53 protein-coding genes, 2 tRNA genes and 1 pseudogene (1 of these 56 running past the window's edge) are annotated in these 55511 nt (G+C 61.9%); 28 read left to right on the forward strand and 28 right to left on the reverse strand.

The window, feature by feature from the left end; all coding sequences use genetic code 11:
* From FJ443_RS29430 to FJ443_RS31505, 8 genes and pseudogenes are all read left to right on the forward strand, one after another.
* Positions 1–602, forward strand: a pseudogene (locus tag FJ443_RS29430) (substrate-binding domain-containing protein); the annotation flags it as partial.
* 105 nt (positions 603–707) lie between these two features.
* Positions 708–1703: an ABC transporter permease gene (locus FJ443_RS29435; protein WP_140556947.1), complete on the forward strand. Its 996-nt coding sequence runs from the start codon at positions 708–710 to the stop codon at positions 1701–1703.
* Positions 1700–2485, forward strand: coding sequence for an SDR family oxidoreductase (locus FJ443_RS29440; protein WP_140666773.1), 786 nt, complete (start codon positions 1700–1702; stop codon positions 2483–2485). The genes FJ443_RS29435 and FJ443_RS29440 overlap by 4 nt, the downstream gene beginning before the upstream one ends.
* Before the next feature lie 155 nt (positions 2486–2640).
* Positions 2641–2844, forward strand: a complete 204-nt coding sequence (locus tag FJ443_RS29445) for a CsbD family protein (RefSeq protein WP_140493912.1) — start codon at positions 2641–2643, stop codon at positions 2842–2844.
* Between the two features lie 850 nt (positions 2845–3694).
* On the forward strand, positions 3695–3904 hold the full coding sequence (locus FJ443_RS29450) for a hypothetical protein (RefSeq protein WP_140495002.1): 210 nt from the start codon (positions 3695–3697) through the stop codon (positions 3902–3904).
* Positions 3901–5307 carry a class I SAM-dependent methyltransferase gene (locus FJ443_RS29455; RefSeq protein WP_140522018.1) on the forward strand — a complete coding sequence of 469 codons (1407 nt, stop codon included), beginning with the start codon at positions 3901–3903 and terminating at the stop codon, positions 5305–5307. The genes FJ443_RS29450 and FJ443_RS29455 overlap by 4 nt, the downstream gene beginning before the upstream one ends.
* 36 nt (positions 5308–5343) lie before the next feature.
* Positions 5344–7095 carry a sulfatase-like hydrolase/transferase gene (locus FJ443_RS29460; RefSeq protein WP_140522016.1) on the forward strand — a complete coding sequence of 584 codons (1752 nt, stop codon included), beginning with the start codon at positions 5344–5346 and terminating at the stop codon, positions 7093–7095.
* A gap of 129 nt (positions 7096–7224) precedes the next feature.
* Entirely contained in the window at positions 7225–7374 is a 150-nt protein-coding gene (locus FJ443_RS31505; RefSeq protein ID WP_181165118.1) for a hypothetical protein, read from the forward strand.
* Between the two features lie 46 nt (positions 7375–7420).
* On the opposite strand, the gene FJ443_RS29465 is transcribed toward FJ443_RS31505, so the two are convergent.
* Positions 7421–7497 (reverse strand) — tRNA-Asp (locus FJ443_RS29465).
* 216 nt (positions 7498–7713) lie between these two features.
* Between FJ443_RS29465 and FJ443_RS29470 the strand changes: the two genes are divergently transcribed.
* A tRNA-Val gene (locus tag FJ443_RS29470) sits at positions 7714–7789 on the forward strand.
* A gap of 25 nt (positions 7790–7814) precedes the next feature.
* Here FJ443_RS29470 and rbsK read toward each other — a convergent pair.
* Genes rbsK through ugpC form a run of 3 tightly spaced genes read right to left on the reverse strand, consistent with a single transcriptional unit; the run spans position 7815 to position 10278 of the window.
* Positions 7815–8744, reverse strand: coding sequence for a ribokinase (gene rbsK, locus FJ443_RS29475; RefSeq protein ID WP_140631585.1), 930 nt, complete (start codon positions 8742–8744; stop codon positions 7815–7817).
* 4 nt (positions 8745–8748) lie between these two features.
* Complete coding sequence (locus tag FJ443_RS29480; protein WP_140493920.1) at positions 8749–9201, reverse strand: RbsD/FucU family protein; 453 nt, start codon at positions 9199–9201, stop codon at positions 8749–8751.
* Positions 9202–9228: 27 nt separating this feature from the next.
* The gene (gene ugpC / locus FJ443_RS29485) at positions 9229–10278 is read right to left on the reverse strand and encodes a sn-glycerol-3-phosphate ABC transporter ATP-binding protein UgpC (RefSeq protein ID WP_140666775.1); all 1050 of its coding nucleotides are present in this window, start codon (positions 10276–10278) and stop codon (positions 9229–9231) included.
* 287 nt (positions 10279–10565) lie between these two features.
* Between ugpC and FJ443_RS29490 the strand changes: the two genes are divergently transcribed.
* From FJ443_RS29490 to FJ443_RS29500, 3 genes are all read left to right on the forward strand, one after another.
* Positions 10566–12230, forward strand: a complete 1665-nt coding sequence (locus FJ443_RS29490; RefSeq protein WP_140666777.1) for a sugar ABC transporter substrate-binding protein — start codon at positions 10566–10568, stop codon at positions 12228–12230.
* A 97-nt stretch (positions 12231–12327) separates the two neighbouring features.
* Positions 12328–13449, forward strand: a complete 1122-nt coding sequence (locus FJ443_RS29495) for a sugar ABC transporter permease (RefSeq protein ID WP_140521848.1) — start codon at positions 12328–12330, stop codon at positions 13447–13449.
* Positions 13450–13462: 13 nt separating this feature from the next.
* A complete protein-coding gene (locus tag FJ443_RS29500; RefSeq protein ID WP_140493928.1) occupies positions 13463–14380 on the forward strand; it encodes a carbohydrate ABC transporter permease in 918 nt (305 codons plus the stop codon).
* Between the two features lie 47 nt (positions 14381–14427).
* Here the strand turns inward: FJ443_RS29500 and FJ443_RS29505 are convergent, their stop codons facing one another.
* Both FJ443_RS29505 and hxlB read right to left on the reverse strand, forming a co-directional pair.
* Complete coding sequence (locus FJ443_RS29505) at positions 14428–15171, reverse strand: creatininase family protein (RefSeq protein ID WP_140666779.1); 744 nt, start codon at positions 15169–15171, stop codon at positions 14428–14430.
* 4 nt (positions 15172–15175) lie between these two features.
* Positions 15176–15721, reverse strand: a complete 546-nt coding sequence (gene hxlB, locus FJ443_RS29510) for a 6-phospho-3-hexuloisomerase (RefSeq protein WP_140556958.1) — start codon at positions 15719–15721, stop codon at positions 15176–15178.
* Positions 15722–15929: 208 nt separating this feature from the next.
* Here hxlB and FJ443_RS29515 point away from each other — a divergent pair, with 208 nt between their 5' ends.
* Positions 15930–16952, forward strand: coding sequence for an aldo/keto reductase (locus tag FJ443_RS29515; protein ID WP_140666781.1), 1023 nt, complete (start codon positions 15930–15932; stop codon positions 16950–16952).
* 93 nt (positions 16953–17045) lie between these two features.
* Here the strand turns inward: FJ443_RS29515 and FJ443_RS29520 are convergent, their stop codons facing one another.
* The 4 genes from FJ443_RS29520 to clpP all read right to left on the reverse strand — a co-directional run bounded on the left by FJ443_RS29520 (position 17046) and on the right by clpP (position 22398).
* Positions 17046–17318: an HU family DNA-binding protein gene (locus FJ443_RS29520; protein WP_006201846.1), complete on the reverse strand. Its 273-nt coding sequence runs from the start codon at positions 17316–17318 to the stop codon at positions 17046–17048.
* Between the two features lie 196 nt (positions 17319–17514).
* Positions 17515–19926 carry an endopeptidase La gene (gene lon / locus FJ443_RS29525; protein ID WP_140493937.1) on the reverse strand — a complete coding sequence of 804 codons (2412 nt, stop codon included), beginning with the start codon at positions 19924–19926 and terminating at the stop codon, positions 17515–17517.
* 272 nt (positions 19927–20198) lie between these two features.
* Complete coding sequence (gene clpX / locus FJ443_RS29530) at positions 20199–21473, reverse strand: ATP-dependent Clp protease ATP-binding subunit ClpX (protein WP_140493939.1); 1275 nt, start codon at positions 21471–21473, stop codon at positions 20199–20201.
* Positions 21474–21768: 295 nt separating this feature from the next.
* Positions 21769–22398, reverse strand: a complete 630-nt coding sequence (gene clpP / locus FJ443_RS29535; protein WP_027028064.1) for an ATP-dependent Clp endopeptidase proteolytic subunit ClpP — start codon at positions 22396–22398, stop codon at positions 21769–21771.
* 335 nt (positions 22399–22733) lie between these two features.
* On the opposite strand from clpP, the gene FJ443_RS29540 reads away from it, so the two are divergent.
* Positions 22734–23324, forward strand: coding sequence for a hypothetical protein (locus tag FJ443_RS29540; RefSeq protein ID WP_140666783.1), 591 nt, complete (start codon positions 22734–22736; stop codon positions 23322–23324).
* Positions 23325–23326: 2 nt separating this feature from the next.
* Here the strand turns inward: FJ443_RS29540 and FJ443_RS29545 are convergent, their stop codons facing one another.
* On the reverse strand, positions 23327–24430 hold the full coding sequence (locus tag FJ443_RS29545; protein WP_140666785.1) for an FAD-dependent oxidoreductase: 1104 nt from the start codon (positions 24428–24430) through the stop codon (positions 23327–23329).
* A gap of 104 nt (positions 24431–24534) precedes the next feature.
* Between FJ443_RS29545 and FJ443_RS29550 the strand changes: the two genes are divergently transcribed.
* Complete coding sequence (locus FJ443_RS29550; RefSeq protein WP_140666787.1) at positions 24535–25785, forward strand: cytochrome P450; 1251 nt, start codon at positions 24535–24537, stop codon at positions 25783–25785.
* Between the two features lie 35 nt (positions 25786–25820).
* Here FJ443_RS29550 and FJ443_RS29555 read toward each other — a convergent pair whose 3' ends face one another.
* From FJ443_RS29555 to FJ443_RS29580, 6 genes are all read right to left on the reverse strand, one after another.
* Positions 25821–26171 carry a cupin domain-containing protein gene (locus tag FJ443_RS29555; RefSeq protein WP_181175164.1) on the reverse strand — a complete coding sequence of 117 codons (351 nt, stop codon included), beginning with the start codon at positions 26169–26171 and terminating at the stop codon, positions 25821–25823.
* An 83-nt stretch (positions 26172–26254) separates the two neighbouring features.
* On the reverse strand, positions 26255–27535 hold the full coding sequence (locus FJ443_RS29560; RefSeq protein WP_140493947.1) for an O-acetylhomoserine aminocarboxypropyltransferase: 1281 nt from the start codon (positions 27533–27535) through the stop codon (positions 26255–26257).
* A 157-nt stretch (positions 27536–27692) separates the two neighbouring features.
* Positions 27693–28214, reverse strand: coding sequence for a CoA-binding protein (locus FJ443_RS29565; protein ID WP_140521835.1), 522 nt, complete (start codon positions 28212–28214; stop codon positions 27693–27695).
* Positions 28211–28993, reverse strand: coding sequence for an AAA family ATPase (locus FJ443_RS29570; protein WP_140521833.1), 783 nt, complete (start codon positions 28991–28993; stop codon positions 28211–28213). The genes FJ443_RS29565 and FJ443_RS29570 overlap by 4 nt, the downstream gene beginning before the upstream one ends.
* Positions 28993–29415: a VOC family protein gene (locus tag FJ443_RS29575; protein WP_140521831.1), complete on the reverse strand. Its 423-nt coding sequence runs from the start codon at positions 29413–29415 to the stop codon at positions 28993–28995. The genes FJ443_RS29570 and FJ443_RS29575 overlap by 1 nt, the downstream gene beginning before the upstream one ends.
* An 11-nt stretch (positions 29416–29426) precedes the next feature.
* Positions 29427–30248, reverse strand: a complete 822-nt coding sequence (locus FJ443_RS29580) for an enoyl-CoA hydratase (RefSeq protein ID WP_140666789.1) — start codon at positions 30246–30248, stop codon at positions 29427–29429.
* Positions 30249–30400: 152 nt separating this feature from the next.
* Between FJ443_RS29580 and FJ443_RS29585 the strand changes: the two genes are divergently transcribed.
* The 4 genes from FJ443_RS29585 to rpsI all read left to right on the forward strand — a co-directional run bounded on the left by FJ443_RS29585 (position 30401) and on the right by rpsI (position 32780).
* Positions 30401–30847, forward strand: coding sequence for a PaaI family thioesterase (locus tag FJ443_RS29585; protein WP_140583446.1), 447 nt, complete (start codon positions 30401–30403; stop codon positions 30845–30847).
* A gap of 62 nt (positions 30848–30909) precedes the next feature.
* Positions 30910–31557, forward strand: a complete 648-nt coding sequence (locus FJ443_RS29590; RefSeq protein ID WP_140666791.1) for a LysE family translocator — start codon at positions 30910–30912, stop codon at positions 31555–31557.
* Positions 31558–31831: 274 nt separating this feature from the next.
* Positions 31832–32296 carry a 50S ribosomal protein L13 gene (gene rplM, locus FJ443_RS29595; RefSeq protein ID WP_140666793.1) on the forward strand — a complete coding sequence of 155 codons (465 nt, stop codon included), beginning with the start codon at positions 31832–31834 and terminating at the stop codon, positions 32294–32296.
* A 1-nt stretch (position 32297) separates the two neighbouring features.
* Positions 32298–32780: a 30S ribosomal protein S9 gene (rpsI, locus tag FJ443_RS29600; protein WP_140493960.1), complete on the forward strand. Its 483-nt coding sequence runs from the start codon at positions 32298–32300 to the stop codon at positions 32778–32780.
* A 60-nt stretch (positions 32781–32840) separates the two neighbouring features.
* Here the strand turns inward: rpsI and FJ443_RS29605 are convergent, their stop codons facing one another.
* The 3 genes from FJ443_RS29605 to FJ443_RS29615 all read right to left on the reverse strand — a co-directional run bounded on the left by FJ443_RS29605 (position 32841) and on the right by FJ443_RS29615 (position 36674).
* Positions 32841–34229, reverse strand: a complete 1389-nt coding sequence (locus FJ443_RS29605) for an MFS transporter (protein ID WP_224619368.1) — start codon at positions 34227–34229, stop codon at positions 32841–32843.
* Between the two features lie 81 nt (positions 34230–34310).
* On the reverse strand, positions 34311–35369 hold the full coding sequence (locus tag FJ443_RS29610; RefSeq protein ID WP_140666795.1) for a glycerophosphodiester phosphodiesterase family protein: 1059 nt from the start codon (positions 35367–35369) through the stop codon (positions 34311–34313).
* Positions 35370–35465: 96 nt separating this feature from the next.
* Positions 35466–36674 carry an acyltransferase gene (locus tag FJ443_RS29615; RefSeq protein WP_140666797.1) on the reverse strand — a complete coding sequence of 403 codons (1209 nt, stop codon included), beginning with the start codon at positions 36672–36674 and terminating at the stop codon, positions 35466–35468.
* Between the two features lie 123 nt (positions 36675–36797).
* Between FJ443_RS29615 and speB the strand changes: the two genes are divergently transcribed.
* Genes speB through FJ443_RS29630 form a run of 3 tightly spaced genes read left to right on the forward strand, consistent with a single transcriptional unit; the run spans position 36798 to position 39601 of the window.
* Positions 36798–37805 (forward strand): agmatinase, encoded by a 1008-nt coding sequence (gene speB, locus FJ443_RS29620; protein WP_140515736.1) that lies wholly within the window; start codon positions 36798–36800, stop codon positions 37803–37805.
* 30 nt (positions 37806–37835) lie between these two features.
* A complete protein-coding gene (gene argC / locus FJ443_RS29625; RefSeq protein ID WP_140515734.1) occupies positions 37836–38762 on the forward strand; it encodes an N-acetyl-gamma-glutamyl-phosphate reductase in 927 nt (308 codons plus the stop codon).
* A complete protein-coding gene (locus tag FJ443_RS29630) occupies positions 38759–39601 on the forward strand; it encodes an aminoglycoside phosphotransferase family protein (RefSeq protein WP_210239458.1) in 843 nt (280 codons plus the stop codon). The genes argC and FJ443_RS29630 overlap by 4 nt, the downstream gene beginning before the upstream one ends.
* Before the next feature lie 82 nt (positions 39602–39683).
* Here FJ443_RS29630 and FJ443_RS29635 read toward each other — a convergent pair whose 3' ends face one another.
* A complete protein-coding gene (locus FJ443_RS29635) occupies positions 39684–40772 on the reverse strand; it encodes a COX15/CtaA family protein (RefSeq protein ID WP_140515730.1) in 1089 nt (362 codons plus the stop codon).
* A gap of 183 nt (positions 40773–40955) precedes the next feature.
* Between FJ443_RS29635 and FJ443_RS29640 the strand changes: the two genes are divergently transcribed.
* The gene (locus FJ443_RS29640) at positions 40956–41171 is read left to right on the forward strand and encodes a DUF2842 domain-containing protein (RefSeq protein ID WP_140522178.1); all 216 of its coding nucleotides are present in this window, start codon (positions 40956–40958) and stop codon (positions 41169–41171) included.
* A gap of 17 nt (positions 41172–41188) precedes the next feature.
* Here FJ443_RS29640 and FJ443_RS29645 read toward each other — a convergent pair whose 3' ends face one another.
* On the reverse strand, positions 41189–42247 hold the full coding sequence (locus FJ443_RS29645) for a polysaccharide deacetylase family protein (protein ID WP_140493976.1): 1059 nt from the start codon (positions 42245–42247) through the stop codon (positions 41189–41191).
* An 88-nt stretch (positions 42248–42335) separates the two neighbouring features.
* On the opposite strand from FJ443_RS29645, the gene FJ443_RS29650 reads away from it, so the two are divergent.
* Positions 42336–43562: a GNAT family N-acetyltransferase gene (locus tag FJ443_RS29650; RefSeq protein WP_140666799.1), complete on the forward strand. Its 1227-nt coding sequence runs from the start codon at positions 42336–42338 to the stop codon at positions 43560–43562.
* A gap of 46 nt (positions 43563–43608) precedes the next feature.
* Here the strand turns inward: FJ443_RS29650 and FJ443_RS29655 are convergent, their stop codons facing one another.
* Complete coding sequence (locus FJ443_RS29655) at positions 43609–45858, reverse strand: exopolysaccharide transport family protein (protein ID WP_140666801.1); 2250 nt, start codon at positions 45856–45858, stop codon at positions 43609–43611.
* A 253-nt stretch (positions 45859–46111) separates the two neighbouring features.
* On the opposite strand from FJ443_RS29655, the gene FJ443_RS29660 reads away from it, so the two are divergent.
* The 4 genes from FJ443_RS29660 (at position 46112) to FJ443_RS29675 (ending at position 50715) form a co-directional block, all read left to right on the forward strand.
* A complete protein-coding gene (locus FJ443_RS29660) occupies positions 46112–46675 on the forward strand; it encodes a polysaccharide biosynthesis/export family protein (RefSeq protein ID WP_140493982.1) in 564 nt (187 codons plus the stop codon).
* 9 nt (positions 46676–46684) lie between these two features.
* Entirely contained in the window at positions 46685–47815 is a 1131-nt protein-coding gene (locus FJ443_RS29665) for a glycosyltransferase family 4 protein (RefSeq protein WP_140666803.1), read from the forward strand.
* A gap of 93 nt (positions 47816–47908) precedes the next feature.
* Positions 47909–49444, forward strand: a complete 1536-nt coding sequence (locus FJ443_RS29670; RefSeq protein ID WP_140493986.1) for an undecaprenyl-phosphate glucose phosphotransferase — start codon at positions 47909–47911, stop codon at positions 49442–49444.
* Positions 49441–50715, forward strand: coding sequence for an O-antigen ligase family protein (locus tag FJ443_RS29675; protein ID WP_140656111.1), 1275 nt, complete (start codon positions 49441–49443; stop codon positions 50713–50715). The genes FJ443_RS29670 and FJ443_RS29675 overlap by 4 nt, the downstream gene beginning before the upstream one ends.
* Before the next feature lie 80 nt (positions 50716–50795).
* On the opposite strand, the gene FJ443_RS29680 is transcribed toward FJ443_RS29675, so the two are convergent.
* The 5 genes from FJ443_RS29680 to FJ443_RS29705 form a co-directional block, all read right to left on the reverse strand.
* On the reverse strand, positions 50796–51305 hold the full coding sequence (locus FJ443_RS29680) for a DUF892 family protein (protein WP_140493990.1): 510 nt from the start codon (positions 51303–51305) through the stop codon (positions 50796–50798).
* A 117-nt stretch (positions 51306–51422) separates the two neighbouring features.
* Positions 51423–52025, reverse strand: a complete 603-nt coding sequence (locus FJ443_RS29685) for a DUF4142 domain-containing protein (RefSeq protein WP_140493992.1) — start codon at positions 52023–52025, stop codon at positions 51423–51425.
* Positions 52026–52074: 49 nt separating this feature from the next.
* Complete coding sequence (locus tag FJ443_RS29690) at positions 52075–53472, reverse strand: cytochrome B6 (protein ID WP_140521803.1); 1398 nt, start codon at positions 53470–53472, stop codon at positions 52075–52077.
* Between the two features lie 438 nt (positions 53473–53910).
* On the reverse strand, positions 53911–55098 hold the full coding sequence (locus tag FJ443_RS29695) for a site-specific integrase (RefSeq protein WP_140666805.1): 1188 nt from the start codon (positions 55096–55098) through the stop codon (positions 53911–53913).
* A 219-nt stretch (positions 55099–55317) separates the two neighbouring features.
* A protein-coding gene (locus FJ443_RS29705) for a hypothetical protein (RefSeq protein WP_140583476.1) crosses the window boundary here: on the reverse strand, positions 55318–55511 show its 3' end. The gene runs 301 nt beyond the window's last position; 194 of the gene's 495 nt are visible here — the last part of the coding sequence; its start codon lies off the right edge, out of view — the gene reads right to left on this strand; it ends in the stop codon at positions 55318–55320.

Genomic DNA, 55511 nt, shown 5'->3' on the forward strand with positions numbered 1-55511 from the left:
GATCTCGACAGTGCCGGCTACCGAGGTGAAGTCGGACGGAGTGGAGGTGATCTGGCGATCCCTACACGCTCGACATCCAAAAGGGCTTTGAAGAGAAGATGAAGGCGTTCCCGGACGTCAAGATCATCTCGCTGCCGGCCATGCAATGGGAGGCCAGCAACGCCGGCACCATCGTCGCCGACCAGATGCTTGCCAACCCCGACATCGACCTGATCTTCAGCCACGCCGCGCATCTTTCGGTCGCCGCCGTCGCCTCGCTCGAGGCCGCCGGCAAGAAGCCGGGCGACGTCATGCTGATGAGTTCGAACGGCGCGCCGGTCGGCCTCGACCTGATCCGCAAGGGCTGGCTCAACGTCGAAGTCGAACAGCCGCTCTACGCGCAGGCCGCGGCCGTCGCCATGTTCATGGACAAGGTCGTCAACAAGCAGGAAATCAAGCCCGGCGACTATGACGTGCTTGGGCTGAAATCAGTGGTGACCAAGGAGGCCTGGGGCCCGAACATCAAGATCCCGGGTGCCGCGATCACCAAGGAGAACGTCGACAATCCAGCCTTCTGGGGCAACCAGAAGCCGCCGACGGACACCGTTAAGCCCGTCGAATAAACCTTCCCCAGAACGGCTCCGGGCCACCCGCCCGGAGCCGCCCTGCCCGGCAGAATTGCCCGGCATAGAGCCGCCGCGGCATTCGAACCCAAACCGGATCAGCCCATGAGCCCCCGCACCCGTCAAATCCTCGAGTTCGTCCTCGATAATCTCGTCTGGTTCATGCTGGTCTTCGTGCTGGTGGTGTTCTCCCTTTTCATTCCCAACTATTTCCAGCTCGGTATTTTCGCCAACATCATCGAAGCCTCCAGCGTGCTGGGCGTGATGTCGATCGGCCTGGCGCTTGTCATCATCGCCGGGCACATGGACCTGTCGGTCGAATCGGTGGCCGCGCTCAGCGCCATGGTGGTCGGCATCCTGTTCTGCTCTTCGGGCATCGGCTTCGGCGTACAGTTGCATCCGGACTGGCTGATGGTGCCGGTCTCGCTGCTGCTGGCGCTTGCCGTCGGCGGCGTCATCGGCGCTTTCAACGGATTCCTGGTCGTCAAGGTCAAGATGAGCGCCTTCATCATCACGCTGGCCTCCTACATCTGGGTGCGCGGCCTGGTGCTGGTCATTTCGGGCGGCCGCTCGGCGCAGGATCTGGCGCCTGCCATCCGCTGGTTCGGCATCCAGCGGCTGATCGGTCTGCCGCTCACCGCCTGGATCGCGATCGCCTGCTTCGTCGTCTTCTCGCTGATTATGGCCAAGACGCCTTTCGGCAGGCATCTGGTGATGATCGGCGGCAACGAGACGGCGACCTTCCGCGCCGGCATCCGCGTCAACCGCAACCTGATCATCGCGTTCGTACTTGCCGGCGCCATAGCCGGCCTTGCCGGCTGGCTGCTCGCCATCCGCACATCGGGCGCCACCGCCAATCTCGGCGTCGGCCTGCTGTTCAACGCCTTTGCCGCCGTCGTCATCGGCGGCGTCAGCCTGAAAGGCGGCGTCGGCACCTTACCCGGCGTCTATGCCGGCGTGCTGCTTTTGTCGGCCATCAACACGGCGATCAATCTGATGGGCCTGCCCGCCAACTTCACCCAGGTCATTCACGGCCTGCTGGTGCTGGCGGCGGTCCTGCTCGACGCCTTCAAGCAAACCATTCGCCAGAGGCTCGCATGACCATACGGCCAGAGACCGGAAGACTGTCGGGCAACGTAGCGCTGATCGTCGGCGCCGCGCGCGGCATCGGCAAGGGCATCGCCCAACGTTTCGCCGAAGAAGGCGCCAGGCTTGTGCTTGCCGACACCGAGATCGAGGTGGGGCGAGCGACCGCCAGTGAACTTGACGCCGCCTTCATCGGCACGGACATCTCGCTTTTGGCCGATGTCGAGGCCGCCGTCGCGCTGGCGCTCGCGCACCATGGCCGCCTCGACATCATCGTCCAGAACGCCGGCATTTATCCCTGGCAATTGCTGGAGAACACCAGCCCGGACGACTGGGATCGCGTCATGGCGGTCAATCTGCGCGGCAGTTTCAATGCCGCTCGCGCCGCACTGGTGCCGATGAAGGCGCAGCGCCGCGGGCGCATGCTGTTTACCTCCTCGATCACCGGACCGCACGTCACCAGTCCCGGCCACGGCCACTATTCCGCGACCAAGGCAGGCATAAACGGGCTGATCCGTTCGGCGGCGCTCGAATTCGCCGGCTACGGCATAACCGTCAACGGCGTCGAACCCGGCAACATTCTCACCGAGGGAATGGAGCTTCACCGGGGTGCTGCCTTCATCAAGAACATGGAAGACGCCATTCCGCTCGGCCGGCTGGGCAGCCCGCGCGACGTCGCCAATGCCTTCCTGTTCCTGGCCTCCGACGATGCCAGCTACATCACCGGCACAACGATTGTCGTTGATGGCGGGCAATTGCTGCCGGAGGGGAGCGACTTCAGGCTGGCGCCGCCGTGAACAACGCGTGAGGGAAACAAGAAAGCCGGCGCACATCATCACTGATGCAAGCGCAACCGCAGCGTTCCGCTGGCGGTGATCGACGGGGATTTGGCCCACCGGAACCTCAAGGCGATACACCCGTTCTACCATGTGTGATTCAGGAGATAGTCACAATGGATTGGAACCGCGTCGAAGGAAACTGGAAGCAGGTCAAGGGTAAAGTCAAGGAGCAGTGGGGCAAGCTCACCGATGATGATCTCGACCGCATCGCCGGCAAACGTGATCAGCTTGAGGGCATTATCCAGGAACGCTACGGCATCGAGAAGGATCGCGTACGCCGAGACGTCGACGACTGGTATAGTCGGCAGGGCTGGTAGATAGCAGAGCTGCCATAAAAGGCGTCTTCCCGAGAGCCGCTATGCCTACGGTCGACGGGCTCCCCGCCCCTCCCGGCCGTCCGCATGATGGCGCTCGGCGCGCAAAAAGGCACAACGTCTACACCTGCAAGATCTGCGGCCAGAAAGCCGATATGCGCTACCTACGCCGGTGGATGAGCAGCCGGATCATAGGCCCTTGAGATCGGCTGGAACTCGCTCATGTGGCGCAGATGTTCCGCTATCGCGGAATATCGAACCATAAGGTTTTCTGGCATTATACTTCCTGGCGGACCCCAACCCGCCTGGCCGGCGTCCTGCAAGTCGGGTTTACCCCACCCGCCCCCAAAAAAGGGCGCCGGCCACCTCCGCTCGGCACGGCGCCAAGTACATCGTTATTCAAGCAGCCCCACGCCATGATGTTGCGGGTCAAGGAGCGACGCAATCGACGCCCAAGCGGCAGCAACCGAGAAGCCGACCTCCCACTGATGCCAAACGTAATCGTGTTAACCCCCGGCGCCATCACTCATCGAACGGGCACGTGCCGGCGATATGGTAGAGCGGCAAATATGAGGACTATCGCCTTCACTTCGCCGACCCGCCGCGACGAAGGCGTTCGTTGACCATTTTGGCGGAGACATGTTCGATCGCAAAAATCCGAAATGTTTGGCGCCGCACAGCGACAGAGTGGCTCACTAGCGACACGCTGTCGCGGCCATTTCCGTCACCACAAGTTTCTCGAAGTGTGAAAGATTTGTGACAAATGTCTGGTCAAACGCGTTGGATCGCATTAAAGGCGCATTAAACAGCAACCGCGCGCAGAGCCGATGGGGAGTATGGGCCTTTGTACAAGATGAGACTGACAGCTTCACTTGGGATGCTATATTTATTGAGTCTGACGGTGTCGGCTCACGCATATCTCGACCCGGGCACCGGGAGCATGCTGCTGCAGGGCTTGATTGCAGGTGTCGCGGCGGGCACCACCGTGTTAACCATCTATTACAATCGCCTCAAACTGCTGTTGGCGCGCATTTTCGGTAAGAATCGTACAGACCGGAAATGAAAGGTTCAGGACTAGTTTTTGAGGATGGATCGTTCCGAGATCCTTCCGGGTCGGTCTTTGTTTCCGATGGCCGGGTTTTCCGCACAGTGACCGACCAGGGCAAAGCGAGCTATGAGGCCGCCCGGGATGCGGGCATCCTGCTACGTTACGCCGAGCTGGATAAAATAGTCCGGACCAGTGAGGTCGCCCCCGCAGATTGGCCCGAGGTCGTAGGAAAACCAGCTTACGTGTTGGAACACGGAGCGATACCATTCGTGAGCTATCCCTACGAATGGTCTTTCGGTGCGTTGAAGGCAGCAGCCCTGCATCATCTTGACCTGCAAATACAACTATTGACCGAGAATTTTGTCCTTTCTGACGCAAGCGCCTACAATGTGCAGTTCGTTGGCTCCAAGCCCATCTTCATCGATATCCTCTCTGTTAGGCCATATCGGGACGGGGAGTATTGGACGGGTCACAGACAATTCTGCGAGCAGTTTCTTAATCCGCTGCTTCTCCGAGCTGTGAAGGGAATCGCCCACAATTCATGGTTCAGGGGTGCGCTGGAGGGCATTTCCACCCGCGATTTTGCTCGCTTGCTGACATTTTCTGAGCGATTTTCGTGGAACATGTTGACCCACGTCACGCTGCAAAGTCGCCTTGAACAGAGCTCCGTGAATGATCCCAGCAACGCTGTCAAAAGGGTTAGCCGAAGCAGAAAGCTACCGCGGGCGGGGTATCACGGCATTTTATCCCAATTGCGCCGGTGGATCGCACGTCTAGAGCCGGCCGACACCGGCAAGACTGTGTGGGGCGCATACGCGAGTATGAACACCTACTCCAGTCAAGAGGCCTCGACAAAGCGGCAAATGATCCACGATTTCGCGGCATCCGGCCAAGTCGCCACCGCAATCGATCTGGGCTGCAATACTGGCGACTTTTCGGTCGCCGCTTTGGAGGGTGGCGCGAAAGCGGTAGTTGGCTTCGATTTCGATCAGACCGCAGTCGACATCGGATTTTTGCGGGCCGCGTCAGCTAAAATGAACTTTCTTCCGTTGTGGCTGGATGCTGCGAACCCCAGCCCCGATCAAGGATGGGCTCAGAAGGAACGAAAGGGTTTCTCGTCGAGATTCAGAGCTGATGCGGTTCTTGCTCTCGCTTTTGAGCACCATCTTGCCATTGGCAGAAACGTGCCTTTGCACCAGGCCGTCAAATGGATTGTTGACGTTGCTCCCACCGGCATAATCGAGTTCGTCCCCAAGGATGATCCAACAATTCGACAGATGCTTGCTCTTCGAGAGGATATCTTCCCCGATTATAGCCCTTCTTCGTTCGAATGCGCACTTACGTCCGTTTCCCGCATTGCGAAGAAACAAACAGTGTCGGCCACCGGCCGTACACTTTATCAATTCGATAGGCGATGAAATAAAAAGAGATGGTACTTTATCGGGTATTTTCGAATGAGTATTAACGCCAATCGCATTGTTAGAATTTCGACGGCATTTCTTGCCTTACTGTTTCCAATATTAGTCCTTTTCGTTTTTTTTCCGTTGGAGCTTTATGCGAAAAACGCCAAGGAATTGGGGTATGATATTTGGCTCCCCACTATTTTCTTTTATGGCGGCGCATTTATCTTGATATTTGTATGCGCTCTAACCTTGTTCGGAATTCGGGATTTCATAAAAAAGGCGTATTTGCTTCTAGGGGCCTTCGTATTACTCGCCGACGTTTTTGCCCCCGTTCAGCTGAGTCGCTTAGATGGCGCAGCATTCACAAGCCCGGAGCCCATCTCCATCACTGCGGTAGAAGTTGCTATCTTGGTCGCGCTGTTGGCGGTGGGTGCAGTTACGACTCTAGGCACGCTGGTTCGGGTTTTTGCCATCCTGTCGATCGCGTTAATTGCCGGATTGGCCACTGTCGCTGCGGGCCTGCCGGTGCCACCGGCTGAAACCGAAAACTCTCCTAAATCCGGCTTGTCTATAAATGGCCGCTCGGACCTTCCAAATATATATCACTTTCATCTCGATGAGATGCAGTCAGATTTTGCACTTGCCGCGATCGAAGAGATGAATGACCGGAGCATTTTTCGCGGGTTTACGTTTATGCGCCGGAATATTTCAAATTATCCTTATACGTTGTCGTCGGTTGCGAGCTATCTGACCGGCACCATATTTCGGAATGGAAGCTTTCCCGCCTGGAGGGCGGCCTTCGATCAAGGATTGCTGAAAGATCTTCGGACGGATGGTTACGCAGTTGATGTTGTGGGGCTTCCGGAGATATTGCAGACAAATGTTGCAGATGTATTTTTCACGCCAGAGCAGATCACCAAGTACCAATACTCGCTCAAACACCCGCAAATTGTCGAATTTTCTGGATTATTGTTTGCAAAATTGTTTCCAAATTTCTTGACAAATGAGGCCTTGGGGTGGGGACACTCGGCCGGCGAGCGGATTAGCGCAGTATTTGAGCGCAAAGCGGAAAGCTACATCCCGAAGACCGTAGAACAAGGCGTCCATCCATTTCAGGCTGTTGTGGGGATGAAATATCTGATCGCGAATGAACAGCGGTTTGCCGCACGCGGTAGATACACATTGTTCCAAGCGATCCTTCCTCATGGCCCCTACGTGCTCGATGCAAATTGCATGGTCGATCCCGAACGTGCGGCGGTCGGGGTCCAGGCTGCCTATAGGTCTCAGGCCAGTTGCGCCATGAAGCTTGTTGTGGAGTTCTTGCAAGAGCTCAAGCGACTGGACCGCTATGACGACGCCATTATCGTCATACAATCTGACCACGGGTCCGGGTGGGCAGGCTTTTTGAATGGACTCGGTGGCTCAGAGATGAGTCCGCCGTATCACTCCGGCATCACCGCATTTGGAGGCACCACCGCAGCATTTGAAAGCAGGTCGATGGCAACCCTCATGATTAAGCCCTCTCAATCGGACTCTGATTTTGCGGTATCTGACGGAGAATCGCAGTTGATCGACGTCTATCCCACAATAATGGACGCGATCGGGCACCAGCCTAACCGACCTCACGATGGTCTGAGTTTGTTGCCCTGCCTAACAGGATCCTGTGAAAGCATCCGCGTGCGCCCGCAAAAATTCTTTGTCTATCCGCACGATGGGGGCATTTCTCCGCTGCTAGCCAATACCGTAGTGTTCACGGCCGGACATGCAGTCTTCACACAAACCGAGACTATACCGGTGCCGTAGCGGTTGAACCGCTTGAATATCGCGATGCGTCCCCCCTCGGCCCGCCCGGTTCATGGACGTTGGGCGTTCCGGTGCGGTCGAGGCCAACGCCGCGCCAGCGGCGCTTCGATCGAGGCGATCTCGGCCAAGATGGCCAATTCAATCGACCAGAACAAGGCGCTCCAGAAGACGTACATGCCGGTCAATCTGGTAGCCGTCTGCGCAGCCCGACGTAGGGGCAGGAAACTGCTCGGCCAGGAACGGAATGAATACGAAAAGTTGAAACTCTCCGGAAAATGAGAGTTGAAACTTTTTCAAGGGGCGGTAGCTAACCCCTTGAAACTAATGGCGCGAGTGACGGGGCTCGAACCCGCGACCTCCGGCGTGACAGGCCGGCACTCTAACCAACTGAGCTACACCCGCGCATTGACGAGCACGTGTCAGCCGTGTTCGTCGTTGGGCGCTGGATAAGGGGTTCGCCACCGGGTGTCAAGCGCACGAAACCATCATAACATCAAACTGGAGAAGGTTTTTTGACAGCCGGCGTGTTGTTCGCAAATACGGCCCGCAACGACGGCGTCCCACGCTCATTTGGCCTTGCGAAGCTGGCCCCGACCGCTTAAAGGTCCGGCCCGGAGCGGGCGATTAGCTCAGTTGGTAGAGCGCTTCGTTTACACCGAAGATGTCGGCGGTTCGAGCCCGTCATCGCCCACCATTCAGGCGCCTTTCATTCAAACGCCTCAGCCCCTCGCCAGCAGCGCCTCGACCTCGTGCAAGTCCGGCATGGACGGCGCGGTGCCTGGCCTCGTCACCGAAATGCCCGCAACGGCGCAAGCAAAGCGCACGGCTTGCAGGGGCTCCATCCCACGCGACAGCGCGGCGGCCAGGCCGCCATTGAAGGCATCGCCGGCTCCCGTGGTCTCGACCACCGGGCCGGCGCTGACGGCGGCGACATGTTCGGACCGATCCCTCGTGTGCAGCAATGCGCCTTTCTCTCCCAACGTGACGATGACGGCGCCGGCGCCCTTTTCGAGCAGCTTGCCGGCGGCTGCGCGGGCGTCATCGACCGAGGCGACCTTCATGCCGGTCAACTCCTCCGTCTCGGTCTCGTTGGGCGTGAGGTAGTCGCAGAGCGAATAGATGCGGTCGGGGAGCCTGGCCGCCGGAGCCGGGTTGAGGATGGTCGTCACCCCTGCCCCGCGCGCGATCTCCAACGCCCGCAGCGCCGCCTCGATGGGCTGTTCGAGTTGCGTCACGAAGACGCCGGCACCACGAATCAGGGCGGCATTGGCCTCGATGTCGTCGGGCGAGATCAGCATCGCCGCGCCGGGGCTGACGATGATGGCGTTGTTGCCGGTGCCCTCCTCGACGAAAATATAGGCAGCGCCCGTATAGCTGTCGGGCGTGTCGATCACGGCATTCTTCACGCCGGCGTCCTTCCAGGTGCGCTTGGCCATGTCGGCGAAGGCATCGACGCCGAGGCGCGTGAGGAAGGTTGCATCGGCGCCGAGCTTACCGGCCGCAACCGCCTGGTTCGAACCCTTGCCGCCGGGACCGAGGGTGAAGGACGTTCCGAGGATCGTCTCGCCCATGCGCGGCTGCCGCGCGGCGTGATAGGCCGTGTCGGCGACAAAGACTCCGAGGATGACGATCGGCTTGCCGGCCAGCATGCCGCTACTCCGCATCCGGCGGGACTACGCCCTTGCGGAAGGCAAAACAGCCGTAGAAACGGCGCTCGCCGGTCTGGATGACGCAGTAAGCCTGCTTGGCGCGCTCGTAGAAAGCGTAGCGCTCGACCGGCAGCATCGGCCATGGCTTGCCCTCGGCGGCGTCGATCTCCTTTTGCACTTCCTGCTGGACGGGCGGGATCTCGTCCGGCTTGCCGACGATCTCCATGCGCGCGGCCGAATCGTCGACGAACGTATCCAGCGGGTAGAGCGACAGCACCGCCTTCACGACTTGCGCCGCCGGCGCGTCGATGCGCAGCAGCCGCCCGAGCGCCGTCTGGCGCGCCACCGAATCGGAGGGGAAGTTGGTGTCGGCGACAATCAGGTCGTCGCCGTGTCCCATCGCCCGCAATGCCTGGAGCACGTCGGCATTGAGGAGCGGATTGATCCCTTTAAGCATGATATTCCTCGTGAAATGAGTTTGAGATCAGAGACGCCTGCCGGTCTCGGCATCGAACAGATGGATGTGGTCGAGCCGCGGCCTGAGCTTGAGCGTATCGCCGGGCTTGAAGTCGTGGCGTTCGCGGAACAGCGCCACCATCTCGCCGTCCCCGAAACGCAGGAAGACCAGGGTTTCCGAGCCAGTCGGCTCGACCACCGAAATCTTGGCAGGCACGCCATCGGCATGAATCTCGAGATGCTCCGGCCGCACGCCATAGACGACGGCGCGCCCTTCCTCCGCAGCGCTGCCGGGCGCGACCGGGAACAGAGCGCCGGCGATGTCGACACCGCCCTTGCGCGCGACGCCCTTGAGCAGGTTCATCGACGGAGAGCCAATGAAGCCGGCGACAAACAAGTTGGCAGGCCGGTCGAACAGTTCCAGCGGTGCGCCGACCTGTTCAATGCGGCCGTCGCGCATCACCACGATCTTGTCGGCCATGGTCATGGCTTCGATCTGGTCATGCGTGACATAGATGGTGGTGGTCTTCAGCCGCTGGTGCAGTTCCTTGATCTCGGTGCGCATCTGCACGCGCAGCTTGGCGTCGAGATTTGAGAGCGGCTCGTCAAACAGGAACACCTGCGGGTTGCGCACGATGGCGCGGCCCATGGCGACGCGCTGGCGCTGGCCGCCGGAAAGCTGCCGGGGATAGCGTTTCAGATAAGGGTTGAGGTCGAGGATGTCGGCGGCGCGCTTGACCCGCTCGGCAACCACGGCCGGATCGGTTTTGCGCAGCTTGAGCGCAAAGGCCATGTTCTGCTCGACTGTCTTGTGCGGATAGAGCGCATAGTTCTGGAACACCATGGCGATGTCGCGCTTGGCCGGCGGCAAGTGGTTGACCACACGGTCGCCGATGGCGATCGTGCCGCCGGAGACGGTCTCCAGCCCCGCCACCATTCTCAGCAGCGTGGACTTGCCGCAACCCGAAGGACCGACCAGCACCACGAATTGGCCGTCAGATATATCGACGCTGACTTCGTGCAGAACCTTGACGGTTCCAAACGCCTTGGCCACTTTGCTGATCGCGACTTGAGCCATATCTCCCCCATCGGCTCCATTGCCGTATGCGCAGAAGCTAACCAACGCGACCTGCCAGGGCAAGCCGGTCTCTTCCCGACAAACCCGGTCTCGTTGACACGGCGTTTGGTTGCGAGAATAGTGACGGGCGCTGGTCCGAATACCGGTTGCCCGAACCAAAAAAACGGAACTTCAATCGAGCAGGTGGGGTCCTGCATCGTTCGTTTCCGAACCGGGAGAATCGTTTGGCGCTCCAGCGCCTGAGAAATTTGGCCGCATTCACAACAGATATTCTGGGAGGAACATCGATGAAAACAGGTCTCTACGAAACGCTGGTCCGCGCGGGGGCAACCCGACGCGACATATTGAAGGGCGCGGCCTCGATGGCCGTGATCGCTGCCGCATCCGGCGCCGGGCTCGGCGCCCTCACGCGCCCGGCCTCCGCCGCCAGTGAGCTGCGCTCGAAAATCCTGCAGATCCCCGGCGTGGGCAAGGGTCAGCCGACCGACGCCGACTTCCAGAAGGTCGGCGAGCTCTGTCTCGAGGCGACCAAGGCCAATGTCAAGGAAGGCGAATTCGCCGGCGTCGAGCTTACCTTCATGGGTCTCAACAACCAGAACCTGCACAATGTGCTGTTCCGCGGCTTCCTGAAGCCCTGGGAAACCTATACCGGCGCCAAAATCAACTGGATCGATCTGGCGCAGGCCGACTACAATGCCCGTCTGCAGCAGTCGATCGCCACCGGCACGGTCGACTTCGACATCATCGAGATGGGCGCGCCGTTCGAGGGCGACGTCTGCGGCAAGGGCCTCACGTCCGAGATGCCCGACTGGGTCAAGACCCAGATCGATTTCGACGACCTCGTCAACTATCTGAAGCCGCCTGTCGGCACCTGGAACGGCAAGCAGTACCGCGTGACCGTCGACGGCGACGCGCATAATTTCAATTACCGCACCGATGTGTTTTCCGATGCCGACCTCGCCAAGGCCTGGAAGGACGGCGGCGGCGGCGGTGAATGGGGCGTGCCGAAGACCTGGCAGCAGGTCCAGGCTGTCACCAAGTTCCTCAAGGGCAAGCAGGTCAAGGGTCAGGACGTCTACGGCTATCTCGACGCGCCGAAACCCTGGGGCGGATTCGGCTTCTATTTCCTTGGCAGCCGCGCCACCGCCTACGCCAAGCACCCCGACGACAAGGCCTGGCTGTTCGACGCCGACACGATGAAGCCGCGCATCAACAATCCGGCCTGGGTGCGCGCTATACAGGACGTGATCGACGCGCTGCCTTCGGAGCCTGCCGACCAGATCAACGCCGATCCAAACACCACCGCCTTCCAGCAGTTCCTGGCCGGCACCGGCTCGATGGTCACCTGGTGGGGCGATGTCGGCTCGAACGTCAAGACCAACGACTCCTCCGTCGTGGGCGACGTCACCGGCTTCTCGATCCTGCCCGGCTCCGACGATGTCTACAACTCCAAGACCGGGCAGTGGGACAAACTCGCCAGCGGACCGAACTATGCGCCGAACTGCGCCTATCTCGGCTGGGGCGTATACGTCATGGCCCGCGTCGATAGCGACGAGAAGAAGAAGAAGGCGGCATGGTCCGCCGCCGCCCATCTCGGCGGCAAGGACCTGTCGATCTGGACGGCGATGTACCCGTCGGGCTTCCAGCCCTACCGCAACTCGCATTTCGACATTCCGGAATGGGTGGCGGCGGGCTATGACGAAGCCTTCATCACCTCCTATCTCAAGTCGGAATCGGACAGCTACAACCACCCGAACGCGGCGATCGAGCCACGCATTCCCGGCATCTTCCAATACTATTCAGCCGCCGAGGACATTCTGGCAAACACCTTCGCCGGCAAGATGAAGGCACAGGAAGGCGCAGACGCCATTGCCGCGGCCTGGGAGAAGCTGACCGACCAGATCGGCCGCGACAACCAGATCAAGCTCTACAAGGCCTCGCTCGGCCTGTAGGCAGGCGTTATGATGGATCACGGCCCGGCGGAACGTCGTCGCCGGGCCGTATCTTGGCCGGCTTCGGCCGGTCATTTGCGCAAAAGAGGCAAGAGGCGTGGCTGACCAGACTTCGACCACGAATGCGTGGCCGGCAAATTCCGTACCGACCGATCTGATCCCGCCCGGCCGCAAACGGCTTGGTTGGGCCCTGATGGCCGTCGCGACGCTCGGCCTTCTGGCAACGATCCTGGTGCAAATCCTCTACAAGAGCGAGGTCGACACGATCGGCTTCGAGACATGGCGGCCCGTGGTCTACGCCTATGTGCTGTGGGGCGTGGCACTCGGCGTCGGCCAGGTGCTGACGCGCGGCGAAGACGGCCAGCGGGCGCTGTTCCTGCTGCCGGCGCTGCTGTTCACCATCGCCATGGTGATCTTCCCGACCCTGTTCGGCTTCTACATCGCGCTGACCGACTGGAACCTGAGTTCGTTCTCGGGCCGCAAGTTCAACGGGCTCGACAATTTCTGGCAGATGCTCGGCGATCCCTATTATCGCAACGCGCTGTTCAACATGGTGCTCTATGTGCTGGCGGTGCTGGTCGAATATGTCATCGCCTTCGGCCTGGCGCTGCTGCTCAACGCGCAGATCCGGGCGCGCAAATTCTTCCGCGTCGTCTTCCTGATGCCGCTGATGCTGTCGCCGGTCGCGGTCTCGTGGATGATTGGCAAATCGCTGATGGAGTACCGGTTCGGGCCGGCGGCGACGCTGGCCCGCCACCTCGGCTGGGACAACCCCGCTTTCTTCTCCAACCCGATCACCGCCCGCATCTCGATCATGATGCTCGACGCCTGGACCTTCATCCCCTTCATGATGATCATGCTGCTTGCCGGCCTGCAGGCGATGTCGCGCGAGGTGCTGGAGGCCGCGCGCGTCGACGGCGCCACGGCCTGGCAAACCTTCTGGCAGGTCACCTTCCCGCTGATGCTGCCGGTGTCGGTGACCGCCGTCGTGTTGCGCATCATCTTCAAGCTGAAACTGGCAGACATCATCATCACGGTCACCTCGGGTGGTCCGGGCGGCGCCACCGATTCCGTGTCGAGCTTTATTTATCGCGAGTACCGGGACCGTTCCAATGTCGGCTACGGCACGATGCTGGCGATGGCCTATCTCGTCATCATCGTGGTGTTCGTGACCTGGCTGCTGAAGGTCGCCAACCGCTTCGTGCGCAATGTGAACTAGTGCGGCAGGGATCATGAGCGTTCAGACCACCGACTATACCGTCTCCGAAATCCACTCGCCGGCGAGCTTCATCACCAGCCGCGTCTTCATCTATGGCGCGCTTGTGTTCTGGGCCTTCATCTGCCTGTTTCCGATCTACTGGACGATCACGACCTCGTTCAAGTCGGCGGTAGACGTGACCCAGGGGCATCTGATCCCCTTCGTCGACTTCCAGCCGGACTGGAAGGGCTGGCGATCGCTTGGCCTGTCGCCGGATTCGATCTTCCAGACGTCGACCGTCCGCGACGAATTCTTCAAGCGCTTCATGAATTCGGTCATCACTTCGGTCGGCGCGTCGAGCCTCGCCATCGTCATCGGCAGCCTCGCCGCCTACGGCCTCACGCGCTACCGCTATCACTTCGCCTGGTTCAAGAACGAGGACATTTCCTTCTTCTTCCTGTCGCAGCTCATCCTGCCGCCAGTCGTGCTCGCACTGCCGTTCCTGGTGCTTTACCGCGAAGTCGGACTGCTCGACACGCGCATCGGGCTGATCCTGCTCTACACGCTGATGGTGCTGCCGATCGTCATCTGGATCATGCGCGACCAGTTCAATTCCATCCCGGTCGAGCTCGAGGAAGCGGCCCTCGTCGACGGGTTGTCGATCTGGGGCGCGTTCTTTCGCATCGTCATGCCGATTGCCCTGCCCGGCATGGTCGCCGCCTTCATCCTGGCGATGGTGCTGTGCTGGAACGAGTATTTCTTCGCCGCCCTTTTGACCTCGACCGACGCCAAGACAATTCCGGTCATGGTGGCGAGCCAGACCGGTTCACAAGGCATCAACTGGTGGTCGATGGCAGCGCTTGCCACGGCGGCAATCGCACCCTTGGCCGTCATCGGCATCGCGCTGGAGCGATATCTGATCATGGGCATGACCGCGGGAGCGGTGAAATAGGCGGCGCCGTCCTTACCTTCTCCCACAAGGGAGAAGGAAGAACCGCGCTAGCCCCTCAGGATCGTGCGCAGGTGATCCATGATCATGGCAACGCCCTCTGCTCCGAGCGCAGCCGAGGCATCCGGAGCGCTGGCCGTATACCAGCTCGTATTGTCGGCGAAATGGCCGGCATCGACAGCCTCAGGGCATAGCGCCAGCATCAGCGAAGTCTCGCCGATCCCAGCATGGTCGAACGGGTACTTGCCGTTCATCTCGGCCGGCATCAGCGGATGCACCTGCACCCAGTTGAAAAAATTGCTGCCCTCGGCATGCTCGGCATAGTAGGCGGCCATCGCCTCGGAGCCCCACCAGCCTTCACCTCGTTCCTTCTCAAGGAAACGGAAGATCGCCTGACGTCCGGCGGCCTTGAAGGCGAGATCGGTCGGCATGCCGGCGGCGAAATTCTCGGTCTGATGGTGGATGATGGCGTGGACGTTGCGAAAACCGATGCGCAGAAGGCTATAGAACAGTTCCTCCGCGAAAGGCGCCAGTTGATTGCCGCCAACCTGCACCGAGCCTGTGCCCTCCGGCGGCGCCACGGCGTAGCTCGCTGCGCCGTAGTAGAAGGGCGGCAGGATGACGATCTCCCGCTCCTTCTCAAACAGCTCCAGCGTCTTGACGACCGCCAGCGTGTCCATGCCCACCGCCATGTGCTCGCCATGGTATTCGAGCACGCCGAGCGGCAGCGCGATCGGCCAGTTCTGGGCGATCGCCTTGCGGATCTGGTGCGGCAGCATCAGCTCATAGCGCATCGCACTACTCCATATTGGTGTGACGGGCCCGCATCGCTTCCGGCGAGGCCGCGGTCAACCCCCTGAGCTTCATCACCATGACCTCGAACAGCAGGAACAGCGCGCCTTCGAACACCGATCCCATCGGCAGGACCGATGTTTTTTGCGGACCCTGGTCGTCGGCCATGGTCTGCGCCGGCACGAGCAGGGTGAAGTCGGCCAAGCGTGCTGCACTGCCGCCCGGCTGGGCGGTCAGAAGCAGAACCGTCGCGCCGGCCTGGCGCGCCACCTGCATCAGGGTTAGCACGGTCGCGGTTTCTCCAGGCCCGGAACTGACCAGGAAGACATCGCCCTGCCCCACGGGCGGCGTGGTCATGTCGCCGACCACCGACACCGGCAGGCCCAGATGATGGAGCCGCATGGCGAAGCCCTTGACCTGCAAGGCCTCGCGGCCGCAGCCGTAGACGACGATCTGCCGTGCTCCTGCGAGCATCTCGCAGACGGCATCGATCCGGCCGTCGTCGACGCGCGCCAGCACAGTGCCGAGCTCGTCCAGAGCGGTCCTGAACATCTGCGAGCCCGCATCGCTCACGACGGTGCCGTCCAACGATCCGAGGTCGAAGAAGAGTGGAAATTCCCGGTCACGTCTCTCCCGAACAGCTTGTTTTTATTGATGCTACCACCGCGAAAATCCGTGTCCAACGCCCCCTGCGCGCTTTTGCTGTGCCACGAGCATGATAGTGTCATGTCAGACAAGTCAATGAGGCAAACGGCAGGATATGAAGACACGGCATTTCGACCGCATCGGCAATGGCGGTATCAGCTTCACCGAACTCGGCTTCGGCACGGCGCCGCTTGGCAACCTCTACCGCGCCGTCTCCGACGAGGACGCCAATGCGACGCTGGAGGCTGCATGGGCGACCGGCTGCCGCTACTACGACACCGCGCCGCTCTATGGGCTTGGCCTGTCGGAGACGCGGCTCAACCCCTTCCTGCGCGGCAAGAAACGCGACGACTACGTGCTGTCGAGCAAGGTCGGCCGCATCATGCGCGCCTGTCCGCCGCAGGAGCGCACCGGCATCGGCAAGTTCTTCGACACGCCGTCGCGCAAGGAGGTCTACGACTACAGCTATGACGGCGTGATGCGCTCCTTCGAAGCGTCCCTGGAACGGCTCGGCGTCGACCGCATCGACATTCTGTTCGTGCACGACGTCGACATCTTCACCCATGGCAGCAAGGAAGCGTCCGACCAGCGCATAGAGGAGTTTATGTGCTCCGGCTATTACGGACTGCTTGCCTTGCGCGACCAGGGCGTCATCAAGGCCTTCGGCGGCGGCATCAACGAATGGCAGGTTGCCCAGACATTGGCCGAGCGCGGTGATTTCGATCTGTTCCTGCTTGCCGGCCGCTATACGCTGCTCGAGCAGGAGGCGCTGACATCCTTCCTGCCACTCTGCCAGAAGCGCGGCATCGGCATCGTTTTGGGCGGCCCCTACAATTCCGGGATCCTGGCCACGGGGCCGAAGCCGGGTGCCTTCTACAACTACACCGAAGCGCCGCGGGACGTGCTCGACCGGGTGGCGCGCATCGAGGCGGTCTGCCGGCGGCATGACGTGCGCCTGATCGAGGCAGCGTTGCAGTTTCCGTTGCTGCATCCGTCCGTCGTGTCGGTGATCCCCGGTGGCCAGCGGCCAAGCGAGGTCGAAAGCAATCGGTCACTGCTCGATGCGAAACTGCCGGCGGCACTCTGGGCCGACCTGAAGAAGGACGGCCTGATGCGGGCGGACGCGCCAACCGGGTAGCTCGCAATGGCGAACCTATCGACCGGCACGAGCGCAAAAGAAAAGCCGGGGCTTGCCCGGCTTTTCTGATATTTTGAAATTTAAAAAAGGCGCTTAATTGACGGCGTCCTTGAGACCCTTGCCGGCTGAGAACTTCGGCACGGTGCGCGCCGGGATCTTTACTTCGGCGCCGGTCTGAGGGTTGCGGCCGGTCGAGGCCGCGCGCTTTGACACGGTGAAATTGCCAAAGCCGACAAGCCGGACATCGCCGCCCTTCTTCAGTTCGCCGGTGATGACGGAGAATACCGCATCGACAGCCGACTGCGCGTCACCCTTCGAAATGCTCGCGGCGTCGGCGACAGCGGACACCAGTTCGTTCTTGTTCATAAAAATTCCCTTCCATGAGAACACCGGAACTCTCGACTCATCCGGCAGGAAACGGACTTTAGAAAGAAGCGCTCCCGCAACCAAGTCGAAAAGCCGGGAAAGAGCGGAAAAAAGCCCGGAATTCCGGGGTTTTTCACATGAAAAAGCCGGGCGCGAGGCCCGGCTTTCTGTTTGTGCGCTGCAACTTTAGCAAGAACTAATGCGCAAGCGACTTTCCGGCGTCATCCGCAGTGTCCGTCGCGGCGGGAGGATTGACCGGTTCGACCCATTCGATTGGCTCCGGCATACGCACCAACGCGTGGCGCAACGCCTCGCCGACCCGCGAGACCGGGATGATTTCCATACCGTTCTTCACGTTGTCAGGAATATCCGCCAGATCCTTGGCGTTGTCTTCCGGGATCAGCACTTTCTTGATGCCGCCGCGCAGTGCGGCAAGCAACTTCTCCTTCAGACCGCCGATCGGCAGCACTCTGCCGCGCAGCGTGATCTCGCCGGTCATGGCGACATCGGCCCTGACCGGAATGCCAGTCAGCACGGAGACGATCGCGGTCGCCATCGCCACACCGGCCGACGGCCCGTCCTTGGGCGTGGCACCCTCCGGCACGTGGACGTGGATGTCGCGCTTGTCGAACAGCGGCGGCTCGATGCCGAAATCGAGAGCGCGCGAGCGGACATAGGAGGCCGCCGCCGAAATCGATTCCTTCATCACGTCGCGCAGATTGCCGGTCACCGTCATGCGGCCCTTGCCGGGCATCATGACGCCTTCGACCGTCAGCAGCTCGCCGCCGACTTCCGTCCAGGCAAGCCCGGTGATGACGCCGACCTGGTCGTCTGCCTCGACCTGACCGAAGCGGAAGCGCGGAACACCGAGATAATCGGCGAGATTGTCCGCCGTGATGTTCACAGTCTTCTTCTTCGTCTTCAGGATCTCGGTCACCGCCTTGCGCCCGAGCTTCATCAGCTCGCGCTCCAGGCTCCTGACGCCCGCTTCACGGGTGTAGGTCTGGATGATGGCGCGGATCGCGTCCTCACTGACGGAGAACTCCTTCGGCTGCAGCGCGTGATCGCGCACCACCTTCGGCAGCAAATGCCGCTTGGCGATCTCGATCTTCTCGTCCTCGGTGTAGCCGGCGATACGGATGATTTCCATGCGGTCCATCAAGGGCGCAGGGATGTTCAGCGTGTTCGCCGTCGTCACGAACATCACACTCGACAGGTCGTACTCGACCTCCAGATAGTGGTCCATGAACGTCGAGTTCTGCTCGGGGTCGAGCACCTCCAGCAAAGCCGACGACGGATCGCCGCGGAAATCCTGGCCCATCTTGTCGATCTCGTCGAGCAGGAAGAGCGGATTGGATTTCTTCGCCTTCTTCATCGACTGGATGACCTTGCCGGGCATCGAGCCGATATAGGTGCGGCGGTGACCGCGGATCTCGGCCTCGTCACGCACGCCGCCCAGCGCCATGCGGATGAACTCGCGGCCGGTCGCCTTGGCGATCGACTTGCCGAGCGAGGTCTTGCCGACGCCGGGAGGGCCGACGAGGCACAGGATGGGCCCCTTGAGCTTCTTCTGGCGGCTTTGCACGGCGAGATACTCGACGATACGGTCCTTGACCTTGTCGAGACCGAAATGGTCGGTGTCGAGCACGTTCTGCGCGAACGCCAGGTCCTGCTTGACCTTGGAGTTCTTGCCCCACGGGATCGACAGGATCCAGTCGAGATAATTGCGCACCACGGTGGATTCCGCCGACATAGGCGACATCGTCCTCAGCTTCTTCAATTCGGCTTCCGCCTTTTCGCGAGCCTCCTTGGAGAGCTTGGTCTTCTTGATGCGGGCCTCGATCTCGGCGGCCTCGTCGCGGCCATCCTCGCCTTCGCCGAGCTCCTTCTGGATCGCCTTCATCTGCTCGTTGAGGTAGTATTCGCGCTGCGTCTTCTCCATCTGGCGCTTGACGCGCGAGCGGATGCGCTTCTCCACCTGCAGGACGGATATCTCGGCTTCCATGAAGCCCATCGCCTTTTCCAGCCGCTCCTTGACCGAGAGCGTGGCCAGCATCTCCTGCTTTTCAGGGATCTTGATGGCGAGGTGCGAAGCGACCGTGTCGGCGAGCTTGGAATAGTCGTCGATCTGGCTGGCGGCACCAACCACCTCGGGCGAGATCTTCTTGTTGAGCTTGACGTAGTTCTCGAAGTCGGTGACGACCGAACGAGCCAGCGCCTCGACCTCAACCTCTTCCTCTTCCGGCTCGACCAGCGCGGTGGCGCGGGCCTCATGGAAGTCGGGACGGTCGGTGAACGCGGTGATTTTCGCGCGCGAGGCGCCTTCGACCAGCACCTTGACGGTGCCGTCGGGCAGCTTCAGCAATTGCAGCACGTTGGCGAGCGTGCCGATATCAAAGATGGCATCGGGCTCCGGATCGTCATCGGCGGCATTCATCTGGGTGGCGAGCAGGATCTGCTTTTCCTGACCCATCACCTCTTCCAGCGCCTTGATCGACTTTTCACGCCCGACAAAGAGCGGAACGATCATGTGCGGGAACACCACGATGTCGCGCAGTGGGAGGACTGCGAAGACGCCGTCGCTGGGAGCCTTGGTTATTTTGGCCATTGTCCAACCTTTCATGTCGCGGCCGCCAATCGGCCAACCGCGAATCTTATATTAACGACCGGGGATCGTTCCGCCTACCACCGTTGTGACGGGAGTTTTACAGCACAGAAATCGGGCACCTCGGCCTTCCCATGTTAGGTGGATGCAGGAGGGCCAAAGATCAAGAGTTAACATCGGCGGCTTTCCATTCCATCACGAAGGTCGCACGCCCCTCATGGCAAAACGGCGCCCCGAGGGCGCCGTTCCACAAAAATATGGGCTCAAGTGGCATGTCAGGCGCTGACATTGCCCTTCTTTTCCTTCTGTTCGGAATAGATGTAGAGCGGCCGGGCGCTGCCGGTCACCACTTCTTCCGAAATCACCACTTCGCGCACGCCTTCGAGCGCCGGCAGTTCGAACATGGTGTCGAGCAGGATCGCTTCCATGATGGAGCGCAGGCCACGCGCGCCGGTCTTGCGCTCGATGGCGCGCTTGGCGATCGCAGACAATGCGTTCTCGTGGAAGGTCAGGTCGACATTCTCCATCTCGAACAGCCGCTGGTATTGCTTGACCAGTGCGTTCTTCGGTTCGGTCAGGATCTGGATCAGCGCCGGCTCGTCGAGGTCTTCCAGCGTCGCCAGGACCGGCAGACGGCCGACAAACTCGGGAATGAGGCCGAACTTCAAGAGATCCTCTGGCTCCACAAGGCGGAAGACATCGCCGGTGCGGCGATCCTCGGGCGATGCCACGGTGGCGCCGAAGCCGATCGAGGTCTTGCGGCCACGATCCGATATGATTTTGTCCAACCCGGCGAAGGCGCCGCCGCAGATAAACAGGATGTTGGCGGTGTCGACCTGCAGGAACTCCTGTTGTGGATGTTTCCTGCCGCCCTGTGGCGGTACCGAGGCGACAGTGCCTTCCATGATCTTCAACAGCGCCTGCTGCACGCCCTCGCCCGACACGTCGCGGGTGATGGAGGGGTTATCGGACTTGCGCGAGATCTTGTCGATCTCGTCGATGTAGACGATGCCGCGCTGGGCGCGTTCGACATTGTAGTCGGCCGACTGCAACAGCTTCAGGATGATGTTCTCGACGTCCTCGCCGACATAGCCGGCCTCGGTCAGCGTCGTGGCATCGGCCATGGTGAAGGGCACGTCGATGATGCGGGCGAGCGTCTGCGCCAGCAGCGTCTTGCCGCAACCGGTCGGGCCGATCAACAGGATGTTGGACTTGGCCAGTTCGACATCGTTGTTCTTGCCGGCATGGGCGAGGCGCTTGTAGTGATTGTGGACGGCCACCGAGAGCACGCGCTTGGCGTAGGGCTGGCCGATAACGTAGTCGTCGAGAACCTTGAGGATCTCCTGCGGGGTCGGCACACCCTCGCGCGACTTCACCATCGAGGTCTTGTTCTCCTCGCGGATGATGTCCATGCACAGCTCGACGCATTCGTCGCAGATGAAGACCGTCGGGCCGGCGATCAGCTTGCGCACCTCATGCTGGCTTTTGCCGCAAAACGAGCAATAAAGCGTGTTCTTGGAATCGCCGCTGTTGTTGCCGACTTTGCTCATTTTCATGTCCTTTCATGGCCGCCCGCCGATGGTCTGGCTGAAAGGGCGCATACTCTATTTATCGCGGGAATCCGCCGCCGCCAGTATCCCGGCTCCCGCAACGTATTCCGTACGAAACACAAATCAGAAAACGTGGCAATGATTCGCAGCAACCCCACACAAAGCTAAGCCGTCGAAAATCAACATAGCCTTAACGTAGGCAATCCCGATCGTCGAGGGAACAGCCAATTGTGGCCGAAATGCCGCAAGACGCGCCAAAAGCGCGTGATGCCGCCATCCAACTGCCAATATGCCGTTATGCCAGCGCCCCTTCGGCCGCTTCGCGCGACGAAATGACCTTGTCGATCAGGCCGAAGTCCTTGGCCTCGTCCGCGGTCATGAAATGGTCACGGTCGAGCGTCTTTTCAATCTCGTCGTAGCTCTTGCCGGTGTGCTTGACGTACACCTCGTTGAGGCGGCGCTTCAGTTTGATGATGTCCTGGGCATGACGCTCGATGTCGGACGCCTGGCCCTGGAAGCCGCCGGACGGCTGGTGAACCATGATGCGGGCGTTGGGCGTGGCGAAGCGCATGTCCTTGTGGCCGGCGGTCAGGAGCAGCGAGCCCATGGAGGCCGCCTGGCCGATGCACAGCGTCGACACGGCCGGCTTGATGAATTGCATGGTGTCGTAGATGGCCATGCCCGAGGTGACGACGCCACCGGGCGAATTGATGTAGAGGTTGATTTCCTTCTTCGGATTCTCGGCTTCCAGGAACAGAAGCTGCGCGCAGACCAGCGTCGCCATGCCGTCCTCGACCGGACCGGTGATGAAAATGATGCGCTCTTTGAGGAGGCGCGAGAAAATGTCGTAGGCCCGCTCGCCGCGATTGGTCTGTTCGACCACCATCGGAACGAGGTTCATGTAGGTTTCGACGGGGTTCTTCATTCGTTATCTCTTGTCTCGCGGTGGGATTCCGGCGCCGGACATGCTGGCAACTCGGGCAGAATCGGTTCTGGATCGTTATTGTGTAAATAGGATGCCGGCTCATCCTTGTGCAAGGCCGACCCCTCCTAGCCATCTGGGTAAGTCGAATCAAGCTTTCCAGGCGAGATTCGCAACGGCGGGCGCTTCCGCCGGCTCGCGACGGCACCTGCGGCCTGACAGGTAGCAGTTTCTTAACCGCGTCACTTAACGAATGCGCCGAACCCGCTTTTCTCGCGGACCGCTTCCCCTACAATTCAACGTTGAACTTGTGTCCGCGGTTCAACAGGGGGAACGTCATGTCCAGGAAAACCGCATGCTTCGCCATGGCCGGGCTGACCATGCTCGGCTCGATTTCGCAGACGGCGGCCGGCGGCCGCGCCGTCGAATGCTATGAGCCGGTCCAAACGCCTGATGTCTATGACACGGTCTACGAGGACGTGATGATCAGTCCGCCCAGCCAGCAGGTCGATTATGAAGCGCCGATCTACGGCACGCGCGAGCGGGTGGTGATGACGGTTCCGGCACAGGTGACCTATGAGGTGGTGCCCGCAATCACCCGTACGGTCTACCACACAGTCAAGGTCGATGATGGCGGCTATTCCTGGGAATGGCGCGTCATCCACGGCCGCAAGGTGCTGTGCAAGGTCCGGCACAAGGCGCGCTATGAACGCGTCGCCGAAACGGTGGTGATCCGGCCGGAGCGCACAAGGCGCGTCGTCATTCCGGCGCAATATGACAGGATCGCCGAGGAGGTGCTGGTGCGACCGGAGCAAAGGCGCGTCATCGACATTGCCGGCGCCTACCAGACCGTCGCGCGGCGCGTGCTGGTGCGCGAAGGCTCATCCGGCTGGCGGCGCGTGCATATTCCCAGGCATTGCCAGGACTGAATTCAGGCGATTTCGGCTCGCAACCAACGTTTCAGGCCGGCAATATCGCCATCATCGACAGCCGCCGCCACACGCCGGCCGACCGCCGCCCCGAATTTATAGCCATGGCCCGAGCAGGCCGAGACGATCAGGCACTTGCCCGTCTCATGCGCCAGGAATTTCTCATCGTCCGTGAATGTGTAGGCGCAGGTGACCACTTCGGTCACCTCATACTCCTCGATGCGGGCGATCGGCGGTGAAAACAGGTTGCGGATCGCCTCGCCCTCGCCCGGCACCGGCTGCCGGTTCCAGTCGGCGTCGCTGGTCGGCACCCTGTGCAGGCCTGAACCGAATTTCATGCCGGCACCTCGGGTCAGCGGAATCATGTAGCCGTCGGTCTTGCCACCTACATCGAGGACCACGGGCGCAACTTCCCAGACGGCCTTGAGGTCCGCCGGCGGTTCGACATAGGCGAGCGCGGTTCGGTACGTCTTCAGTTCGCCGCCGAGTTCGGGGAACAATTTCAGCACCCAGGCGCCCGCAGCGACGACGATGCGGTCGGCCTGCATCGTCTCGCCGGACGCGAGCACGATATGCCCTGCCTCGGAGTCGACCGCCGTCACCTTGCTGTTCTCGTAGAGGTTGGCGCGGTTGGCGCGCAGCCACTTGGCCAGGCCGGACGCGATCTTGCGGCAATGCAGCGCGCCGCCTTCCGGCGAAAAATAGGCGTAGCGGAACGAGCCCGGCTCCAGGAAAGGCCAGCGTTCGACCGCGGCATCAGGTTCCAGCAGGTCGAACGGATAGTTTCCCTCCTCCAGCCCTTCCCGGTATTCCTCGGCTTCGTCGCCCGGCTCGCGCGAGACGCAGAGGAAGCCCCTGGAATCGAGATGGTTCTCCCCGAGGTCGGCCCACATCTCGTCCCAGGCTTCATAGGCCTCGCCGATCAGCCGGCCGTAGCCGGTCCCGGCCCGGTAGGCACGGCGAATGATGCGGTGATGGTCGCCGGATGCCGCCAGCGGATTGGGGATCGGCCCCTGCTCGACGATGGAAACGCTCTGGCCGGCCTTGACCAGCGCCCATGCGGTGGAGAGACCGGCGATGCCCGCGCCGACAACGATCACATTCATCAAATCAGACTTTCCGCAGCCGTTGCGGCTGGCTCAACGCATTGGATTGCGGGCGCCAACATACGGTCTGGAACCAGGCTGGCAAGCCGCGCTATTGGTCTGGCATGACCAAATCGACGCCATCCTACCTCGCCTTTGATCCAGCGACCCGTCATCTGAGGCTTGACCCGCACGAGTGGGCTTTCTTCCAGGATCCGTACGTGGCCTATTCGTTCCTGCACGATGCATCGAACGTCTTTTTCTGGGAAGAATTCGGGTTCTGGTGCTTTGGCGGCTTCGACGATGTCAACAAGCTGTTGCGCGACCGCCGCTTCGGCCGCCATAACCCGGCGGGCATTCCCGACAGTCGTGGCATCGACCGGGATAGAACACATCTCAAGGCATTCGACGGCATCGAAGCCAATTCCATGCTGGAACTGGAGCCGCCGGTGCACACGCGGCTTCGAACACTGGTCAACCGCGCCTTCGTCTCGCGCCAGGTCGAGCGGCTGCGGCCGCGTGTGGAGGCACTCGCCAACGAACTGATCGATCGTTTCGAGCCGGGCAAGCAAGTCGACCTGCTGCCCGCCTTCGCTTCTCCCCTGCCCATCACCATCATCGCCGAGATGCTCGGCGTGCCGGTCGAAATGGGACCGCAACTGCTCGACTGGTCACATCGAATGGTCGCCATGTACGTGCATGGCCGCACTCGCGAGATCGAGGAGACGGCCAATCGCGCGGCGCAGGATTTCGCCGATTTCCTGCGCGGCACCATCGCCGAACGGCGCAAAAATCCCGGCGACGACCTGCTGTCGCTGCTGATCTCGGCGCAGGAGGGCGGCCAAAAATTGTCGGAAGACGAAATGGTGTCCTCGGCGATCCTGCTGCTCAATGCCGGCCACGAAGCGACCGTGCACCAGACCGGCAATGCGGTGCGCTCGATCTTGGCGCAAGGCGGCGACCCGCGCCGTTTCTTCACCTCAGCCGAGGCAACAGCGGCCGCTGTCGAGGAATGCCTGCGCTTCGACGCGCCGCTGCACATGTTCACCCGCTACGCCTACCAGGAGATCGAAATCGCACCCGGGATCGTCGTGCAGCCCGGCCAGACGATTGGCCTGCTCCTCGGCATGGCCAACCATGACCCGCATGCCTTTGCCGAGCCGCGGGCCTTCCGGCCGGGTCGTGTCGACCAGAAGAACGTGTCGTTCGGCGCCGGCATCCATTTCTGCATCGGCGCGCCCCTGGCCAGGCTCGAATTGCAGGTGTCGCTGAAAACCTTGTTCGAGCGGCACCCAAAGCTCCGTCTTGCCCAAAGCCCAAGCTTCCGTGACACGTATCATTTCCATGGGCTGGAAGCGCTCACCGTCGGCTTCTGAAGGAGCGCAGGCCTGAGCTGTGAGCTGCGCGCAGCTCACAGCCTGATCACATAATCCTTGCGGGTGGTTTCAAGCACTTCCCAGCTTCCCTTGAAGCCAGGTCGCAGCACGAAGCTGTCGCCGGCCCTGACGGTGCGCGCTTCGCCACCCTCCTCTTCGATCACCGAAACGCCGGAAAGGATGTGACAGAATTCCCATTCGTCGTAGACGATGCGCCACTTGCCCGGAGTCGATTCCCAGATACCGGCATAAAGACCGCCTTCGCGCTCCTCGACGTTCCAAGTGCGGAATTTCGGATCGCCCGAGATCAGGCGATCGGGCGCCGGCGCGCCTTCTTCGGCGTCGACAGAATCCGTCGATATCGTCAGGTAATGCTCGGACAGGATTTGCCTCCATGAAGAACCGGCCTCGGGCCGGCTCGCCTTACCCCGGCGTTTTGCGCCGACCCTCCCACGAGGGGGAGGATAGATCAAACTTTGGCGAGTGCCTGTTCGAGATCGGCGACGATGTCGGTGACGTCCTCGATGCCGATGGACAGCCGCACCGTGTCCGGTCCCGCACCCGCCTTGACCTTCTGCTCGTCGGACAGCTGTCGGTGCGTGGTCGACGCCGGATGGATGACCAACGACTTGGTGTCGCCGACATTGGCCAAGTGCGAGAACAACTCCAACGCTTCGACGAATTTGACGCCGGCCTCGTAACCGCCCTTGAGGCCGAAGGTGAAGACCGCGCCGGCGCCTTGCGGCGAGTATTTCTTTTGCAGGGCGTTGTTCTTGTCGCTGGGAAGGCCGGGATAGTTGACCCAGGCCACCTTGGGATGGTTGGACAGCCAGCCCGCGACGGTGATCGCATTGTCGCAATGGCGCTGCATGCGCAGCGGCAAGGTTTCGAGGCCTGTCAGAATGAGAAAGGCGTTGAACGGCGAAATCGCCGGGCCGAGATCTCGCAGACCAAGCACGCGCGCGGCGATGGCGAAGGCGAAATTGCCGAAGGTTTCGTGCAGTACCAGGCCGCCATATTCGGGGCGCGGTTCCGACAACATCGGGTACTTCCCTGATTTCGACCAGTCGAACGTGCCGCCATCAACGATGGCGCCGCCGATCGAGTTGCCGTGACCGCCAATGAACTTTGTCAGCGAATGGACGACAATGTCGGCGCCGTGCTCGATCGGCCGGATCAGGTAGGGCGAGGCCAGGGTGTTGTCGACGATCAGCGGCAGGCCATGCTTGCGCGCGATGTCGCCGATCTTCTCGATATCGACGAAGGTGCCGCCGGGATTGGCCAGGCTCTCGATGAAGATCGCCTTGGTCTTGTCATCGATCTGGCTCTCGAAGGTTGACGGATCGTTCGCTTCGGCCCAGCGCACCTCCCAGCCAAAGTTCTTGAAGGCATGGCCGAACTGGTTGATCGAACCGCCATAGAGCTTGTTAGCGGCAACGAAATTGTCGCCCGGCTGCAACAGATTGTGGAACACGATTACCTGGGCGGCGTGGCCGGACGCCACCGCAAGGGCGGCCGTGCCGCCCTCGAGCGCCGCTATGCGTTCTTCGAGCACCGCCTGCGTCGGGTTCATGATGCGGGTGTAGATGTTGCCGAAGGCCTTCAGCCCGAACAGCGAGGCAGCATGATCGGCGTCGTCGAAAACAAAGGAGGTCGTCTGGTAGATCGGCGTGGCGCGTGCGCCGGTGGCCGGATCGGGCTTGGCGCCGGCATGGACGGCGAGCGTGTTGAAACCGGGCGTGCGGGTCACTGAAACCTCCCTCGAAAAAACTTCTGAAATTCGCCGGCCATTCTTGGCCAAGCTCAACCACGAATGCAAAGAAGAAAATACCCTTCGGCGTGTCATCTTCGACCAGGCAGCAGGAAAATACGGCTCCTGCCGGAATAATTTTGCGCCTTCCCGTTGTCTATTTTTGCCGCACGCCGAAACTCTGGAATCCCGACCGCATCAGCGGCTTCTTCGACGACAGCACACCGGAATTGACCCCGGTCCAGCCGATCTCGCCGGACAGCTTGCCATATTCGATCTTGGGGCAGCGGTTCATCACCACCTTAACGCCGGCGGCTTCGGCGCGTGCGGCGGCTTCGTCGTGGCGCACGCCGAGTTGCATCCAGATCACTTTCGGCAGGGGATCGAGCTTCAGTACCTGGTCGACAACGCCGGCCACCGCCGCCGAGGCGCGAAAGATGTCGACCATGTCGATGGGCTGGGCAATCTCGGCAAGGCTGCCATAGACCGTACGGCCGAGTATCTCCTTGCCAGCATGGCCCGGATTGATGGGGAACACCTCAAACCCCTTGGCCAGCAGGTATTTCAACACGAAATAGCTTGGACGAACGTCGTTGGCGGACGCGCCGACCATGGCGATGGTCTTCACCGAATTGAGGATGCCGGCGATGTAGGCGTTGTCATAGCTATCGTGATTCATGGCTCGTCCTCATACAACGCCTCGGCGAGAAAGCCATCAGGATCACTGCTGAAATCGCGCATCATGCGGAAGTGGTCCGTATCACGAAAATCGGTCGAATCTAGCCCGAACCGGCTGATGCGGAACAGCCGCGCGCCTGGACAGGCCATCAGCAGCGGCGAATGCGTCGCCATGATCACTTGCGCAGTGCCCGACCGATCCATGCGCCGCAGCATCTTGAGAAGTTCGATCTGGCGCGATGGAGACAGCGCACTTTCGGGCTCGTCGAGGATGTAGATGCCTTGCCTGCGGCAACGTTCCTCGAAGAAGCGGATGAACCCTTCGCCATGCGACCAGGACAGAAAGTCGGGCGGAGGTGGCTTGAACGGATCTTCCAGGGCCACCTGGTCAAGATAGCGAGCCACCGAGTAGAAGGATTCGGCGCGAAAGAACCAGCCGGCGGTGACTTTTGGCAACCAATGGCCACGGAAGGTATCTGCCAGCGCGGCACCACTCCTGTCGATGGCGCCGGAATGGTCGACAGGCCGGTAGCCCTTGCCGCCTCCGGCTTCGTCGTAACCGGCGAGCGCGCCGATCGCCTCGAGCAATGTCGATTTGCCGGTGCCGTTCTCACCGACGATGATGGTAATTGGTGTGGTGAATTCGAGTTCGAAGGCGTGACCGCGAAACAGCGGCAGGTTCCACGGGTATTTTTCCCAATCGGTCACCCGCTCGGAATCGAGCAGAATGCGCTTGAGATAGGGCGCCTTGAGCCGCGTCAACTGCCTGCGGTGAGCCATCAATCGGGCAGCGAGATCGTACCGTCTTCCGCGATCGGAAAGGCCGGGTTGTGCGCCACTTCCCAGACATGTCCGTCGGCATCGGCGAAATAGCCGTACCAGCCGCCCCAGAAGGCACGGCCTGCCGGCTTGACGATGCGGCCGCCGGCCTCTTCAGCCATCGCAAGCACCGCGTCGACTTCGGCATCGGAGCGGGTGTTGTAGGCGAGATAGACGGCGGAAGGCGCCTTGGCGAAGGTGATGCCGGAATCCTCCTCGGCGCTGACGCGCGGGAACAGGCCGAGTATAACACCACCCATCTGGAAGAAGGCGACGCCATCGGTGATGCCGGCATGACGCTTCAGGCCCATCGTCTCGTAGAAGCGCACCGCACGATCGAGATCGTCGGTGGCGATGGTGATGATGGAGATGCGCGGCTCCATGACTTTCGTCCCTATTCGTCGATCCATTCCGGCTTGCGTTTGCCGATGAAGGCGCCGATGCCCTCCTGGGCGTCACGCGCCAGCATGTTCTCGACCATGACCCGGCCGGTATAGGCATAGGCATCCGCCAGCCCCATCTCGGCCTGCGCATAAAACGCTTCCTTGCCGGTCTTCAGCACCGAAGGTGATTTTGAAGCAATGGTTTGCGCGTATTTGTTGACAATCTGATTCAGGTACTCGCGCGGCACTATGCGGTTGACCAAGCCGAACTCCTTGGCGGTCGCGGCATCGATGGTTTCGCCAGTCAGGAGCATTTCCATGGCGTGCTTGCGCGAGACGTTGCGGGACAACGCCACCATCGGCGTCGAGCAGAACAGGCCGATGTTGACGCCCGGCGTGCAGAAGGTCGCCTCATGCGAGGCGATGGCGAGGTCGCAACTGGCGACAAGCTGCAGGCCGGCGGCGGTGGCAAGGCCATCGACTTCGGCGATCACCGGCTTGGGATGGCGCACGATCGCCTGCATCAGCGTAGCGCAGGCGGCAAACGTCTCTTCGAAGAAGGCCTTGCCGCGATCGGCGTCGGCGCGGCGCGCTGTCATCTCCTTGAGATCGTGGCCGGCGCAGAATACCTTTCCGGCCGCCGACAGCACTATGACGCGAACGGCCTTGTCGGCCCTGGCACGGTCCAGTTCCTCCGTCAGCGCCGCCATCACCGCCAGGGAAAGCGCGTTCGCGGGGGGATTGGCAAGCGTCAGGCGCAGCACGCCCTCGTCGCGGCTAGCCGCAACCGGCCCTTCAACTGCGACAGGCTTGATGGCAAGGATTTCGGCCATGGCTAAGGTCTCCGCGATTCCATTCCGCTGGCAGCGTATCTAATATCGGCTGGGGTTTCATCAACACCGTATCGCTTGCGCCAGTAGGATGAAGGTGTTGCCAGAAACGCGCCGCTTCGCCCATACAGGCTTGGCGCAGAATGAGGACCGAGATGCCCGCCCAGACCAAGCTCGAGCCGGTGCTGACAGCAGCCCAGGTCAATGCGCTGATGGAGACCGTGTTTCCGCAGCTTAACGAAAAGGGCCCGGCCTTTGAGGCAACCGACGTGTTTCCCGGCGGCTGCACCGTGCGGCTTAATGCCGGCGAACGGCATTTGCGTCCCGGCGGTACGGTGTCCGGCCCCGCCTTGTTCACGCTGGCCGACATTGGCGGCTATGTCTGCGTGCTCAGCCATGCCGGGCCCGATGCGCTCTCGGTCACCACCAATCTCAACATCAATTTCGTCCGCAAGGCCGAGGCAGGACCGATCGATGGCCATTGCCGCATCCTGAAGCTCGGAAAGAACCTGATGGTCTTCGACATCGACATCGTCGCCGGCCCGGAGGGGCAGACAGTGGCGCACGCCACCGGAACCTATTCGATCCCGCCGAAACGCTGACACGGAGAAGGCCGATCCGGCATCCTGGCCGGAACTCCCGATCGACACGTCCGTTTTGCGGCATGCCCGATCTGACCACATACCTTGCCTTTCTCGGCGCCGTGCTTGCCTACCAGCTTTCCGGCGTCGGGCCCGATATGATGCTTGTGATCAGTCGCGGCGTCGGACAGGGCTGGCGCCACGCGCTGGCGGCCGCGACAGGCTGCGTATCGGCCGGCGTCGTACAAATTCCATTACTTGCGATGGGACTTGCCACGCTGATCACATCCTCGCCGCCTCTTTACAGCTTTCTCCAAATCGTCGGCGCCATCTATCTGATCGCCATCGGGGTCAAATTCCTGTTGGCGCGCCGGCAGGATGAAAGTCGTACCTCTGCCTTTGCCAACACCGGTGGCACTGCTGCCGCTTTCCGGCAGGGCATGATCTGCAATCTCACCAATCCGACGACGCTTGCCTTCATGTTAGCGATGCTGCCGCAATTCGTTCACCCTTGGGCCGGTCCAGCGGCGTTGCAGTTCGTCATTCTCGGCACGACCATGAAGATGATGGGAATGGTTGTCCTCGGCGCCATCGCGCTGACCTCCGGCGCGGTCGGCGGCTGGCTGTCGCGCCGAAGCAGCTTCGTCGTGTGGCAGGGAAGGCTAGCCGGAGCCATTATGGTCGGCGTTGGCATCAGACTCCTGCTTGCAGTGACGAGTGGCCGGCGGTGAGCGAAATACCAGCCGTTTTGGCGGTAGGCCGTGTTGTAAAATAATACCACATAGTTTAGCCATTGAAATTTAACGGTTTTTCGTTTTCGTTGACTCCCAATGATGCTTGACGAGGGCTACCCTTCTCCCCTATAAGCCCTCACGAAGCAGCGGCCCGCAAAGGCCGCCGTTTTGTTATTGGCGGCGGGCAAGCGCTTTTCGCCAATCCAAGCAACAAGAAACGCCTTCCTTATCGTTTGTGGATTGGGGAAGGTCCGAACCGAAAGCAGAAAACATGACAACCTTTTCGCAGAAGCCTGCGGATGTGGTGAAAAAGTGGATCCTGATCGACGCCGAAGGTCTCGTCGTCGGCCGGCTCGCCACCGTTATCGCCAATCATCTTCGCGGCAAGCACAAGCCGACCTTCACCCCGCATGTCGACGACGGCGACAATGTCATCGTCATCAATGCCGACAAGGTGGTGTTCACCGGCAAGAAGTTCACCGACAAGGTCTATTACTGGCACACCGGGCACCCCGGCGGCATCAAGGAGCGCACCGCGCGCCAACTGCTTGAAGGCCGTTTCCCCGAGCGTGTCGTCGAGAAGGCCGTCGAGCGCATGGTGCCGCGTGGCCCGCTCGGCCGTCGCCAGATGAAGAACCTGCGCGTCTATGCAGGTGCCGCGCATCCGCATGTCGCCCAGCAGCCAGAAGTGCTCGACGTGGCCAAGCTGAATTCCAAGAACAAGAAGGTCGCATAAGATGGCTGAGCTTTCCTCGCTCGCAGAACTGGGCGCCGCTACCGGCAACACCAATACGCAGGCCGCGGCACCCGTCCATGTCCAGAAGCTCGACAAGTCGGGCCGCGCCTATGCCACCGGCAAGCGCAAGAACGCCATCGCGCGTGTTTGGGTGAAGCCAGGTTCGGGCAAGATCGTCGTCAACGACAAGGAATTCGCGACCTATTTCGCGCGTCCGGTCCTGCAGATGATCCTCAACCAGCCGATCATCGCCGCCAACCGCTCGGGCCAGTACGACATCGTCGCCACCGTCATCGGCGGCGGCCTTTCGGGCCAGGCCGGCGCTGTGCGTCACGGCATCTCCAAGGCGCTGACCTATTATGAGCCGGCGCTGCGTGCCGTGCTCAAAAAGGGCGGCTTCCTGACCCGCGACAGCCGCGTCGTCGAGCGCAAGAAGTACGGCAAGGCGAAGGCCCGTCGTTCGTTCCAGTTCTCGAAGCGCTAGGCGCAGGCAGCTTCACAATCGAAAGGCCGCCTCCGGGCGGCCTTTTTGCGTTGCGCATCACTATTGAGCGGAATGGTCGGCGTCGCGGATGAACAGGAACGCGCAAAGTGCCGAGCCGGCCACCGCGAGCGCCGAGGCCAGGAATGCCAGTTGCATGCCATCGATCGTGCCCAGCGCCAAGGCGGACCCGAACAGCGCCACCCCGATCGCGCCACCCGACTGGCGCACGGTGTTGAGTACGCCCGATGCCGTTCCCGACATCTCCGCCGGAACGGAAGACAAGAGCGCGGTGGTCATGGCCGGTACGGCAAGGCCGATGCCGACCGGCAGGAACAGCAGGCGCCACAGCAGCGACAGGTAGGATGTTTCGGCCTGGATCAGCGCCATCAGTCCGAAACCGGCTGCTCCGACGAACAGGCCAACCGCCATGGGCAATCGTGGGCCATGGTTTGCGGCAATGCGCCCGGCGGCAATGTTCGACAGGGTGACCGCCGCCATGAACGGCAGGAAGGCGAGCCCTGTCATCTCGGGAGAAAAATGCCTTTCCTGCTGGAAATACAGGCTGAGCATGAAGATCGTGCCATAGAGCGTCAGGTTGACGGCCAGTCCGACAAGGCTCGTCACAGCCGGCACGCGGCTGGCAAAGAGACCGAGCGGAAACATCGGCGCCCTCGTCCGGCTCTCGACCAGCAGGAACAGGCTTGCGGCCACCGCCGCCAATACCAGTCCGCCGATGACCGGCATCGAGGTCCAGCCCGATGAACCGGTTTCGATAAAGGCGCCGGTCAGCGAAAACAGCGCCAGCACGACAAGTCCCTGCCCCACCCAGTCGATCGGCGGCCGCTCGGCCTTGAGCGGCGTTTCCTGCAGAAACCGATAAGCCATCCAGATGGCGAGAGCGCCAATGGGCAGGTTGACCAGAAAGATGCTGGCCCAGCCAAGCGACGCGACCATGAAGCCGCCGAGCACCGGCCCTGCCGACAGCGCGATGCCGCCCGCCGCCGTCCACAGCCCAACGGCGCGTGCCCGGCGCGCCTTGTCGGACGCGTAGGCGCGATTGAGGAGTGCCAGCGAACACGGCATCAGCAAGGCGGCACCCGCGCCTTGTGCAGCGCGCGCCGCAATCAGCAACCAGGCACTCTGAGCCAGGCCGCAAGCCAGCGAAGCAATGCTGAACAGCGCCATGCCGCCAACGAAAACGCGGCGAGCGCCGACCCTGTCGCCGAGGGCGCCGCCGGCGAGCAGCAGCGAGGCGAAGGCAAGCGTGTAGGCGTCGACGACCCATTGCAGGCCGCCGACCCCCATCGACAGCCCAGTACCGATCCTGTTCAGCGCGATGTTGACGATGGAGACATCAAGCTGCACGACGACGAAGCCGAGGCTGGTCGCAGCAACGGTGGCGGCATAGGCGGCAGGGCGCTTGAGAACGATGGTATCGGGCATGCCCATGGATAACGGGTTTCCCCTGACACCGTTGCGTCAGCAGGCGCCGGCCTGCGACAACAAGGCCGGAACTTCAGCCGCGGCAAATCAATTGATGCTGGCGGTCGCGGCAGGTTCGACGCGTTCGCCCGTCTCCGCATAGGGCACGCGAAACCCATTTGCCGCCAGCCAGCCTATCGCCGCCTTTGGCTCATCGGTCTGGATGATGGTGGCGCCGCGATCGGCCCAGAAGCCCCAGGCTTCACGCGGCAGGCTGGCCTGAACCGCCAGTTCATCGCCCCGGCCGCCGGCAAGGAAGCCGCCCGGCTTGTTGACGATGGCGTAGGTGTCGGCCCAGATGTGCCAGTCGCCCCTCACCGCGGCCGCGCGCATGCGCGTGCTGAACAGCGGCCCGCCAGTCTCGGTCAACGTCTCCGCGCCGGCGCGCCAGTTGATCAGCTCGATCGCGCGCGGCGCAAAAGCATGGTCGACCGTCGCGGCGAAACCGGCGTCATGCACTGCGTCGTCGGCGATGATCGGCATGAACTGGAAGCCGCCGCCGACCGCTTCCATGGCAGCCTTCACCGTAGCGATCCTGGTCTGGTTCCACAGGTTTTCCTTGACGATGACCTGGTCGGCCATGCCGAGATCTCGCGCCACCGCGACCATACCCGACAGGTCCCCAACCTCGAGCTTGTTGTCGAGATTGATGAGGATCTGGTCCCGGGTCGCCAGCAGCATCTCGCGCAGCGTCGAGACTGTCTCGTCGGTTACGGCGCCCGTGCCTTCGATCACCAGCCGGCAACTCTTCAGTTCGGCCAGCGTGTACTTAACCACCTCACCCTTGCAGGTCGTGGTGCGATCAAGCCAGCTGTCATGCATGACTACAAACTCGCCGTCCTTCGAGCGCCGGATGTCGACCTCGACGATCTCGGCGCCGATCGCGATCGAGCCTTCGACGGCGGCGAGCGAATTTTCCGCATAGAGCATCTTGCCGGCCTGCATGCTGCCGGCGCGATGCGCGACCACCATGACGTGGTCGCGCCACTGATTGGCATGTTCGAAGCGGTCGAGGATCTGCCTCGCACGGGTTTCGCCCGCCATTGACTGGCTGGCGGAAGCCGCCAGCGTGACGGAAAACAGAAGGCTCGGCCAGAAGGTCCGCATCGAGAATCGCTCCATTCCGGATCGAACCGGGAATAGGCGATGCCCGTGACGTCTAGGTGAACGAAGCCGGCTAGCGGTTGCCAGCGATATGTCGCCTCAGATGCGTTTCGACAGTCGGCGGAACCAGGCCATCGCAGGCATCTCGACGAAACGCCAGGTAATCCAGGAGACACCTATCGTGGCAAGGAGCATGACGAGGATCGCAACGTCCCCCGCCCAGCCGGCGCCGAAGCCGGTCGCCGGCTCTCCGCGCAAGACGATGTCGCCGACAAGACCGAGGCCGAGCTTGCGCTCGACCAGGCCGGCGACATTGATCATGCGCGCCTGGACGAAGATGTGGACCATGTAGATCGAGTAGGACAGCGCGCCGAGCGTCAGAATGAGTGGGGTTCTCAGAAAGACACTGATCCAGCCCCCCTCATGAGCAAAGAGAAACAATGCCAGTGCAAACACCAGCGGTGCTGCTATCCCGGCATCATTGTCGCCCGCCAGTGCGACGAAAAGCACAATGACAGCCGCCATGACGATTTCGGCAAGGGTCCAGCTCAGCAACGGGCCGGTCCGGGCAAGCGCCTGTCGCGCGCCTGCAATGGAATCATGCTGGAACCAGGCAAGCAAGGCGCCGAGCGAGAAGCCGTACAGGCAGCGTATGAAGCCGAAATCGAAGGACACATCCATATGGTGGGTCGAGAAGCCAAGCAGAAACAGCGGCGCGGTGATGGCGGCGGCGACGAACCACACCCAGGCGCGTGCCCCGGCGGTGAAGACCACTCCCGCGAACAACAGGTAGGCGAAGAACTCCGCCGAAATGCTCCAGCTTGGCGCATTCCAAGTCAATTGGTCCTCGAAGCCGACCCCCTGGAGCAGCAGCAGGTTGGCAAGCAGGCTCTGGAGGCTGAAGCCGCCGGTGAAGGGAGCGGCACCGGCGCCATGCACCTGCGGCAGCATCAGCCGCAGCAGCTCGAAGCCGGCAAAGGCGGCGAGCATGAGAAGGTGCAGCGGATAGATGCGGCCGAAGCGCACCAGCGCAAAGCGTGCGACCTCCCGCGGCTGGTTCAGCCGCCAGCCATAGGAGCTGGCGATGACGAAACCGGAGAGAACGAAGAAGAAGTCGACAAACAGATAGGACGAACCGACAAAGGCGCTTTGCGAGATCGTCGAAGCGGTCGGGAAGTGGAACAGCGCAACCAGCAGGGCGCAGATGCCGCGCCACGAATCGAGAACCAGGAACCGCTCACCCGCCACCGTGCCGGACTGGATCGACGCCGCGCCATGGGGAGAATCAAGAAACGCGGTCTGTGTCATGATGATACAATCCTGTCTCGCGGCGGCACCGCGGCCGCGCCGTTTCGTTTCCCCAAGCTGTGACTGGCATGTTGCGTGCCGGTTCTGTAGTTGTTGCACCCCGATAAAAACCAAGGATCCGTAATGGCGAACAAGAACATCGACCATGCCTTCACAGCCCGCTCAAAGACGGGCGCTTCGCTGGAGCCGACCTATGCCGGCGCGCTGTCGTTCATGCGACGCAAATACACGAAGGATGTGAAGGGCGCGGACGCTGTGGTTTGGGGCATCCCTTTCGATGCCGCCGTCACCAATCGGCCCGGCGCGCGTTTCGGGCCGCAGGCGATCCGCCGCGCCTCGGCAATCCTCGACAACGATCCGCAATATCCCTTTTCGCGCGATCTGTTCGAGCACCTCGCGGTGGTCGACTATGGCGATTGTCTGCTTGATACCGGCAACCACCAGAAGACGCCGGGGACGATCGAACGCGAGGCGACCAAGATCCTGAAGACAGGTGCTTTCCTGCTGTCGCTGGGCGGCGACCATTTCGTCACCTGGCCCCTGCTCAAGGCACATGCCGCAATCCATGGCCCGCTCGCTCTGGTGCAGTTCGATGCGCACCAGGATACCTGGGAGGATGACGGCAAACGCATCGACCACGGATCCTTCGTAGGCCGCGCGGTCAAGGAAGGCATTATCGATCCCGACCGCTCGATCCAGATCGGCATCCGCACCCACGCGCCCGACACGTTCGGCATCAAGATCCTCTACGGTCATGAGATCGAGGAGATGCGTGCATCCGACATCGCCTACGCCATCGTCGACAGGACGGGCGGCAAGAAGACCTATCTCACCTTTGATATCGACTGCCTTGATCCTGCCTATGCACCCGGCACTGGCACGCCGGTCGCCGGCGGGCCGTCCTCTGCAAAGATCCTGTCGACGCTGCGCCAGCTCAATCAGATCGATATTGTCGGGGCCGATGTCGTGGAGGTTGCGCCGGCCTACGATCACGCCGATATAACGGCGATTGCCGGCTCGATGATCGCCATGCAGTATCTTGGCCTGCTGGCCGAGCGGAAAGCACGGCTCGAAGAGCTGAACAACGGCAGCCACAACGGCGCCGCGGTGAATCAAGGCAACGGCATATAGTTTTTCGATATCAGGGAATTTGATCAGCCAATGAAACCGAGAATCTTCATCGACGGCGAGCACGGCACCACCGGCCTCCAGATCCGGGCGCTGCTTGCCGAGCGCGGCGACCTGGAGATCATTTCAATTCCCGCCGAGCGCCGCAAGGAAACGGCGGCGCGAGCCGAATTCCTCAATGCCGCCGACGTTGCGATCCTGTGTCTCCCGGACGATGCGGCGAAGGAAAGCGTGTCGCTGATCTCCAACGAGACCACCAGAGTCATCGATGCTTCGACCGCGCATCGCGTCGCGCAAGGCTGGGAATATGGCTTTGCCGAGATGGACAAGGAGCAGGCGAAGAAGATCGGGGCGGCAAAACGCGTCGCCAATCCCGGCTGCTGGCCGCAAGGACCGATCGCGATGCTGCGGCCGCTGGTCGCCGCCGGCCTTCTGCCCGCGGATTTCCCGGTCACCGTCAACGGCATCTCCGGTTATTCGGGCGGCGGCCGCCCGATGATCGAGGACTATGTCGCCAAGGGCGAGGACGCCTCTGAATTTCTACCCTACGGGCTCACCCTCCAGCACAAGCACGTGCCGGAGCTCAGGGCCTATGCGAAACTGTCGCACGATCCGATCATGCAGCCAGCGGTGGGCAATTTCGCGCAAGGCATGATCACGGTGGTGCCGCTGCAGCTCGGTGGCCTCGACCATGTGCCGACCGGTGCGGAACTCCATGCAGCCATCGCCGACCATTTCGCCGCCATCAAGGGCGGCGTGGTCGAAGTGGCGCCCTATGCGCATCTGGAGCGCATTCCGGAGATCGATCCGGAAATCTACAATGGCACCAACCGCATGAAGCTCTACGTCTTTGCCAATGACAAGCGCGCGCAGGCCCTGCTGCTCGCCGTTTACGACAATCTCGGCAAAGGGGCATCGGGGGCTGCCGTACAGAACATGGACCTGATGCTCGGCCTCTGATGGCGGCACCGGCATTTCCGGACCGTTGGAAGATCAGCGCGCCCGAGCTCATCGCCGAGACCTTTTCGAGCCGCATCTGGAAGGTGCGGCGCGAGGACGGCTCGCCGGCGATCGTCAAGGCGCTGAAGCCATTCGATGACGTCGCAGACGAGTTGCGCGGCGAGCATTTCCTTGCCTGGCGGCGCGGCGAAGGCGCCGTGCGGCTGCTGGGCCGCGACGGGCATTCCATGTTGCTCGAATATGCCGGGGAGACCATGCTGTCGCATGTTCTTGCCGAGCAGGGAGATTTGGCCGCCACGGAAATCGCGGCGGAGGTGATGGCAAAGCTGTTTTCGCCATCGGATCACCCCGCTCCGCCCGACCTGCAGCCGCTTCGGGAACGATTTTCCAGCCTGTTCAAGAAAGCGGAGGCCGACCGTGTCGTTGGCCGGAACAGCCTTTATGTCGAAGCGGCGGAAATCGCCGACCGGCTGCTGGGTGGTCCGCATGATATCAGGCCGCTGCATGGCGACCTCCATCACGACAACATCATGCACGGAGCACGCGGCTGGCTGGCGATAGATCCGAAGGGCGTTCTCGGCGACCCGGGATTCGATGCCGCGAACATGTTCTACAATCCTCTTGATCGCGACGACCTTTGTCTCGATCCCCCACGGATTGCCGGGATGGCTGAAGTTTTTGCGCGAACGCTGAGCCAGACGCCGGCGGCAATACTGGATCACGCCATCGCCTATGGCTGCCTGTCGGCTTCCTGGCACCATGAGGACGACAACGCGATCGAGGAGAACCGCGAACTGTCGGTCGCAGCAGCGATCCGAACGGTACGGCTCGGCTTCTGATCCGTGCCGCCTTGCGTCAGGCGGAATTCGACGGCGACAAGACGATGGCGCAGTCGAACGTTCTGGATGTGACCGGAGAGACTCAGCGTCCGAGGGCGATCTCGTGGGGCAAGGGATATGCGCCCTTGGTGCCGCGCCAATGCGCGGCGGCGAACCCCAGCACGATCAACGCGAATCCCTGGTGGGTCAGCGCCATGTGCAGCGGCACATGCATCAACAGCGTGCCGATGCCGACGGAGGCCTGCACCAGCACCAGGGCAAACAACAGCGTCGCGCGACGAGCATGCGTTGAACCGGGCAGACGGCGACGCGTGGCGATCATGTGCCACAGGGCGACGACGAACACCGTGTAGGCGCCGATCCGGTGCACGAACTGCACCGTCTTGGGGCTTTCGAAGAAATTGCGCCATGCCGGCTCCAGGATCAGCAGATCGCCGGGAATGATCTTGCCGTCCATCAGCGGCCAGGTGTTGTAGCTCAGGCCAGCGTGGAGCCCGGCGACCAGACCGCCGAGATAGATCTGGATCAGCGCCAGAAGCACTATGAAACCAGCCAGTTTCTGGGTCGAACGATCGGCCGCAGGTTCCGAATGCGGCGCCAAGCCGCGCGCGACGACCATGGTCGCCGTGAAGATCAGCGCGGCAAGCGTCAAATGGGTGGCGAGCCGGTACTGGCTGACCGAGACGCGGTCGACCAGACCGGAGGCAACCATCCACCAGCCGATGGCGCCCTGCAGACCGCCGAGAAGCAGGATGCCGACCAGCTTCGGCCCCAGTCCGCGCTCGATGCGGCGCGCCGCCCAGAAGAACAGCAGCGGCAAGGCAAAAACCAGACCGACGCTGCGCGCCAGGAGACGATGCGCCCACTCCCACCAGAAGATCGACTTGAATGCCTCGATGCTCATGCCCTTGTTGAGCTCGGCATATTGCGGGATCTGCTGATAGCGCTGGAATTCCTCTTGCCATTCGGCGTCGTTGAGCGGCGGGATGACGCCGTGGATCGGCTGCCACTCGGTGATCGACAGGCCGGACTCGGTGAGCCTTGTGGCGCCGCCGACCAGCACCAGCGCGAACAGCACCAGAAGCACGACGTAGAGCCAGCCGCGCACCAGCGCGCGGTTGTGCAGATCGCGGTCACGCGCCTCGTAAGGCGCGGCAGTAATGGCGGCCATGGATTTATCCCGGCAGGTTGAAGTCGCGGATTGGTGGACCATCGCATTCCCGCATGCAAGACCGGGCGGCGCGGCACGCCGTCGCGCCGCGTCTGTCGGGTTGCACAGCTTCGCGTCAAGGCCTATGGCGAAGCCGACACATTGAGCTGGGCCGCACTTTACCCCGGCTCCAGGAGGCCAACCATGCCCGTGCGCCTGAAAAAGCTGATCGGAATGTTCCTGCTGGTGGCGCTTGTGATCATCTATGCGCTGGTCGCATCGATCTTCGCGGTCGCCCGGCTGTCCGAGGCGGGCCCGTGGACGCATTTCCTGTTCTTCCTGCTAAGCGGCCTGCTCTGGGTGCTGCCGGCCATGGGCATCATCAAATGGCTGATGCTGGAGCCTCGGCCCAAGCGCTGAACCGTTGCCGGCCCGCCTCAGACGGTGACCACCATCTTTCCGGCGTTGGCGAGCGGCGTCGTCACGCCAGACAGCATGGTGCGGATGTGGGCGAGATTCTGGTAGCGGCCGTTCACCGAGATGCGTGGCAATGCGTGCAGGAAGCCGGCGTGTGCGGCGCGCAGCACGCCATGGCGTGTGGTCACGGCCGAAGTGTAGCCGGCATCGCGGACAAAGCCCACTTCGCGGCAGCCGACGGCGCTGGCATAGCCGTAGGGATAGGCGAAATGGCGCGGCTCCTCGCCCAGCTCGGCTCGCAGGATGGACTTCACCCCGACGATTTCGTGCCGCGCGTCGGCTTCTGAAAGCCGCTTCAGATTGCTGTGGTTGATCGTATGAGCACCGATCGTTACCAGCGGATGCGCTGCGATCGCGCGGATCTCCGACCAGGTCATCAGCGTGTCGACGCGCGGCCGGCCGGCGTCGACGCCTTTCGCATGCGCCAGTTCGCGCAGCACGGCGCGCAGGTCCTCCTCGCGAACCTCGGTGGTGAGATAGGTGTGCAGCCGTGCGATGGCTTGGAGCTTTTTGGCCGGGCTGGTGCAGTCGATCGTCGTTTGCCCGTCGGACGTCGTCAGGGTCAGGCGATCGCCCGCGTTGACGAGATCCTCGACCACGTCCCACCACAGATCCGCAGTGCCGTTGATCAGCCCCGGAGCCACATAGATGGTGATCGGCGCGCCGTGCTTTTCCAGCACCGGCAAGGCTTCGGTCATGTTGTCGCGATAGGCGTCGTCGGCGGTGATGGCGGCGAACTGGCCGCCCTTGCGGCGCGCCGCGATACGCTCCACCGCCTCGTCCATCGAGACGAAGGCGTAGCCATCCGCCTTCAGGCCGGCGATCATGGCGTCGAGGAAGCCGGGCGCAATGTTGAGATGACGGTTGACGCTGTCGGGCTTTTCGGGCTTTGCCGTAACGCGGTGCAGCATGAGGATGGCGCCAATACCGCCGACCAGCGGTTTGGCCAGCGGTGCGAGGCCGGTATAGCGGGCGACGTTGAGCGCCAGCTTTCGGATTGCCTCCCCGCCGTCGATCATTCCTTCACCTTTTGCGCCTAGGCTGAACCAAGCACGGATACGCCTGAGCGCCCCCAAATCGGCAGCAATACGCCCTAAGGATTGAGGTATGGTTGACGCGGCCGCGTCATTTGACGGCAATCGCCTGGCGGCAATCGAAGCCCCGCCCAGTGTGCCGCCGATAGAGCCGGCTGGGCTGTCGGTTTCCACCGCTTCCGCCGATGGGCTCGCGGCCTATGCCGCGTTCTGCCGCTCCGCCGTGTTCGCGCCGGCGCAGAGTGCGGTTTGGGTCCGCAACTGGGCCGCGCAGGTCGAGCCGGACCCGGTCGTGGCGATGCTGAATTGCGAAGGCAGACCGGTTTTCGCACTGGCGCTGGAGGTCGTCGGCCGTGGGCCGTTCCGCGTTGCGCGCTTCATGGGCGGCCGCCACGCCAATGGCAATTTCGTCGCCGCCGACCCGCAATGGCTTGCCAGGGCGGACAGTGCGGCTATTCGTTCGACCCTGGCGGCCATAGCCGAGGCTCGCCCCGACATCGATCTCGTCGCCTTCGAACGCCTGCTGCCCGACCTCGATGGCGTAGCCAACCCACTCGCCTCGTTCGATTATTTCGACAGCCCGAACCTGTCGCTCGCCGTCGACCTGGTCGGCGGTTTCGATGCACTGCTCTCTCGCGCAAACGGAAAGCGCAAACGCAAGAAGCACCGCTCGCAGACGCGCAAGTTCGAGGCCATCGGCAGCCATCGGCGCATCGAGGCGCGGACCGTGGACGAGGTCGGCCGGCTGCTCGACGGCTTTTTCGAGATGAAGGAATCCCGCTTCCGCAGGATGGGCATCGCCAACGTCTTCGGCGACAATCAAGTGCGCGCGTTCTTCCGTGCTCTGTTCACCGAGGCGCTTGCCGAGGATAAGCCCTCCTTCGTGCTGCACGGGCTCGAGGTCGCCGGCAAGCTTCGCGCCGTGACCGGATCGAGCCGCTCGGGCAAACGGCTGATCTGCGAGTTCGGCGCGATCGCCGAGGATGACCTCGCCCACACCAGCCCCGGCGACTTCCTGTTCTTCGACAATATCCAGGAAGCCTGCGAGGCGGGTTTCGACGTCTATGATTTCTCGGTCGGCGACGAGCCGTACAAGCGTTTATGGTGCGATATCGAAACGCAGCACTTCGAGGTGCTGGTTCCGCTGACGTCGAAAGGCCGCGCACTGGCGCTGGGGCTGCGGCAAAGCGCCAGGCTGAAAGCCGTCGTCAAGAACAGTCCGACGATCTGGAAGCTGACCAAGCTGCTGCGTCGCAAGGCCGCTGGCCAGGCGCCGGCGCCCGCCGAGGACGGTAGCTAACCCGCCCACCTTCCAACGTGATGACCACAAGCGCCGCTCATCGGACTCAAGCCGCCGAGCGCCTTCCCGGCACCGGGGTGCCCGGCGGTTCGTGGCCGAGCGGGGTCACCAGCGTCAACTCCGGATAGCCATTCTCGATAAGCTTGACGGCGGCCTGCGTCACCTCATCATCCGGCTCCAGCATGGAGAGGAACACCTCGGTCGCATCCCCACCCAGACGGCTGATGCCTTGGGCGTCGGCGGGACCGCATTCGACCACCACCAGGTCATAGGCGGTGGTCAGCGATTGCATGATGATCGGCAGCCGGTCGGCGGCGCGCATGGCGCGAACCGGATCGGCGGTGCCGACAGGAATGACATGGCAGTCGGAATAGAGGTCGGGGTGGATGACTTCGCTGAACTGCGCCTGCGACGCGAGCAGATTGGTGATGCCCGGGAACAGTCCGCTGTCGAGCATCGGTCGCGAGGCGGCGCCGGAAGCCGTGAGGTCGAGCAGCAGCACGCGCAGGCCGGCGTCGGAGACCTCACGCGCTACCAGGATCGCGGACGCGGCCGCCTCGTCACCTTCGGGCGACACGAAGATGGCGCGCGCGGCGCCGCTTGCGATCAGCTTTTCCGCCGCTTTTTCAACGTCGATCTCGCCCAGCACCGAACGCGGCCTGGTTTTGGCGACCGGGACGGCCTCGGCAACAGGGACGGTTTCGGCGACCGGTGCGCCGGCGGCGGGTTCGACCTCTATGACAGATTCCGCCGGCGAGGGCAGATCCGGTTCCACCATCATCTCCGGTTCCACCGCTTTCTCAGCGTGGTGCTCAGGCCCGGACTCTGGAATGATCGTCGTTTCCCTGGCCGCGACCGGCATCGCCACCTCGTCGATCGGCTCGAAGCGAGCGCCGCTGGCCGGGCGCATGGCGCGGCCGGAAAAGAGTTCGCGCAGCAGCGTGAACACCGACATGAGCAAAAGCGAGGCGGCAAAAGCAGCACCGACGATCGGCCCGATCTTGGGGAAGTAGGCCTCGGAAGGCACTACGGCCTTCGAGATGACACGCGCGTCGACCGGCACGTAATTGCGATCCTGGCGCGAAGCCGCCTCGCGGTAGTTGGTCAGGTAAAGTTCGAGCTGCTGGCGCTTGGCGGCAGCGTCACGCTGCAGCGCATCGAGACCGACCTGCTGTTCGCCTGCCTCCGCGGAAGCCGCCTTCAGCGTGTTGACGTCGGCGACGAGCTGGCTCTCACGTGACTTGGCGGCATCGGCCTGCATGGCCAGCCCCTTCATCACCTTCTGAGCTTCGCTGCGGATCTGCGCGTCGAGATCGGCCAGCTGTGATTTTGCCGCGCGAATGCGCGGATGATTGTCGAGCAGCGTCGTCGACAGGTCGGCGATGTTGGCGCGCAGTTCGACCTGCCGTTCGCGCAAGCGCTGGATCAGATCGGATGACAGCACCTCGGGCAGCGAATCCAGCGAGCCGCCATTCTGCAGCGCCTTGCGCACGCTGTCGGCGGTGCCCTCGGCGGCGGCGCGGTTGGCCCGCACCCGCGACAATTCGGTCGACAGTTCGGCCAGTTGTTGGGTGGCGAGCACAGAATTGTTGCCGCCCACCAGAAGGTCCGACTGGGCGCGATAGGCGGCGACCTTGGCCTCGGCATCCCTGACCTGCTTCTGCAGATCGGCGATCTCGGGAGCCAGGAAGTCCGCCGCGGCGGTGTTGGATTCGAGCTTGGCCGCGCCCTGCCCGGCAATGTAGGCGGCGGCAATGGCATCGGGGATAGCAGCCGCGAGCTTGGGATCTTCCGAGGAGAACTCGATGGCGATGATACGCGTCTTTTCGACGCCATAGACGTTGAGCTTCTCGCGCATCTTCTTCAGGACGCGCTCATCGACCGGGATATCCAGGGGATCGTTCTTCAACCCCACCAGGATCAGCAGGCGGCTGAGAGGCGACATATCGACAGTTTCATCGAATTCGTGCAATCGCGACAGATCAAGCTTCTGCGCCACCCGCTTCAGGATTTCGTTGGACGAAATGATCTGGACCTGGGTGGCGACGCCTTGCTCATCGAGGATCGGCTTGTCGCTGTCATTACTGCCGGCGGGGCGCGTGTAGACGGATTCACGCGTATCGATCTGAACCTGCGTCTGGGCCTTGTAGTGCTTGGTTGCCAGCGAAGCGAGCGCAAACGCCAACCCGGTGACCACCAGGGAGACGACCAATATTCGCAGCCAGTTCCTCGCCAGGCTGGCGAAGAGCTGCCCAAGATCGACGTCAACGTCTGCGGCCGTGGACTGAACGGACATGCATCCTACTCCGATACGGATCGCGTGCACCGTAAACAACTATGGTAACTCAGCCGTTAAGATCACAGCAAGCTTCCGCTAGGACTTACTGGGAGGCGCCAAGCAAAATCGCCAAAGTTGTAAAACTCCTGTCGATCGATGCCGTATCGGTCGTACCCTTTACCGGCCATTAACCCTAACAGGACGATAACGGACGCGCTCTCAGATGTTTGCTGCGACGCCGCAGCGGCCAGTCGAAGGTATGTGTCCTGTCATGAAAAGCACTGCTTCCCTTTTTCGCGCGCTGCTTGCCGTGTCGATGCTTGCCGGCTGCTCCAGCTACCGGCCGACGCCGGCCGCCTTCCACGAGGTGCTCGATCAACCCTATCGCCTGGGCGCCGGCGACCGCGTCCGCGTCACCGTGTTCGAGCAGGACGGGCTGACCAACACCTATAGTGTCGACCAGTCCGGCTATCTCTCCTTCCCGCTGGTCGGTGCCGTGCCGGCCCGTGGCCACACCGCCCAGCAGATGGAAAAGGAAATCGCCGACAAATTGCGCCAAGGCTATCTGCGCGATCCTGACGTTTCCGTCGAGATCGACCGCTACAGGCCTATCTTCGTCATGGGCGAAGTGGGCGCCGCCGGCCAGTATTCCTATGTGCCCGGCCTCACCGTTCAGAAAGCCGTCGCCATTGCCGGCGGCTTCACGCCGCGCGCCAACCAGGAAAGCGTCGACATCACCCGAGATATCAACGGCAAGGTGATGACCGGCCGGGTTGTCACGTCAGACCCGCTGCTGCCCGGAGATACTGTCTATGTGCGTGAACGTCTGTTCTGACGAACACACGTGGCGGACAAACTCAGGATCGTCCATTGCTTTCGTTCACCTGTCGGCGGGATCTTTCGGCATGTGCGGGACCTCGCGGAAGCTCAGGTCGCCGCCGGCCATTCGGTCGGCATCGTGTGCGATTCGACCACAGGCGGGGAATACGAGGAGCGCCTGTTCGAGCGGATGAAGGCCATGCTGGCGCTCGGCATCCATCGCACGCCGATGCAGCGCCATGTCGGACTGGGGGATCTCGCCTCGGCCTGGCGCACCTACGGAATCATCAAGGAATTGCGGCCGGACGTGCTGCACGGGCACGGCGCCAAGGGTGGCGCCTATGCCCGTCTGTTCGGCTCATTGTTGCGGGTATCAAGGTCTCGCGTAGCCCGCCTTTATTCGCCGCATGGCGGTTCTCTCCACTATGACGAGAGCACGTTCACGGGAAAGCTGTTCTTCGCGCTCGAGCGATCCATGGCTCACTTCACCGACTGTCTGCTGTTCGTCTCGGACTATGAGCGACGCACCTATCGCAGGAAGATCGGCGAGGCGCCCATTCCGAACGCGCTGGTCTACAATGGCCTGCGCGCGGCTGAGTTCGACCCCGTTCCGGAGAAGCCCGGAATGGTGGACCTGCTCTACATCGGCATGATGCGTGACCTCAAAGGACCCGACATCTTCATCGACGCGCTGGCCCTTGCCGGGACACGGCTCGGACGCCCGCTGGGCGCGGTCATGGTGGGCGACGGCGACAACCTGCCTCGGTACCGCGCGCAAGTGAGGCGGCTCGGGCTTGACGGCAATGTGCGTTTCCTGCCGCCGATGCCGGCCAGGGATGCCTTTGCGCTGGGCGCGCTGGTCGTCGTTCCTTCGCGCGCCGAAGCATTGCCGTATGTCGTGCTCGAGACGCTGGCGGCGGGAAAACCGATGATCGCCACGGCCGTTGGCGGCATACCGGAGATCTTCGGCGCCGATTCCCCTGCCCTGATCAGACCTGATCCGTTGCAGCTTGCCGACAAGATCGCCGAAGCGCTGGCCGATCCCGCCGCCTATCGAAAACTGATGCCCGATCGCGCCGATCTGGAGGCACGCTTCGGAGCCGATGTCATGGCTGCCGAGATCGAGAAAGCGTATTTCGCGGCGCTGGCCAAATAAACCACCGGCCCAAGCCCTTCCAAAGCCACGCGTTGTTTCAAGGGTTTCTTAGCTCTCTTTTGCTATTGCCTGGGGGAAGCTTGCGGAAATCCCATGAACGAGATCGATCCCGTGCACCGCTTTTCGGCAGAGGCTGTGCGCAAACTCGACACCCCGACCGATGGCGGCATGCCGGGCGGCATGAATGATGTCGCCCGTCAGGTCGCCTCGCAATACCGGCGCGATACGATGTCGCCGATCATGGTCAGCGGCGTCCTGCGGATGGTCGAGTTCGCAGTGCTGTTCCTTTCCGGCCTCGGCGTCTATTTCTACTTTGTCGGCTTCTTCAACTATTTCGCCTGGCAATATCCGCTGACGATCGCCGCCGCGTCGTTCCTTGCAGTGGTGCTGCTCGACGTCACCGATTGCTACCAGATCGTCTCGCTCATGCGGCCGATCGCCAATTTTGGACGTTTGCTGCTGGTCTGGGCCGGCACGTTCGCCCTCATGGCGCTGACGGCATTCGTGATGAAGATATCTGAAAACTATTCACGATTGCTGTTCGGCACCTGGTTCGCCGTCGGTTTCATTCTCATCTTCGGCCTGCGGCTGGTGATGTCGAAGCTGATCCGGCGCTGGGCGCGCGACGGCCACATGGAGCGGCGCGCCGTCATCGTCGGCGGCGGCAAGGCAGCGGAGGTCCTGATCCGCTCGGTCGAGAGGCAGCCCTACAACGACATCCGCATTTGCGGCATTTTCGACGATCGCAGCGACAAACGCTCGCCGCCTATCGTCGCCGGCTATCCCAAGCTCGGCACAATCTCGGAGCTGATCGAATTCGCCCGCATCGCCCGCATCGACATGCTGATCGTGTCGCTGCCGCTGACCGCCGAATCGCGCGTGCTGCAATTGCTGAAGAAACTGTGGGTGCTGCCGGTCGACATCCGGCTGTCGGCGCATTCGAACGCGCTGCAGTTTCGTCCACGCGCCTATTCCTACATCGGCTCGGTGCCGATGCTCGACATCTTCGACAAGCCGATCAACGACTGGGATTCGGTGGCCAAGCGCGCCTTCGACATCGTTTTCAGCCTGATCGGCATCGTCGTGTTCTCACCGGTGATGCTGGCGACCGCTATCGCCATCAAGCTCGACAGCAAGGGACCGGTGCTGTTTCGCCAGAAGCGGCATGGTTTCAACAATGAGGTGATCGAAGTCTACAAATTCCGCTCGATGTATGCCGACCGGTCGGACCCGACCGCCAGACAGACGGTCACCAAGAACGACCCGCGCGTTACCCGCGTCGGCCGCTTCATCCGCAAGACCTCGATCGACGAGCTGCCGCAGTTCTTCAATTCGCTGCTGGGTTCGCTGTCGCTGGTCGGCCCGCGGCCGCACGCGATTGCCGCGCAGTCGCACAACCTGCTCTACAACGAAGTGGTCGACGGCTATTTCGCGCGCCACAAGGTCAAGCCCGGCGTTACCGGCTGGGCGCAGATCAATGGCTGGCGCGGCGAGATGGACACCAACGAGAAGATCCGCATGCGGACGGAATACGACCTCTATTATATCGAGAACTGGTCGATGCTGTTCGACCTGCGGATCCTGTTCCTGACGCCGATTCGGCTGCTCAACACGGAAAACGCCTATTGAGCGCGGTCACCCATGACCTGCCGCGCGCGGCGGTCAATGCGAAGCTGATCGCGCTGATTTCCTCGGGCGCGGTCGGGCTCGGCATCCTGCTTTCCGGCTTCGTCATCAGCGAGCCGGCTCCTTACGAGATCTACATGGCCGGCCTGATCGCCATCTGGGCGCTTTTCGGTTTGAGGATTTCGCACGCGGCCGCGCCGCTGCTGGTGCTTCTGGTGACGATGAATATCGGCGGCATGATCGCCATGACGCAGATGTCAGACCTCGCCAACACGCCGCTCTACCTTGCAGTGTCGCTGTTTCTCGCCTTCAGCGCGGTCTTCTTCGCATCGGTCACCGCCACGCAGCCGAGCCTCTACCGGCTGATCTTCATTGCCTATGTCGTATCCGCGGTGATGACTTCGCTGCTCGGCATAGCAGGGTATTTCCATGCCTTCCCGGGCGCGGAGATGTTCACCAAATACGACCGCGCCGCAGGCGCCTTCCAGGACCCGAACGTGTTCGGGCCGTTCCTGGTTCTGCCCGGCATCTATCTGCTCTATCTGCTGCTGACCGGGCCGGTCTCGCGCATGCCGCTGCTGGCGGTGCCGCTGCTCATCATCACATCAGGCATCTTCTTCTCCTTCTCGCGCGGCGCCTGGGGCATGTTTGCCGTCTCTGCCGTTCTGCTTACCGGCTGCCTGTTCCTGCAGAGCAACAGCGGCATGTTCCGGCTGCGCGTGGTGGTGATGACCATCGCGGCATTGTCGCTGCTGACGATCGCCATGATCGTCATCCTGCAGCTGCCGGGCGTGGCGGAAATGTTCTCCAACCGTGCCCATCTCGAACAGAGCTACGACACCGCCCGCCTCGGCCGCTTCGCCCGCTATGCAATCGGCTTCCAAATGGCGATGGAGCACCCGTTCGGCATCGGGCCTCTGGTGTTCGGCACCATCTTCGGCGAGGACACCCACGACATCTGGCTGAAGATGCTGATGGATTATGGCTGGCTCGGCTTCGTATCGTTCCTGACGCTTGTCCTCTGGACGATATGTGCCGGATTCCGCATCCTGCTGCGCGACCGGCCATGGCAGCCCTATCTCCTGTGCGCCTATGTCGCCTTCATCGGCAATGTCGGGCTCGGCACCTTCATCGACATCGACCATTGGCGCCACGTCTATCTGCTGCTCGGATTGGTCTGGGGCGCGATCGCGCTGGAACACCGTCATCAGCGGCAATTACGGCTGGCGATGCCGAAAGCTTCACGTGACCGCGGAGCGCTATCGGCTCGATAGTCGCCGCCGCCGACAGGCAGCGCGCGCTGCCGCTGTCGCACGATCATGGCCGGCGAAATTCGACGCGATGACAGGCCCGATTATCGTTTTGCGGCATCGCTGTCGGCCGCGGCGCGAGACAGGAACATCTGCGTCGTCTCGGCGAGATGGCTCTTGAGCCAATCCGCCATCGCCTCCTCTTCGCGCAGATTCTGCTCAGACACACGCGCCACCTCGGCCTCCCCTTCGGCGTTGGCCGCGGCGATGAGCATCGTGTAGGAGGCAATCTCCATATGCTCGAAAGTATAGCTGGCGAGCGAGCCCTTCATCACCTCGTCGCCGGCAAACACGCCGCTGATCGACTGGGCCATGGCGGTGAGCTTGCCGCCTGCGTCTTTCATCGCGGAGGATCCCTCTCCGATCCGGTCAAGACAGCTTTTGAGGCGCGAGGCCTGCTGCCGCGTCTCGTCGAGATGCTGACGGATGCGGTCGCCGAGTTCCGGATAGCTTTCGAGGCGTGACAGTTGCCCGGAGAGCATCGTCTCGGCCTGCTCCTCCATGGCGTGAGCGTCTCTCAGCCATTGTATCAACCAGTCGCGCGATTGTGTCATGAAGGTCTCCCTTGGGTTGCTCGCCCAAACCGCGAGTGGAGAGCATTGTTCCGCCCGGGCTATGGCAGGTTCGGCCAGAGGCGCTGCCAACGCGCGGATTGGCCGCCGACGCGACGGTCACTTCTTGCTCTGGCCCGAGGCATCGGCCAATGCCGGGTTCACCAGCTTGCTGCGGACGTCCCGCGCCATTCGCAGATGCTCCAGTACGGCCGGCAGGATATCCGAGGCGAAATGCTGGACATCCGGATCCTGGCCGGAGCCGATCTCCCATTCAAGGAGTTGCACAGTCTTCTGATGCTCGACGATCTGGCCGCTGATGTAAGCCAGATCGAATTCGACGCCTGTAAGCTTTTCCAGCCTGGTACGCATCTCCTCGTGCTCGGCATCCAGCCCAGGCGGAAGCGGCATCTTGGCCGCTTCGGCGAGCGACTTCAGCCTGTCGTTCGCCCTCTGGTGGTCGTCAACCATCCTGCGGGCAAAGTCTTTCACCGCGGCATTTTCGGATTTTCCGGCAAGCTCGCCGAAGCGGACCTCGGCCAGACCGCCAGCAGCGGTAAGCTGCGCGAACAGCCGGTCCTGATAGTTGGTTTGGTGAGGCATTGGCTTGCCGGGAGATTCCTTCATCGTGTCCGGCGCCATGCCAGCCGGATTGCCGAACTGGGCGAAGGCGGTGGCGGCAGGCAGAAGCGCAAGCCCCACGACAGTTGCGAGTAGACGCATGCGAACCTCCTCGGGAAGCGTATCGCGCCGGATATCACGGCGCGCTTTCTCAGAGCACGAGCAGATAGGCGACCAGCGCGTCCTTTTCCGATTGGTCGAGTTTGGTGCCCAGCACCAGATTGAAGAACTCGACCGTGTCGGCGAGCGTCATCAGGCGGCCGTCATGCAAATAGGGCGGCGTGTCCTTGATGCCGCGCAGCGTGAACGTCTTGATCGGACCGTCGGGAAGCTCGACCATGTCGTTGACGGTCTGTCCTGGCTTGTAGAAACGATCGAGCTTCAGATCGTGCATGTTGTTGTCCATGAAGGACGTCTGCGGATTGTGGCATTGGGAGCAGCGGCCCTTGCCCATGAACACCGCTTCCCCTTTCAATTCCTCTGCTGACGCCAGTGCCGGATCGAGGCGGCCAAACGGATCGAGCTTAGGCGCCGGCGGGAAATCGATGATGTTTTGCATCTGTGCCATCATCGCCACCTGGTTCGGGCGGTCAGGCAGGTTGACGCCCTTGCGGGTGGCACTGACATGATCGCCATTGAAATACGCGGTGCGCTGCTCGAATTCGGTGAAATCCTCCACGGACCGCAATGAGCGCTTCGATCCATGTATCTGCTGGTTGAAGAGGCCGCGCAGACTGGTGGTGTCGAGACGGAAGCGCGCCGCCTGCGGCCTGATGTCGGGTGTCTGATGGAAGGCGGCGTTAGTGTTGAAATTGGAATGGCAATCAAGGCAGGCGACACCCATGCTCTGGCCAGCGACCTTGCGGTCCTCGGTCTGATTGAACTCTTCCTGCGGGAATGGCGTCAGCAGAAGCCGCAAACCCTCCATCTGTACTGGGGTGATGATGCCGTTCATGATCTCGTAGTAATTGCGGATGGTAAGCAGTTCGCCACGCGAGACATCGCCGAGTTCAGGGTGGGTGGTCAGGAAAATCGGTGGCGGGAATTCGGGCGTCAGGTGATCGGGAAGATCGAAATCGACGTCGAAGCGGCGCAGATCACGGCCTTCCTGGCGGCCGATCTCGCGGATTTCCTTCTCGGGAAACACTTGGCCTCCGGCAGCCTGCTTGACATGAGGTAGCGGCAGGAAGCCAGCCGGCAGAAGACCCTGGTCACGAATATCGCCGGGGCTCATCGAGCTTAGCCTGTCCCAGGTCGAGCCACCCGCCAGCTTGACCCTGACGCCACCCTGGACCGGCTTCTTGCCGTTGGTCATCATCACGCCCGGTATCGGACGGTCAGCCAGATCATAACGTTGCTCCAAAAGCTTCTTCTGACGCTCCATCACGCCAGGCTTCTGCGCCTCGTCATCGGCTTTCACCGCGGAAAAGGGCTGGCTCGGCAATGGCCGATAGGTGATGTCAGGAGGCAGCGGATCCGAGAACGCACTGATGCTGGCCGCCGCGACGATGATCGCGCACGGAAGGCCGATATGGAGTTTGCCGGTCATTTCGTCCCTCCTAAGTTCCCCGGACGGTTGCCAAACCGGACCGGGGGCGGTTTGTTCCAAGGCGGGAGTTGGCGAGAGGGAATTTGTTTCCGCCACCGGATTGAGCCATCGCCGGGCTCGTCATCTCTGAATGCAGGGCGACATCTTCGCCGCCTCGAACGGCGACGCCACGTTTGGAAAGCAATTCCCGGCCAAGAGGGCCCCGACAGGTGGAGGCATTTACTCTGAAGGAAGCCTTGCTCGTGGCATGGTCCATGGAGGGACCCGCGAACGCCCGTGGGACTTCCGGTCAGGTTTGACGCGATTTATCGGCGATGGTTGGTTCTGCTTCCGGAGGCGGTTTTAGCGCTTGCGCGCCAAGCCTCGAATATATATGGCTTTGCGCGGTCCGGAGTGTAGCGCAGCCCGGTAGCGCACTTGACTGGGGGAAAAATGCTCTCAGCCGGCTTTCCCCAAACCTTTCAAGCCCTTGACCGTCGTCTCTCTCGTTTTCGTGGGACTTTCCGTGGGACCTTTTGCGCCGGCGGCTTCTAGGGCGTTGAGGACATCTTCAACCATCGCATGCGCGTATTTCGTCGTGGTTTTGATGTCTTCGTGGCCGAGCAGCTGCTGCACCACCTTCAGATTGCTGTTGCGCAGCACGCGCGTCGCCGCGGTGTGGCGGGTATCGTGGAAGTGGAAGTTCTTGACGCCCGCCTTCGGCACCGCCCGGCGCATCGCGATCTTCAGGCCGGCCTCAGTGAGCGGGTATCGGTTGCCTTTGATGAGGCCGCGATTGCCCATCTTGACCGTCCGGGCGGCAACATAGGTGAACACCTTCTCGGCGTGGAAGTTCTGCTGGGCCCAGAGGATCTCGAATGTCCGCTTCGTCATAGGGACGACTCGGCTCTTGTTGCCCTTACCGACCACGGTGAACTGGCGGCCGAAGAAATCGACCCGAGACCACTCCAGGCCGAGGATCTCCATACGCCGGCAGCCGTTGATGAAGGCAAATTCGACGGCGACATCGTAGCCGCGGCCGAGCTCGGCCATGATCGCGGCCTCCTCGCCGGTGCTGGCTTCGCGAACTCGCTCCTTGGGCTCCGGCAACAGATGTTCGGACCAGTCGATCGTCGCCGTCCTGGCGCCCCAGAGGGCGCCGGCGCGCAGAATGATCTCGCGCAGCGGCTGCGTCACCGTCCGGTTCACCGTGGCGTTGCTGACCCGCCGTCGCACCTCCGGCGTCTTGTACTTGCGGCCAGGCAATCGTCGTGACGGCACGAACTCGCCGCGACGCTTCGCCACCATAGCGGCAACCTTGCTGTCGCCGATCTCCTGGAGGAGGATCGATTCGCCGAAGTGATCCTTCAGCCAGCCCATCGACCAGAGCGTGTTTGACGCGTTTTCGTGGTGCTGACCGACTTCCTGCCAATATCTTGCCGTGGCGTTGAGAAGGGTGAGGTCTGGCGCAAACAGGGCGGCCTCAGCCTTGATGACAGCGCGGGCCTCCTCGCGCTTAATCTTCTCTATCTGTTTGGCTTCCCGCTCCGTTTTGCGTTCAGTGCTTCCAGAAAATCGGCGACCGCCGAGCTGGAAATCGTACGAGAACGCGCCATCCTTGGCGTCGGGCCTTCGATAGACGGACATTCTGCGACCTTCTTTCTCCGCGCCTTCCAGGCATTGAGGTCGTCGAGCTCGTACCGTGGAGTTTCGCGCTTTTTTCCCTGCCCGACGTTGATGTACGGGATCTCGCCAGCCTTGCGCATCGCGCGCAAGGTGTCTTCGCCTATGCCCAGTTCCGCGCATGCCTCCTCAGGCGTCAAGAGCGGCATGGCGATGGTCCCCATGTTTCTGGATGATATGGCATCAGTCGTAGCCCTCCAGCCAAAGCCGGTAGGTCTTGTCGATCTCGCGGAAGCTGGCGGCCTTACCTTCATCGTAGTCGAAATCGATCCGGCTCTCGACGCTGCACAGCGCCTTCAGGCATTTCGCGGCATCGTCAACCGACGCGATGGTCATTCCATATTTCTTCGCCAAGAACGTCCAGAACCCCTTCTCAC

This window comes from Mesorhizobium sp. B2-6-1, from assembly GCF_006440475.1.
In the GTDB taxonomy this organism is placed as follows: domain Bacteria; phylum Pseudomonadota; class Alphaproteobacteria; order Rhizobiales; family Rhizobiaceae; genus Mesorhizobium.

What these genes read in the sequence shown, in the direction of transcription:
- FJ443_RS29435 (WP_140556947.1), top strand. Translation starts at nt 708, where the DNA reads ATGAGCCCCCGCACCCGTCAAATCCTCGAGTTCGTCCTCGATAATCTC.
- FJ443_RS29440 (WP_140666773.1), top strand. Translation starts at nt 1,700, where the DNA reads ATGACCATACGGCCAGAGACCGGAAGACTGTCGGGCAACGTAGCGCTG.
- FJ443_RS29445 (WP_140493912.1), top strand. Translation starts at nt 2,641, where the DNA reads ATGGATTGGAACCGCGTCGAAGGAAACTGGAAGCAGGTCAAGGGTAAA.
- FJ443_RS29450 (WP_140495002.1), top strand. Translation starts at nt 3,695, where the DNA reads ATGAGACTGACAGCTTCACTTGGGATGCTATATTTATTGAGTCTGACG.
- FJ443_RS29455 (WP_140522018.1), top strand. Translation starts at nt 3,901, where the DNA reads ATGAAAGGTTCAGGACTAGTTTTTGAGGATGGATCGTTCCGAGATCCT.
- FJ443_RS29460 (WP_140522016.1), top strand. Translation starts at nt 5,344, where the DNA reads ATGAGTATTAACGCCAATCGCATTGTTAGAATTTCGACGGCATTTCTT.
- FJ443_RS31505 (WP_181165118.1), top strand. Translation starts at nt 7,225, where the DNA reads ATGGCCAATTCAATCGACCAGAACAAGGCGCTCCAGAAGACGTACATG.
- rbsK (WP_140631585.1), bottom strand. Translation starts at nt 8,744, where the DNA reads ATGCTGGCCGGCAAGCCGATCGTCATCCTCGGAGTCTTTGTCGCCGAC.
- FJ443_RS29480 (WP_140493920.1), bottom strand. Translation starts at nt 9,201, where the DNA reads ATGCTTAAAGGGATCAATCCGCTCCTCAATGCCGACGTGCTCCAGGCA.
- ugpC (WP_140666775.1), bottom strand. Translation starts at nt 10,278, where the DNA reads ATGGCTCAAGTCGCGATCAGCAAAGTGGCCAAGGCGTTTGGAACCGTC.
- FJ443_RS29490 (WP_140666777.1), top strand. Translation starts at nt 10,566, where the DNA reads ATGAAAACAGGTCTCTACGAAACGCTGGTCCGCGCGGGGGCAACCCGA.
- FJ443_RS29500 (WP_140493928.1), top strand. Translation starts at nt 13,463, where the DNA reads ATGAGCGTTCAGACCACCGACTATACCGTCTCCGAAATCCACTCGCCG.
- FJ443_RS29505 (WP_140666779.1), bottom strand. Translation starts at nt 15,171, where the DNA reads ATGCGCTATGAGCTGATGCTGCCGCACCAGATCCGCAAGGCGATCGCC.
- hxlB (WP_140556958.1), bottom strand. Translation starts at nt 15,721, where the DNA reads ATGTTCAGGACCGCTCTGGACGAGCTCGGCACTGTGCTGGCGCGCGTC.
- FJ443_RS29515 (WP_140666781.1), top strand. Translation starts at nt 15,930, where the DNA reads ATGAAGACACGGCATTTCGACCGCATCGGCAATGGCGGTATCAGCTTC.
- FJ443_RS29520 (WP_006201846.1), bottom strand. Translation starts at nt 17,318, where the DNA reads ATGAACAAGAACGAACTGGTGTCCGCTGTCGCCGACGCCGCGAGCATT.
- lon (WP_140493937.1), bottom strand. Translation starts at nt 19,926, where the DNA reads ATGGCCAAAATAACCAAGGCTCCCAGCGACGGCGTCTTCGCAGTCCTC.
- clpX (WP_140493939.1), bottom strand. Translation starts at nt 21,473, where the DNA reads ATGAGCAAAGTCGGCAACAACAGCGGCGATTCCAAGAACACGCTTTAT.
- clpP (WP_027028064.1), bottom strand. Translation starts at nt 22,398, where the DNA reads ATGAAGAACCCCGTCGAAACCTACATGAACCTCGTTCCGATGGTGGTC.
- FJ443_RS29540 (WP_140666783.1), top strand. Translation starts at nt 22,734, where the DNA reads ATGTCCAGGAAAACCGCATGCTTCGCCATGGCCGGGCTGACCATGCTC.
- FJ443_RS29545 (WP_140666785.1), bottom strand. Translation starts at nt 24,430, where the DNA reads ATGAATGTGATCGTTGTCGGCGCGGGCATCGCCGGTCTCTCCACCGCA.
- FJ443_RS29550 (WP_140666787.1), top strand. Translation starts at nt 24,535, where the DNA reads ATGACCAAATCGACGCCATCCTACCTCGCCTTTGATCCAGCGACCCGT.
- FJ443_RS29565 (WP_140521835.1), bottom strand. Translation starts at nt 28,214, where the DNA reads ATGAATCACGATAGCTATGACAACGCCTACATCGCCGGCATCCTCAAT.
- FJ443_RS29570 (WP_140521833.1), bottom strand. Translation starts at nt 28,993, where the DNA reads ATGGCTCACCGCAGGCAGTTGACGCGGCTCAAGGCGCCCTATCTCAAG.
- FJ443_RS29575 (WP_140521831.1), bottom strand. Translation starts at nt 29,415, where the DNA reads ATGGAGCCGCGCATCTCCATCATCACCATCGCCACCGACGATCTCGAT.
- FJ443_RS29580 (WP_140666789.1), bottom strand. Translation starts at nt 30,248, where the DNA reads ATGGCCGAAATCCTTGCCATCAAGCCTGTCGCAGTTGAAGGGCCGGTT.
- FJ443_RS29585 (WP_140583446.1), top strand. Translation starts at nt 30,401, where the DNA reads ATGCCCGCCCAGACCAAGCTCGAGCCGGTGCTGACAGCAGCCCAGGTC.
- FJ443_RS29590 (WP_140666791.1), top strand. Translation starts at nt 30,910, where the DNA reads ATGCCCGATCTGACCACATACCTTGCCTTTCTCGGCGCCGTGCTTGCC.
- rplM (WP_140666793.1), top strand. Translation starts at nt 31,832, where the DNA reads ATGACAACCTTTTCGCAGAAGCCTGCGGATGTGGTGAAAAAGTGGATC.
- rpsI (WP_140493960.1), top strand. Translation starts at nt 32,298, where the DNA reads ATGGCTGAGCTTTCCTCGCTCGCAGAACTGGGCGCCGCTACCGGCAAC.
- FJ443_RS29605 (WP_224619368.1), bottom strand. Translation starts at nt 34,229, where the DNA reads ATGGGCATGCCCGATACCATCGTTCTCAAGCGCCCTGCCGCCTATGCC.
- FJ443_RS29610 (WP_140666795.1), bottom strand. Translation starts at nt 35,369, where the DNA reads ATGCGGACCTTCTGGCCGAGCCTTCTGTTTTCCGTCACGCTGGCGGCT.
- FJ443_RS29615 (WP_140666797.1), bottom strand. Translation starts at nt 36,674, where the DNA reads ATGACACAGACCGCGTTTCTTGATTCTCCCCATGGCGCGGCGTCGATC.
- speB (WP_140515736.1), top strand. Translation starts at nt 36,798, where the DNA reads ATGGCGAACAAGAACATCGACCATGCCTTCACAGCCCGCTCAAAGACG.
- argC (WP_140515734.1), top strand. Translation starts at nt 37,836, where the DNA reads ATGAAACCGAGAATCTTCATCGACGGCGAGCACGGCACCACCGGCCTC.
- FJ443_RS29635 (WP_140515730.1), bottom strand. Translation starts at nt 40,772, where the DNA reads ATGGCCGCCATTACTGCCGCGCCTTACGAGGCGCGTGACCGCGATCTG.
- FJ443_RS29640 (WP_140522178.1), top strand. Translation starts at nt 40,956, where the DNA reads ATGCCCGTGCGCCTGAAAAAGCTGATCGGAATGTTCCTGCTGGTGGCG.
- FJ443_RS29645 (WP_140493976.1), bottom strand. Translation starts at nt 42,247, where the DNA reads ATGATCGACGGCGGGGAGGCAATCCGAAAGCTGGCGCTCAACGTCGCC.
- FJ443_RS29650 (WP_140666799.1), top strand. Translation starts at nt 42,336, where the DNA reads ATGGTTGACGCGGCCGCGTCATTTGACGGCAATCGCCTGGCGGCAATC.
- FJ443_RS29655 (WP_140666801.1), bottom strand. Translation starts at nt 45,858, where the DNA reads ATGTCCGTTCAGTCCACGGCCGCAGACGTTGACGTCGATCTTGGGCAG.
- FJ443_RS29660 (WP_140493982.1), top strand. Translation starts at nt 46,112, where the DNA reads ATGAAAAGCACTGCTTCCCTTTTTCGCGCGCTGCTTGCCGTGTCGATG.
- FJ443_RS29670 (WP_140493986.1), top strand. Translation starts at nt 47,909, where the DNA reads ATGAACGAGATCGATCCCGTGCACCGCTTTTCGGCAGAGGCTGTGCGC.
- FJ443_RS29680 (WP_140493990.1), bottom strand. Translation starts at nt 51,305, where the DNA reads ATGACACAATCGCGCGACTGGTTGATACAATGGCTGAGAGACGCTCAC.
- FJ443_RS29685 (WP_140493992.1), bottom strand. Translation starts at nt 52,025, where the DNA reads ATGCGTCTACTCGCAACTGTCGTGGGGCTTGCGCTTCTGCCTGCCGCC.
- FJ443_RS29690 (WP_140521803.1), bottom strand. Translation starts at nt 53,472, where the DNA reads ATGACCGGCAAACTCCATATCGGCCTTCCGTGCGCGATCATCGTCGCG.
- FJ443_RS29695 (WP_140666805.1), bottom strand. Translation starts at nt 55,098, where the DNA reads ATGTCCGTCTATCGAAGGCCCGACGCCAAGGATGGCGCGTTCTCGTAC.